The sequence below is a fragment of the Maribacter polysiphoniae genome (assembly GCF_003148665.1).
Lineage (GTDB): Bacteria > Bacteroidota > Bacteroidia > Flavobacteriales > Flavobacteriaceae > Maribacter_A > Maribacter_A polysiphoniae.
Map to the genome: position 1 here is coordinate 1 of NZ_QGGQ01000001.1, position 57,671 is coordinate 57,671.

Here is a 57,671-nt window from a genome sequence, read left to right on the forward strand (position 1 = left end):
CTCCTTCGCCATTTGATGGTCCAAAGCCAAGTTGGCGTACATCTGCTTGAGCTTGCGGTTCTCCTCTTCCAGTTCCTTTATGCGCCTAAGCTCCTTGCCGCTCATTCCGGCGTACTTCGAACGCCACTTGTAGAAAGCGGCCGAACTCACACCGTGTTCACGGGTTATATCCGCAACGGTCTTGCCATTATCGAACTCTTTTAAAATCTTCGCGATCTGCGTGGGTGAAAATCTACTCTTCCTCATAATACTGTTTAAAATTAAGATTATTATTCTACTTTTAAACAGTTCGGTTTTAAGGGAAGCTTACATACCCAACTAGCCGATAGAAAACATAAAATGCTCGGCATCTACAACAAAAAGCTAAAAGAACTAGCTAAACTGTGCGGGATTACCAAAAACGTTAGCAGCTATGTTGCTCGACATAGTTTTGCTAATTGTCTTAAGCAAAAAGGTGTTGCAACCGATGTCATAAGTGAATCATTAGGGCATCAAAATTTAGCCGTAACCCAAGCATATTTGAAAGAATTGGATACTCAGATTGTAGATAAGGCTCTTGAAGTGTTATTGTAGCCTTTTGATCATGTTCTGCTTTAAAAGCAGTCTACTGTAGAAATAGGCTTTTATTCAATTAAAGTAGCAATATGTTTATCAAGTAAAGTTGGACTCATTGTTACAATTTTAACATCTTTTACCCAAAAATCCTTATCATCGGTAACTATAAAATAGCCTTTCCTTTTGCATAGGTTGTAGTAGTAGTAGTCGTTAAAATCAAGACTTATAGGAGGATTAGATAAAACGTGCTTGAATTTAAAAGAAGAACCAAATTCATCATTAATCAAGTCAATCGATGAATGATAACTTTTCAAATCATCACATATCAGATTGTAAGCAACACCATAATCTGATGAAGATCTATAAACATTTTTATAGTAGAATCCGTCAGGACTAAACCCAGGTTGATTCTTTTGGATTTTGCTAATATGCTTTTGATAATAGACCTCTCTTATTATCCTGTTAATTACTTCCGACACAACTAGTGCAGGTAAAACAATACGAACCTTTGTATTGTTGATTATTTTTTCAAAAAACTCTAAATAAGCTTTGTCCTTAAAAGAAGGGCTATTCTTTGGAGCTAAAACTTTTAGCCAAATATTAGCATCTAAAAAATAACTCTCCTGGTCTTTTACTTGATGGGAGTTCGCCTTAAAGTAGGTATAAGACATATTTACATTGACAGAAGTGCTTTATCCACAAAGTTATCGTACTCATCGCCTAATAGAGCGTTTTCAATTACGTCATCTACTTTGTGAGCAAACATTTCTTTTCCCTGTGGATACTCAAATTTAAGTTCTTGAATAGTTTTACTATTCATAGTTGCATAACGACCTATACTTTCGTTTAAAAACAGAGTTGAAATAAGTCTAACACCAACAAATGAAATAGTAATCTCAGAAGGTTTTTTTGTTTTGATAACGTCAAAAAGAGCAACACCATCGGAAAGATTAGTTGCTAAATCGGATTTTACAATATCTAAAACGCTGATATTCATGGGTTAAAAAAATTAATGACCCTTATTTAGGAGTCAGCAAATATACCTTATTAACGCTTAAAAAACAAGTTTAATATAGACCCCGCATAAGGATTTGGAAAATTGAACTTTTTCAATACCGTATTTTCCATGTCCAAACTCCAAAAAGTATCTCCAGATATGATTTGAAAATTACCTTTAGTTCTGTTAAAATAAGAATTTAAGTCAAATAAACCTAATCCGCCAGGAGCTCCTTCCCTAGTAGTATTCCTTTTTTCTAGTGCCCATTTAATAGCATCATAGCTATTATTTACTTTTCCTTTTGTCTTAACTTCAATAGCTGGAAGAAAACCAACTCCTAAATCTACCATTGAAAAAGCTAAAAATCCCTGCTTTGGGTAATACTGCCCACATACATAAAAAGGTTCTATTGATTTAGAATGTTCCTGAATATTACAATACACTTCTATTAAAGATTGCATTATGGTGTCTTTTTCATCGTCCTCAAGACTCGGCATTCCTCTGTGGGCAAAAAGATCATTTTCGACATAATCAACAAAACCTCCTTTATCATTAAGGTCAAAACTCTTAAATGATACCGTGGATTCCTGCAAGTCATCTATAGGAGCTTCGGATCTGAGGAAACCATTTCTAAACAAAACATTGAAATGTTCTTCTAAAAACTTCAAATCTGTTGAAAAATTTAAGTTGTTCTCTTTTTTCAACTTGGCCAAAATACTACCAAACAAGGCGCTTAAATTAGCATCAAACCAATCCAAATGGTAAAAATCTATATAAATAGTGTCGTTGTAATAATGTGATGCTTCTTTATGAAAATCAAATAATTTTTTAATTCCTGAAAATTTTGTACTCACATTGTGCTTTATACTTAATACTATCTTGTCTTCCATAAATTTTCTTCAAGGGCAATCCCAATTTTATATTTGTTGATCTTAATTCTTCACTTAACTATCAACCCCATTAATAAAGGTCCTGATAAAATCCATGATTTTTGTCGTTACCCGATTGCTGATGGATTCACGCTGTAAGACACTTGGTTGTTTCTGCAAAGTATCTATAACCTCGTCTTCCGTGGCCATTCTACCTGTAAATAGATAGTCGTTTATAATATCTTCTACTTTATCTTTTTGAAGAGCTTCGGTGTTGCTTAAATTCTCCAATGCCTTTTTGGTTTCTTCGGCCCAATATGTTTTGAATTCATTTTCCACATCATTGGCATCGTCTATTTTAGGCAAGTTATTTTGAATGAACTTTTCAATCAATTCCCGCTTGCTTCTTAGTTCAGCTTCCCCAGCGATTAAATCGATAATTTGCTTCTTCTGTTTGGCTTGGTCTTTTGGTTTGGCATCTTTCAACTTTGCCAATAGCCTCATGATATAAGCGACATTTATTTCATCCCTATGAATTAGCTCTAATTCAAAATCAATCTCATTTAAGATGGAAACGGATTCTTTAAGATTGTTGGTCTTGATTTTATCGTACAGATCTAGATATTTGCTTGAATAATCGGCAAACTCTTGATCCTTCATATAGGTGTCTTCAAAAGTAAATTGGGTGAACGTTGACAATATGTTTTTGAGACGCATTATTTCCCGAAACGCTTTTGCAAAAGCAAGTTCATCCTCTTCTGTTTCTAAATCGTTCACGCCGTCAACCGTAGGTGCGATTGCCATTAACTCCTTATAGGCCTTATTGAACTTTTTTATTTGTTCTTCATAGGGGTCTATAGTTATGGTTTCTTTTGCATTTTTGTCCGAGAACAAGGCGATGGCATCGTCCGTATTTTGTTTAAGGTTCCGGAATGCTAAAATATTGCCCTGCGATTTCTTTTCGTTCAATATTCTATTGGTACGTGAATAGGCTTGAATCAAACCGTGATAGTTTAAATTTTTATCTACATAGAGGGTGTTCAAAGACTTGCTATCAAAACCTGTCAAAAACATATTTACCACCAAAAGAATATCTATCTGCTTGTTCTTGATACGTTTAGAAATATCCTTTTTGTAGTTTAAAAAAGTGTTACCATCCTTGGCTGAATGTTTTGTACCGAACTGTTGGTTATAATCTTCAATACATTCATCCAATTTATCCTTATGTGGAATATTACCGTAGTGTGCCGCCGGTTCAGCTGCCATGAGCATATCGGGAAAATCCTCTTCCGGAATTTCTCCATTGGCAAGTTTATCCTCTTGATTTGGCGCATAGGAAAAGATGGTGGCGATATTTAAACGATGTACTCCTGCTTTCTTTTTTGCCTTGAAAAGCTCATAATAGGTAATTAGAACATCTATACTGCTTACGCATAAAATAGCGGTAAACGTTCGATTATGAGTCTTACGATTATGGTTTGCAATTATATAATCCGTAATTGATTCTAAATATTCCTCACTTTCATAGACTTCAGTTTTGTCTATTTCTTCTACCTTGATATCATCAATACCCTCTTTGGATTTGAAGACGTTGTAATATTCAATAGAGAATTTTAAAACGTTCTCATCTCGTATAGCATCGGTAATGACGTAGCGGTGTAGACAGTCATCGAACAGGTTGGCCGTGGTCTGTTTTATGCTTTTCTTACTAATGGCGTTTTTAACGAATATTGGTGTTCCTGTAAAACCGAAGAGTTGATGGTTTGTGAAGAAATTTACGATGCGCTTATGGGTATCGCCAAATTGTGAACGGTGGCATTCATCAAAGATGAAAACGATTTTCTCATCTTTAAGGCTTTCGATCTGCTTTCTAAATTTCGTCTTGGAAATCGCACTATTGAGTTTTTGAATGGTAGTAACAATAAGGGGTCTGTTCGCGTCCAAAAATTGACTGACCAGCATTTTGGTGTTTTCCGTACCGTCAATGCTATCCTTATCGAAAGCCCTGAATTCTCGTACCGTCTGGTCGTCCAAATCTTGCCTGTCAACTACAAAAACCACCTTTTTGATTTTTGGGTTGTTGGTAATGATTTGGCTTGCTTTAAAGGATGTAAGGGTTTTACCTGAACCTGTAGTATGCCAGATGTAACCATTCTTTGTACTATTCTTTACCCTATCTATAATAGCCTCCACCGCATGAAACTGATATGGTCGCAACACCATCAGAATTTTATCGCTTTCATGCAGCACGATATACTTGGTTATCATTTTCGCAATATGGCAAGGCTCTAAAAATAATGTAGCGAACTTATCGAGTTGCGTGATTTTTGCATTGTTCATTTTACTCCAATAGCTAGTAAACTTGAAACTTTGTTTTTGACTATTGGCGTAGTACTTAGTATCCACCCCATTGCTAATGACAAAAATCTGTACATAGTTAAACAGGGCGTTATTAAAGGCGAACGATTCTTTTTGATAGCGTTGTATCTGGTTAAAAGCTTCTTTGAGCTCAATGCCCCGGCGTTTTAATTCTATTTGTACTAACGGCAGACCGTTAATAAGCAAGGTTACATCATAGCGGTTTTCCCTTTTACCGTTTATAGTGATTTGTTTGGAAACCTGAAATTGGTTTTGACACCAAAAGTCTTGATTCAGAAATTCTATGTACGCCTTATCGCCGTTGTCTTTTATAAGAACATATTTATCGCGTAGCGTTTTGGCCTTATCAAAAATGTTACCCTTGCTTAAATGAATAAGTATTCTATCGAATTCACTATCGGTAAATGCTGTTTTGTTATGTTTCTCTAACTGTACTTTGAGATTTTTTAATAGGTCACCCTCTGTTTTTATCACAACCGATTTGTGGCCTAACCCGATAAGCTGACTGACTAAATTATTTTCTAATACTTGTTCTGGTTGTGTGGTCATTTATTTATACTTTCTAAAAGCTTGTATTGTCTGATAGATACCGTAGCCGACGAATATTCTACCTAAGTAGTCGAAAAAATAAAATAAAAAGTTTTGTTGTTGCCCCAAATATTCAACTGAATGTGCCGGATTTAGGAACTTCAAATAATTCGTCCAGAATTTGTCAAAAACCTCTGTGGACCAATTACTTGGAATTAGAGTAATATAGATATTCTCCAAGTTAACGAAAGAAAAGAAATAGAATAGTAAGCCAACAACAAATGTAAATAAGACGCCATACTCAAATCGAGTGCCGTAATCGTTTGAATTCTTGTTTAACCAAAGAACTATCTTGTTGAATCTACTAGCCCATTTGTTCTCACTAATTGAAATATTGTGGTCTAAAATCTTATCATAGGTTTTAAGTTCGAGTTTTTTATAATCCAAGGAATTGATGTAGTCTGAATTACCCTCAAATATTTTGCGAAGAATTCTAAAGGTTTCACGTTTATTCTTAATAGGAATTTCACCTACAATAAAAACAATTTCTTCATACTGATCGGTTGTAAGTTTATTACTAAAAACCTCAAAATCATTTAACTGAATATCAAAAACACTCAAACTACCGGATAAGATTGATAAGGACAAATCCAATCCCTTCCTGAAATTAGTACCCCTGAAAATAATTAGTTTATTGACTAAGGTATACGTGAAAAGGACATTCTCGTGAAAGGTAACTCCTGAAAAAACACAGGTCTGCATGAAATCTGTTTTGTAGAAAATTGTCCTTTGGTAAAAATGACAGCTGTAGAAATCCGCAAGGTCATTAAATCGGGTGTTTTTAAATCTGACTTCCTTATAGAAATGGCAGTTTCTAAATCTAATTTTACCGGAAAAATGAGCGCCGCCACCCTCAATCCTTCCATAAAATTTACAATTTTCAAAGTTCAGGAAGGAGTCAGAGTCTTCTAGTTTAAGCTGCTCTTGGAAAGTGCAATTTGTAAAGGATATATTTACTTTCTTAGAGTTTTTCTCAGGGAATAAAGGATTTTCAAAAGGGTACTGAACCTCTATGGTTATTTCTCGGTCAGGAAGACCAGTAAATATTTCATCAGTACCGAAATAATTGCCTTGAAGAAAACTAATTATTTCTCTTGTGTCATTTATTTCCACCATATTACACAAACATTTGTTGCAGTAGCCCTTTTTTAAAAGCTATTGTTTTTTCAATTTGGCTATCTACTTGGTTGATTTTGTCATCTATTGCCGATAAGTAACTTGCTATCTTGTTTTGCTCCTTTATACAAGGATACGGTATCTCAAAATTCTCAAATTGCTTTCTCGACAAATAAGAAATCGTAGTTCCACTTGAAAGAACATTAAGCCGTCTACTTGATAACTTCATCATATGGTAAAGAAAATCTACATTGATTCTATTTAAATCTGGGAATAACCCAATAAATGTCTGGTTTGTGATTAATTCTTTTTTAACAATTGCACAAAATCCAAGATTGGCACTGCATGAAACTAACAGCGTATTAACGGGGTATACTTTAAGATTCATCTGTCTTACAACCTTTTCAGTAACGCCTTGATTGGTCTTAGACTTTGAAAGAAATTTACCATCAAAATCTTCAATTCTACACCATGGTATTTCTCCAGTTAAATCTTTAGGCTTATCTCTCATAGGAACTATGAAATCAAGAATAAATTCTTTCAACCTCTTTTCTTTCCACTCTGGGTAATGCTTCCCATCATCATCCTTAAATCGAACCTCTTGACAGAATAACCGCTGCATCACTCCTTTTTTATACTGCTCTAAAAGGACTTTCTTTTTATTAAGTTGGGTAATTTTCTTATCTACTGCGGTAAGAAACGAGGCTATTTTTTGTTGTTCTGGAAAGGAGGGAATATTTAATTTGATTTTAGCCAATCTGCTTTTAGCCAAACCTAAAACCTTTGTACCTTGAGCTATTTTCATAACTTGCTCGCGAACGCCCCAAGATTGTAACATAAAGCCTGCAAATCCGTAAGCCATATTATGCTTATTAGGACGTGCTAAAAAGGTATGTAGTCCCGCTAAAACTTTTTCATTATCCAGATTAACAATTTCTATAGTCTTCCCAACACCCTTGTAATCTTCGGACGCATCAGCAATGAGCAGATCACCCTCTTGACAGTAATTCTCAGACGGAATGTTGGAAATTATGATATCATCGTTTACAAATGGCACTATCTCTTTAGAAATATCAAAAAGTGTATCGAATTTAGTGTGGATATCTCCATAGTGGATATTTTTTACTTGGCCGCTCTCATAATTGAGTTTATCCCTTGATAAAGAATTTGTTGAATAGAATGAATAGATTTCATCATACTTCATCGGAATCCAACCATTTTCAAACTCTGAAAACCTTAATTGTGGTAGCTTCTCCTTTCCCATCATTAAAAAGGTGTTTCAATATTCAACTGTTTACAGAAATCGGCAATCGTTGCATCCGTTTTTAGCATCTGGGCATCCAAGGCCTGTATTTCTTTTGCCACAGCGGTAACGTCGATAGGCTCTTGCTCCTCAAAAGTATCTACATAACGTGGTATGTTCAGGTTGTAATCATTGTCCGCTATTTCCTTTAGGGTCGCTCTATAACTGTACTTTTCAATGACCTCGCGATTGGCATACGTATCTACGATGTCATCGATATGAGCCGGTAGCAATTTATTATCCTTGCCCTGTTTTCTAAATTTGTTGCTGGCATCTATGAATAAGACATCTTCATTTTCTTCACGACATTTTTTAACGACCAAAATACAGGTAGGAATGCCCGTACCGAAGAAGATATTGGCCGGCAGACCAATAACGGCATCAATGTAGTTTCTATCTTCGATTAAATATCGGCGAATATGGCCTTCGGCAGCACCCCTGAATAAAACTCCGTGAGGTAAAACTGTTGCCATAATACCGTTTTCATCCAAATGATAGATCATATGTTGTACAAAGGCAAAATCGGCTTTGCTCTTAGGTGCCAGCTTCCCGTATTGACTAAAACGGTCATCCGTACTATAAATACTTTTTGCGCTCCACTTGGCCGAAAATGGCGGATTTGCTACAATCGCCTCGGCACTTAGTTCCATATCCATATGTTGCGGTTCCTCCAACGTATCTTCTTGTTTGATGTCAAACTTTGAATAATGCACATCATGCAAAATCATGTTCATACGTGCTAGGTTGTAGGTAGTACGGTTCAATTCTTGACCATAAAAATTGCCTACATCGTCTACTTCCCTTGCCACCCGTAACAGCAATGAACCGCTACCACATGTCGGGTCGTAAACTGATTTTATGCGCTTTTTTCTGGTGGTTACAATACGCGCCAAAATGGTAGATACTTCTTGGGGGGTATAAAACTCCCCTGCCTTTTTGCCTGCTCTAGAAGCGAATTCACCGATTAGGTATTCGTAGGCATCCCCCAAAACATCACTTTCCGTATCCTCAAGATGAAAATCAATTTCATCTAAACTGGCCAGAATCTTTGCGATGACTTCGTTCTTTGCCTTGAGTGAATTACCTAGTTTGGAAGAAGTTAAGTCCAGATCTTCGAAAAGGCTTATAAAGTCGTCTTCCGACTCAGTCCCCATAGTACTCTGTTCAATGTTTATCAGAATACGCTCTAAATCTTCAATGATGAAATACTGAGTAGCTTCGTCATTATCATTCGTTTCTACATTGGTAAGGTTTCCTCCCTTTTTTGCAATGGATGTGAACAATTCTGATGGCTTCAAAAAATAGCCCAACTCCTTGATACATGATTTTTGAACGGCTTCTAGGTATTTTTTTCCTTCTTCTGTTCTCTCATTAATCTCTACAAAATCTAAAGGGTCATTTTCCAGAATTCGGTCTGCATAAATATGTAATTTTTCAGATAGGTATTTGAAAAAGATGAAGCCCAAGATGTAGTTTCTATAATCGTCTGCATCCATTTTACCTCTTAAGAGGTTGGCAATCGCCCACAGTTGTTTTTGAAGTTGTTTTTTCTGATCTTCTGACATTGGTGTTCCTTAAAGCTTTGAAATTAGTTGTTCTTTGATTAGTTCGTAAGCGTGTCTTTGGTCATACTCAATACCGGGTCGTAGCAATGCGTAAATATCCCCGCCAAAATCGGGGTCTTCCATTTTTTCATCCATATTTAATAAAAACACTTTTTGCGTCGGTGATTGTCCTTTTGAAAAATTCATGTATTCCCTATATGTTTTGACTAATTTCTGGGTATCAACATCTAACTGAGTCAAGGCTTGAAATAGGTCAAACAAATCCCTTCCTTTTCTTCGTTGGTATAATGCTCGAAGTTTTGTGGCCAGCAACTCCTCAATAGAAAATGAATTCATACGGCAACTCCCAGAAAACCATCCATTTTCCATGGTATGTTCCAATTCGGTATAGCCCATAACCGTAAAATGCTCTCTTGTGTTAATTTCAATCTTCAACCTCATATTGACTACCGGAGGAATCTCGGATTCGAAACGATAGGTAGCAGTATTCATATTAATGTTTTGCTTTATATTTCTTTTGGTTCCCAAAAAATCAAGTTGTTTTCCAATTGCTTGTAAGATAGGTTTTATAGGGCCCTCTTTGATTTGAACCAAATCAATATCTTCAGAATAACGTGCTTGCGGTTTCAAATAGATTTTATGCAACGCTGTACCACCTCGAAAGGCTACATGCTCTTTTAGAAAAGGATTTGAGAACAATGCAATAAGTGCACGTTCTATCACCAAGTCTTGCTCCACCTGGGCATCGGTTGGCCAAGGTGCATTTGCTTTCCATTCCGTAATATATCTCCTTGGTATCATGATAACTCTATTTCAGCATTTATAATAAGATTCCATTGTTCATTTTTAAATCCGCTTTTATTTTTATGGGATAATGACAATGGTGCGGTATTGGTTTTGTCTGAGTCTAAAACGGTCAATAAACCTGCTGCAAGTCTTGTTTCCCCTATCTGCTCTAGTAAATAGCCCAATCGCTGTATAGTCGGGAAAGACGAATCTTTGGCAGCGGCCATAAGTTTTGACGATTTTAAATTTTCACTAAGTTCTTCCAATACCAGAACTACTCTATTCAATCCCCCAATTTGTTTATGGTAATGGACAATATCTATGGCAGTCAGTTCAGGGGATGATACAAGCACATAACCAGCTTCTGTCTTTTTTTTGACCAACCAATCGTTGTTCCAAGAGCTTTTTGTGAAAAAGCTCAAATGCTGATTCTTAGTCTTTATATCTCTTAAAGCTGGTTTTTGAATTATTATTTGGGATTGCATAGGCTGTTGGTGTCCTGCCCCATGTAGTGCCGCTGCAGAATATAAACCTAGATAATAATCCCTTTTCAGAAATTTCATCATATCATCCAAAAAATAAGTTGTAGGCAAAATTCCCTGATGAAAATATTGAGGAGGAACAATCACATAAAACTCCTTACGTACCTGGGCAAGTTTGTTCTCTTTTTTTAACCGGTATAATTTTTGGGCAATCGCCTTTTCGTTTGGACCAAAACGCTCTCTAAGCTCATGAAGGCTAATAGCATACCTACCCTGAGTTTGGATTTCATATAAATAATCTGAAATGTCTTGACCTATCACAATAAATCTATTTGCGTAAAATTATGATAAATGTAGTTAATTGCAAACATATATTTATATAATTTTTAGGATATTAGTGTTTCTAGTTAAACTAAACCCCAAATCTTACCATAACTTAACTGCGCTTGGATCCTGTGCGGTTTTCGCAGCGTTCTAGCAGATAAGCGACAAGCAAAAACCGCATAGGGCGCACACTACTTTTAATTTGGAACGATATCTTTTACCTTAACGTTTGTCCAATATGCTTTTTAATGGTTATAAACCTAATCAGTAAACATTCTGGAATAATTCGAATTTGATGTCACTAGGACAATTGGGGGGATAAAATAGAGGAGCAATGAAGAATGACTACTATAATAAGCAAGCAAATTGTTTTAAAGAGATTTTAAATAAAAATATGGATGTTGAATAGTCAAATCAATCCTGATGAAATCAATTTTTTTTCAACCTTTTTTCCATAAATGTCACTTTATCCTTTTCCGCCTGTAGCAACCGCTCGTAAAGCTTCCTATTCTCTTCATAGGCATCCATTAATTTGTCAAGTGGATTGAAAGTACAACCATAATTAACAGCCGAAGAATTATCTACATGGTATGTGTTTCCTATGATATTCAAAATCGCCTCTTCCGAAAAGTTCTCGATTCCTTCCTTGGTTACACCAAGTGCCTTTGCGATTTCCTCCAATTTGGCATCGTCCACTTTCTGGCTGTTCTCGATATTGGATATCGCCTGTTGGCTGATGCCCAGTTCTTCGGCCAAGGTCTCCTGCTTCATCCCACGGAGTTCCCTGATCCTGCCGATCTTTCTACCTAAATGGTTGTTTTTGGTCTTTGTCTCCATATCCCAAATATAGCTTGTTTCTAAAAATTAACCTATTGTAAAATACAAACATCGGCAATAAATTACAAGTATGAATGGTGGGATACGGGGAACTTTGGACCTATTATCGTATTGAATGAAAAACTTTAATACATCGTACCATGGCAAACAACCTGAAAATACCTGAAAATTTTAAGAAAAGTGAGGAACTGTTAAACTTAATGGACGATATCCTGAACGTTATCGCCATCGACAGAGTCTTTCTCTCGAGCCTACAGGAAGAGGGCGACACAAAGTACCATATCATAACCTTGCTTGTGGATGTCAACAACGACCCCATTCCCAATAAGATAGTGGAATTGGTAACAATGACGGGAAAGCAGCACCCCGATTTCAGGATAAGGGTCTACACGGAACACCAATACGAGATCGGTCTTGATCGAGGCACACTCTATTTTATGCGGCATTGCTATTGCGGAACCATTATTTATGCGAGTCCTAATGGGGATAATGGGGTGAACCTATTCGACTATTCGGAAAAGGCCATGGACACATTGGTCAAAAAGGGCAAACGATACTTCGATATCGAAATGCGAAAGGTCGATGCCTTTGCCAGGACCGCCGATGGGCTAATTAAGGAGGGTGATTATGCCATTGCTACGTTCAATATGCACCAGGCTTATGAACTTTCGTTCCGGTCCATAGAACAGATGTGCATCGGCAGGAGCAAAATCACCCACAGCATTATTAGCCATATCAACTATTGCAAGCCTTTCTTTCCAACGCTCCGGCCATTTTCCGAAACCTTGGACATGGAGGACAACGAACTTCTGTTGCTCGTGGAACATGCTTATAATGTGGCGCGTTACGGCAACGAATTCGAGATCACCATGGGACAGGTACTAAGGATTCGAAGCGACCTAAAGGATTTTATCCAGGAAGCGCAGTCCATTTTCCATAGACACCTTTCCATCTGTACGGAAGGTGTTGAAGTGGATGAAAAGGCCTGCGAAATGGAAACCCCGGCTATTCTCACGAACGAAAGGGGCAAACATGAAACATCCATTTTGGATAGATTGAAGGACCTGAAACAACAGCATTACGATACCTTGAAACCCTACATACCGCAAAAGGGACTTTTCCAAGTGAACCTAGTCACGGAGGGCTATCTTGAAACCTCGTTCATGATTACGAACTTGTTAAAGGTCTGCATTATGGCATTGGAAACGGAACATCTACCCAATCGGACCGTCCCGAGTCCCGAACACAATGTGAAGGAAGTCCTCGGATATGTCCTCGATATGCTGCCCCACGAGGAAATGGAATTCTTGGACAAGGTCAGAGGTTTGATAGAGAGTATATCTCCTAAACAGTAACTCTTGTATGTAGATTATGAAAAAAAACGATTGGGAAACTGCCTGAATAAAACTTGAAATGAATATTCCAAAGGACGCACACTACTTTTGATCTGAAACATTATCTTTTTCCTTTATCCATTTTTGATACGATTTATAATGCTCTGGGTTTTGGCCAAAGTATCCTTCAAGATTTGAAATTATTCGTTGCTCCCCTTTTACAAATGCTCCTTCCTGAATATTACCTGTTTGAGACACCCTGAAAGCTAGATAACCAATAATTACCAAGGAGATAAACCAAATCGAATAATGAAGCCATAGCTGTACTTTTGGGACTGATCTGGCTTTTGAAATCTGTTCCCCGATAATCTGAACGAAGGCCTGAATCCTTTTGTTTCTGTCTTCCTCGGAATCCAGATGTTCTCGGAGCATCCTTTCAATTTTGGATGTATCCGGTTCTATTTTGATTTCATACACGTTTTGAGTGAGTCTCTCTAACTTGACCAAAGACTTATTAAATCCGTCCAGCTCGTCATTGAGCAGTTCCATTACCTCATCCAGTTTTTTATACCCCATAACCTTTACTTTTAATATCCGATACCCGGATCAATGGCTCTCTTGATTGTTTTTTTGATTATGTTTTTAGCAATACTAGAAGCGAGGTTGGTACTCATTTCCAAGGTTTTTCCCAATAGCTGGACTGATTTATCCGCTACTATGGATTTTCCAACACCTTTTTTCTGTAAAAGCTGTCCCATTATTTTCCCTCCGGACATGGAACGGTGTACCTCGCTTGCCTTGAAGTTATGGCCTTGGTACTCGAACCGGAACCCCTGCAATTTGTTCGCTTTGTTGATACTTGGGATGACCTCCACATTCCTTTTTTGCATTGCCTTGATATAACCGTCGAGCGTTTTTGGCCTTTCGTTCTCCATTACCCTCTGATGGATGTTCTTTATCTCAAGACGGGTATGTATGGAATCCAGTTGCTTTTCCAATTGTACTTCCTTGACCGTGGTCAACTCCATTTTCTTGGCCACGCTTTCGGCTGCGAATTGGCTCCGTTTACCAATAAAACTGTCATTATAGGCTTTTCCATCAAAACTGATACGGTTCACATACAGATGCACATGGGTATGTGCCTTGTCCCTATGGACGAATGCAATTGCCTGTCGTTCTTTCAATTGCATTTCCTTGATGAACCTCTGGGTGAGTTCCCCAAGTTGCCGCTTGGTCAGGTTCCTGCCATCTTCCCGGGTCGGGCTGAGTATAAAGCTCAGGGTATTCTTTTGGCAACGGGTGTTTTCTTCCTGGATAAGTCTGAACTCTTCGGTAATCTGTCTAGGATTCTCACCTACCACATGTTGGCTAAAGACCACTTCCGAATCCTTCTCCTGGTTCCAACCGTATTCCATACATGCTCCCGTATGCGCTATGGATTTTCCTTTTCCTATCATTTCTTTGTTCTTTTGAAATTATACAGGTGCGTTCGTATTTCCTCTGCCAATTTTTCAACCTCGCTTGCCAGTTTTGGATTGTGTTTCTTGAACATATTACGAATACTGACAAAGTTGTTTTTATACTTGACCAGCATTCTATAATGTGTCAACTGTTCTTCTGTCAAACGTTCGATGACCGAATTTCCAAAAGCGGAACTGCGACAATATTCGGAAAGGGAAATACCTGCACGTTCCGCCCTTTTTCTGAGTAGTTTCTTTTCATAAATGGAACATCGGAATTTGATATAGGTCCTTTTCATTTCTTTTTTTCTTTGCGACCGCCGGGAGCAAAGCAAGTTTGTTTTTGTGGCAACAAAAACACATCTTGCGTTTCCTGCCCAAGTGCATTTTTAGTATTATTTATGAGCCATTCGTTCATGTCATTAAATCCTGTATAAAGCTTTGATTTATCCTCACAATTCTTGGAGTGCTCCATCAATTTTTTGGCAGTTCGTTTCCCATTGGGATCATTGTCCAGATAGAGATCGATCTGTAAATAACAGTTCATTATCTCGCTTGTCTTTGAAATGAATGCTATGGAGTTCATGACCAAGAAATCATGTTCTGCTTCCAATCTAGGACTGACCTCAATAATGGATAACAGGTCGAACATCCCTTCGGTGATGATGAGCTTGGTATGGCCATTTCTGATATGGGTGATGTCTTTCGGTGAACTGGAATTCTTATAGTATTTGTTCCGTAGTTCCCATCCCCCGGATTCATTATGGAGTCCGATTGCGAAATAGCTTTTGCCCTTAAAACCATAATGGACTTCCTTACAATATCCCAAAGCGGTTTTCAGTTCAATGTTTCTTGATTTCAAATACTCTTTCAATGCAACATGGGTCAACTCCTTAATTTTTATGATAATTATTTTATGTGTGTTTTCTTCTTCCGTCATTAAAATTGGCTGCTGTTGAAAAGAAAAAGACGTCTGGTCTTGTCCGATTAGTTTCAATGCTTCCCTTACCGAAGATTTGGTTATCAGGCACACCAGGTCTATCACATTGCCTCCTATTCCTGCTCCGTGATCGTACCATCTGTTAAGTTTCTTGGACACTTTGAAAGAGGCTTGCGTTTCTGAGCGGAAAGGGCTCAGGAACCAAGCTTCTTTTTCGCTTGACTTGGTCGGAAAGTGCCCTAACTTTGCCATCGTGGCAACGATGCAAACGTTACGGGCTCTTTCACACGATAGCTTAATCATTCTTTTTTCTTTCATCAGCCTCTTTTTAGTGAATTTCGGTTACCTTCCTACCTAAATCCCTGTTTATTGGGGTTCAGGGCTAAGGTGGGCATGGATTTGACCTTACCCATCTTACCCAATAAGGTAAGTTTGGTAATACCTAGTTAACAAGTTGTTTATGCATCTTACCTCATGGTAGCTCGCGCTAATATGGCGATATGGACACTTAAGGTAAGTAGGTAGCTGGTATTTCTCCTTTTCTAAAGTTCCACCTCCCACGGTGTTTTCCCAAAAATGGGTTTTGCCAAATATCCGTACACTTGTCTTTTGGGATGCTTTATCCTTTGGAAGTTGAAACCGGTCAATGCCCGGCCCAAGTTTATCTGATTCAGTCGAAGGTTCAAACAGCTGAGCTTGACCAGTACATCCGAGGCCGTGACAAAATCTTCTATGTTGTCAGACTTTTCAAAATATTTCGAGACCAGTTCCTCCTCCGTCGTCAACTTGGTGTACTTCTTGTTCCGCTCTTCGTTCTCTTGAATATCCTTAATGGAGAGTTCAGGATTAAAGTTTGGATCGGTGTAGGCGAGATAATACGCCTGTGACCATACCCTGTTGATATCTATTTCCTTCGAATACCCAAAATCGATTTTCCCCTTAAGCTCAAAACATAGCCATCTCACTGAACCCGTTTCATCATTTAAAAATGAGGCCATGTTTGTAGAGCCTACAAAGGAACATATCCTCGGTAGCGTGGTGTTCTTTTTATCGTACGGCAAGCGTTCATTGATAAAAGTCTTGGAGAAAAATGATTTCAGCGCATTAACATCTTTCTTAGATAGTACCGCCAGTTCATCCAGATTATAAAGAAAGTTTCTGCAGAGCTGTATCCGAGCGTCCTTATCGTTACTGATATCCTCGGCCATATATTCCCCCAGTTCAGAAGGGCAAAGAAATCGGCACCAAGTGGATTTACCCGAGTTCTGACCTTGGTGGGACAAAACAAAAGCCTGTTTGTTGAAGTAGTTCTTTTCCAAAGCGCATTTAATGGTACGCACCAACCATTTCTTGAAATGATAATTAAACGCTTCATTCTCATAGGTCGGTACATAGGAAGCCAGTTTTAAGATATGGTCCGTCCCGTCCCATTTCGGTAGCTGTTCAAAATACTCCTTGATAGGATTGCATTTCGGAATCCATTCCGACCGGATCAGGGTTTCCAATTTTCCGTTGGGAATATCGATGCCCGCTTTGGCCAGTTCTATGATTAATGAGTTCAGGTTCAGATATTGCCATTCCTTGGAAGCTTTGAAGGCAATCTGAAAGTCATGCGATATTTCGTTATACGTGATATCATATTTGCCCTCCAAGTATTCTATGGTATAATCATATATTGTTTTCTTCTTAGGATCAACTACATCGTAGAGACCTGGAATATTATCCGTCATAGTTTCAATCTTTATTTTTTGTTTTTAGCCAGATGTTCATTGAACTGCCGCTCCAGAAATTCATCGGATAGATTGGGTTCGCCTATAAGCCAAGTATCGATTTCTTCTTTATTGAAAAAGAGCTGACGGATGTGTTTATTGTTCCCCGTAGGTATCAGTTTTAACTGGGAAAGTTTGTAAATCTTACTTTTGGAGAGACCTGTGTATTTTACAAGGTCATCAATATTGAATACTTTTTTGGTGTGGGACAGCAGTTCTTTGATATCCTGAAGTAAGTCCACAACGTTTTCTTGCTCATTCATAATCTTTTTGTTTATGGATTAATAATGAGTAAAAGGCCTTTTACTATTAATTGTACAGGACAAACATATGACGGCAGATACAGTAAAAACAATAGGGAAATTACGTTTGCTTATAGATTGCTTTATTATTTCTCTATAAAATTAAAACGAAGTGGGTCTTAAAGGATTCCAAGAGCTTTGGAGATGTCTTTTCGCACATCATCGTAGCTCCCATCTTGGGTAGCGGAACACCATTTGGAATAACTGGAAGGAAGTGTACTTGGATTGATTTCAGAATTTTGAAAAGTAAACCGTTCCGAAATAAGAATGTTCAGGGATTCTTTAGGTTTGGTATCCATACGGAAAATTCCTCCTCTAGTAATTAAGTCTAAAAGCGTGAATAAAAATCGTATGTTCCCAGATTGTTTGTTCTTTGGAGTTTCCTTTATCACAATTTTCTGCTCTGCCGGAAGTCCGTTAACCAGCCTAAGAAGGTTCTCGATATCCTCATTATCGAAACCGAAAAAATCGGTATCGATTTTTGCTGGGATTAATTGTAAAAAAGCAAATCCTTGAACATTACTTTTGAATAGCTCTTCTGATTTGAACCATGTGATGACCAGTAACAATACCAAGGCAAAGAGTAGCGTAACAAAAAGGTAGCCCGCTATAATTTGCACTATAGAGTAATTGGCACTTGAAAATAAATAATAAAAGGTCAACGGTCCTATACCAAAAAATAATATCAGGAAGACGGAAAGTCTGTTCGTTGTTAGAGAACTATGTTTTAACCATAGTAGTTTTAACTCCTTTCGACTTTGATACAGCCAATTGGCCAATATTTCACCCAACCGTTCCATCCATTCAAGATAAGGATAAATGAAATAATAGAAAAAATGTGCTTGATCTGATGTTGTCCCTATGTTGTCCCCGCTAAAAAAAGAAAACCTTTCGATTTCTCGAAAGGCTTATTCTCACTGGGCTCCCCCTCTTGGACTCGAACCAAGGACCCTCTGATTAACAGTCAGATGCTCTAACCAACTGAGCTAAGGAGGAATTTATGTCACTTTAATATCTTAAAGCGGGTGCAAATATAAATGCTTTTTTCAAATACGCCAAACAAAAATATTTATTCTCTATTTAAATAACCATTTATACACATCATTACCATTTGCAAATAGTAATAATGCTATTAAAATAAAGAAACCGATCATCTGTGCATATTCCAGAAATTTGTCACTCGGTTTTCTTCCGGTAACCATTTCATACAATAAAAAGGCAACATGACCCCCATCCAAGGCTGGTATGGGCAAGATGTTCATAAAGGCCAGAATAATGGATATAAAGGCCGTTGTGTTCCAAAAGACAGGCCAGTTCCAACTCTCCGGAAATAGTCCGCCTATGGCCGCAAAACCACCAACTTCCTTATAGGCCCCTGTATCGGGATTGAAGATTTTCTTCATACCCTTTATATAATTACCCAAGGTCGAAATACCCTTGTCAACACCGGCTGGTATCGATTCCAAAAAGTCATACTCCTTGGTTTTTATATCAAAATAGCCCATTTCGGCATATTGCTGCATTGTCAATCCGCCAATGTGAACGCCAATTGTAGCCTCATCGCTCACCTTTGCTGTCAAGTCCACAATATCCCCACTTTTCCTTTTTACGGTTAGCACGATTTCCTTTCCCTTATTGGCTTCCAATATGGGTTTTACCTGATCTACATAAGCAACTGTTGTTCCATTTACTTTTATGACCTCATCGAAAGGTTGAAAATCCACATCTTTATTCACTGAACCTTCTGCAACATCCTTAATGATAAAAGGCAACCTATAACTCAAAAACCGTACTTTATCCTTATCCTCCGATAGGGTGGCGATAAAATCAACAGGTATATCCTGTTCAAAACTTTTTCCATCCCTTACTACGGTCATGGTCTCACCATAAACGATTTCCGGCAAAATATTCCTAAAGGCTTCGATCTTATTACCATCTACGGCAATGATCTTATCCCCTGTTTGTACCCCGAGTTTATCACCAAGGGTTTTTTCCGTAACCAAGAAACCATCCTTTAAACTATCAGCGGGCACATATTCATCACCATAGGCAAAAGCGAGTCCCACGTAGATAATAACCGCCAAAATAAAGTTCACCGTTACCCCTCCCAACATAATGATCAAACGTTGCCAAGCCGGTTTGCTTCTAAACTCCCATTCCTTGGGCTCTTCCTTCATGGCTTCGGTATCCATGCTCTCATCGATCATACCGGCAATCTTCACATAACCACCAAGGGGCAACCAACCAATACCGTAAACAGTCTCCCCGATTTTTTTCTTGAACAATGAAAATTTTATATCGAAAAACAGATAGAATTTCTCTACCCTGGTCTTGAAGATCTTGGCAGGAATAAAATGCCCTAACTCATGGAGAACAATTAAAAGGGAAAGACTTAAAAAGAATTGTATGACCTGTATAACGATTGGACTCATTTATATTTTCTAAAATTGAACGCACAAAAGTACACTTTTACAAGGTCTTACAAAAAGAAACTATGGGGACGACTTCCTTTTTATGAAATTTTTAGCAGCCATGACACTCCCAATATTTGATAAGTGAACAGGACTGATGTACCTTTGGGAAAAAATCATGCGTTCCTTTTTCGGTAAGTACAAACTATTCGCCATTGTGTTTTCGAGCATATCGATCATCATCATGGTACTCTTTTACAAGGCCCTCCAACCTAAAACCGTATTACCCATTTACCAGCCGTCAATGGTCAACCCCGATTTGGTCGACAGTACACTGCAACACGTAAAAAAGTACCACACCATAGCTGATTTTTCGTTGACCAATCAAAACGGTAAAACCATTACCCAAAAAGATTATGAGGGTAAAATCTATATTGCCGATTTTTTCTTTACCACCTGTCCTACCATCTGCCCTATCATGACAAAAAATATGGCCGGCATACAGGAAATGATCAAAGATGACGATAATGTCCTTTTGCTCTCCCATTCTGTAACCCCGGTCATTGATTCCGTTGCCCAATTAAAAAAGTATGCCCTTGAAAAAGGGGTTAACGATGCCAAGTGGAATTTGGTGACTGGCGATAAAAAACAGATATATGAATTGGCCAGAAAATCCTATTTGGCCGTTAAAACGGATGGCGATGGCGGCCCGTTTGATATGATCCATACCGAAAATTTCATCTTGGTGGACAAAGAACGTAGGATCCGTGGTTTTTACGATGGGACCAAATCAGAGGACATCGGGAAATTAATGGATGATCTTAAAATACTCAAGGCATCGTATGATGAATGAAAAAGCCTTCACGAATTCCATATCATAAAGGCTTTTGAAATATCTTTCAGAAAATATCACTTACATCCTTGATCATAAGCTTTGGCAATTTTTACCTGATCCTCCTTGGACTCTGTAAACTCACCATTTTCTATACTTTGGGCCAAACTAGAGCAACCTGCAAAATATTCTGAATTTACCCTTTCCGCTTTTTTCTCACCTAAAATCTGGAAAAAATACTGACCTACTCCTGTCAAATCCTCATATACTTTGATTTTTGCACCTTTATATATCAATTTCATATATATTGTATTGTTTAAAGCTATACCCGTCAGAGCTCCATCCGAACTATCTAACAATGGTCTTTTAGGATTTACTGGCTCATATATTGCATCATTAACAACAACTTGCTGAACGTCCTTGCATTTTAAGGATTTCGTTTTTGTCTTGCCTTTTTCGTTCACGTATTTCACATACACCACTTTAGCCGTTTTATCACCACTTATATCCATAATATTTCCGTCGGATCCATCCTCCTTTTTGGCAAAATACATGGTTAACTTACCTTCCATTTTAGAACCGTCTTCTAAAACAACATGACCTGGGGCATTTTTAATGTCATTTTCTTTTACGGCATTTTCGTTTTCCATTCGTATTAGCATGGGATCAACTTCATATGCAGCAGCATATTTACGTTCTCCTGTTGCAAGATCAAAGTTACTGGCATACGCTTTCATTTTCTTTTCAAAAGCAGATTTGGCTGCTCGTGTTATCCATTTTTTCTCTTCTAATTCAACCATACGGTCCATATATTTTTGAGCCGCATCATAATTTTCGGTCATCAAGGATAAATTATAAAGGTTCATTAAAATCCCCCAACCCACTTTCTTGCCAGACTTGTTCGAAAGGTCATACTTTGCCAAATTACTTTCCCAATAATCAATAAAGGATTGTATTTGACCCTTACCTGCACGCATTTTTTCAATGGTATTCAACTCAGCTGCAACTTTTTCAAGTGAAAGAACATTTTCTTTAGTCTCATCTTCTAGGCCATCGGTTTTTTTATCCTTGATATAATAAAACTTTTCAAATTCTTGGTTCACCCTAATATCATATAAACCATATAAAGTAGGTGCCAGAGTTTTTGTCAGATATTCGTCTCCAAGGTTACTTCTTAAAAATTCTTGAACCAAATAAGGAGAACCCTTGGCTTGGTCATCACCATTAAAAATCAGATACTTTTCCTCTTCTTCAAAGGTAAAATCAATTGTAACCGGAATGCTTTTTCCTTCGTTATTGACCTTCGCAATTATTGGCAAGGCATAGTAATGCACGCTTTCTCCTTTTGCCATTGTAAGCAATCCCATTTTGGCACTACTTTTTGGCAATATATCAATACTGTATGTTTCATTGGCCTTACTTCTCGAGATGGTAAGATTAAGATCATCTATAGATATCCCGTTTAATGCGAATAATAAATCTGGCGCGGTACTATCATCCATATGTGGTTTAAAATCCTCAAAATTCAGGCTTTTTTGAAATTCTTCTTCGGTAAATGGAAGTACCGATTTCTCCGTATTCGCAAAAGCACCCATATAGGTATTGATATCTTTTGGTGCAGAAATTTCTGCGTAACTTGGCATTGACACCTTAATGCTTTTACTCTTGGTCGATTGAGCGTAAATAGCACCTGTTCCTACCAGTAGCAATACTGCTAATGTTTTTCTCATGTTAGTTGTTTATTAATTAATTGCTTTTTCTCTAGTATTATAATATTCTAAATATCGATGACTGAAGGTTTCTTTAAATTTGCCTTCTTCATCGAAAAGATTTGTTTTATTATCTGCCCTATGGTTAGATTTACGAAGCTCTTCCGTAATAATGCCTACAAACCTTGCTTTATCATTAAAGGTCAAAGCTGTTTCATAATTCGTCCTAACTTTATTAAAAGATTCGGTTATGGCGTATAGACTTGCTAAATTTGAATGTACATAAAACTTGAAAGTGTCATATTGTGCGTAGTCATTTAAATTCTTCATTGACGTAAATTCTTCTATCAACAAATTTACCTCCTTATTAAAAGCACCACGATCGTTTACGATTTCATCTAGCTTTTCCAGATTTTTTATCCTTTTATGTAATTCATGAACCTTCTCCCCGATTTCCAATTTCTTGGTTTTTGAAATACCGTAAAATTTGATGTATTCTTTTGTATAACTTAAATCGATACGGGCACGGGCAAACCTCCTAAAGGCATTGACTGATGAAGTGAGTATTTTCTCATTAAGATAAATTGCAAGTTCAGAGGCTTTATTAGTCGCAATTATGTGTACATCTTCATCTGAAAGACTAGAAGCAAACGTGCCCAACACTTCACTATATTCAAGAGTATCAGCAGTGACAATCGCATTTTGATGGGTAATTGACAACCTAAATTCATAGTCTCCTTTAACCTCATAAATATTGTCCTTCCCCGTATATTCATGGTAAAGTTCTACATCGTCCATTTCAATCTTCAGAAGAAATCCATTATCATAAGGAATTGTTGATTTATGGTACTTATAAAAAGTAAACAACTTCGGCACATAACCTACAGTACCTGGATCATAACCTCCCCAAAGTACCTTGATATCGTGAAGTACCAATTTGTCTCCTCGATAATCATATGTATAAATAGATTTATTGGCTACTTGAGCTGAAACACCATAGACCTCACAACTTACAGGTAATGGATTTGTAGGGTAATCATACTGGTGTAATTTCAAATAGAAGCTATTAGCTTTTTGGCCATTACTGGTATTCATACCAATTATGAAGAGAAAAAGGGGGATATATTTCATGAAGTATTTTAATCCAGTATTTATTCAAATATGGAATTTTTTGTTAAAATATTATAAATTTTGTTGCAAAAGCGGTTTAAACTGTTGCCTATTTAATTCTTTAGCTAAATAGATTATGTCAAAAAGGAATTATTAAAGTCAATTATTTAATAAATTGGCTGCCTCTTTTTTCAATTTAGCTTACTTTTGCCTTACTTATAATCATTCTAAATAAAATGAGCACGAGTATTGCACATCTCAAGCGCGGGCAGAAAGGAGTCATCAGGGAATTCCCCGATGATTTTTTGCCTATAAAATTGCTCGAATTGGGGTGCTTACCGGGTAATGAAGTTGAATTGGTGCAAGTGGCACCCTTTAAAGATCCCTTATATATCAATGTAAACGGCTCCCATATCGCTATAAGACGCTCTATGGCCTTGAAGATAGAATTGGATCTTATTGAAGACACCCCAGATGTATGAGCAAACAAATCAATGTTGCACTGATCGGCAATCCCAACACTGGTAAAACGTCCGTTTTTAACCAATTGACCGGACTTAATCAAAAAGTAGGCAATTATCCTGGAATCACCGTTGAGAAAAAGGAAGGGATCTGCAAGCTGCCACGAGGTGTAAAAGCACATATCATCGATCTTCCGGGCACCTATAGCCTTAATACCACATCCCTTGATGAGAGTGTCGCCGTTGAACTACTTTTGAACAAGAATGACAAGGATCACCCTGATGTGGCCATTGTTATTTCCGACGTTGAAAACCTAAAACGAAATCTATTACTGTTCACCCAGATAAAGGATCTGAAAATACCTACCATCCTGGTAATAAATATGGCCGATAGAATGGTGCGAAAGGGGATAACTTTGGATATTGAACTGATGGAAAAAAAGTTGGATACCAAAATAGCCCTGGTCAGTACCCGTAAAAAAACCGGCATAGAGCGATTGAAAGAACTGATTGCCGACTATAAAAATCTATCTATTGCCCCAAACGTCGACACCACTGTCATTGCGCCGGAATATTTTAAAAGTTTACAAGAGACCTTTCCCAATGAAAACCTACACAAACTTTGGTTGGTCATTACACAGGATGTAAACTTTATGCCCTTGGAAAAAAAATTGATCAAGGACACCTCATCATTCAATACAAAATCGAAATCCGAACTTAAACGTCTTCAACAAAAGGAGACCATTAAAAGATATCAATTTATAAACTCCATACTCAAAGAGACTTATAAGGTTGATGTCAATGCAGCCAAAGGATTAAAGGCAACCCTTGACAAAATCCTAACGCATAAGATATTCGGATACCTTATTTTCTTTGTGGTACTACTTACGATTTTCCAAGCCATTTATGATTGGAGCAGTATTCCCATGGATTTTATAGATGAAACCTTTGTCTCAGCCAGTGAATGGGTCAAAGACTCATTCCCCCCCGGGATGCTCACCAATTTGATTGCCGAAGGAATACTTTCAGGAATTGGTGGTATTGTCATATTCATTCCACAGATCGCATTCCTTTTCCTGTTCATTTCCCTTTTGGAAGAATCGGGCTATATGAGTAGGGTGGTTTTTCTCATGGATCGCGTTATGCGCCCATTCGGGTTAAGTGGTAAAAGTATTGTTCCCCTGATTTCCGGAACGGCTTGCGCCATCCCAGCCGTTATGGCAACCCGGACCATAGAGAATTGGAAAGAGCGTTTGATAACCATATTGGTCACGCCTTTTACAACGTGTTCCGCACGTTTGCCCGTATATCTTATCATAATCGCCTTGGTGATACCGGAAGGTCGATTTTTAGGATTGGGCTACCAGGCCATGACCTTAATGTTACTGTATTTAATAGGATTTGGTGCTGCCATACTTTCCGCCATGGTCTTAAACAAGGTCTTGAAAATTAAAAGTCGCACCTTTTTCGTAATGGAAATGCCCAATTACAAACTCCCTTTGATTAAGAATGTAGCCTATACGGTTTGGGAAAAAACCAAGAGTTTTGTCTTCGGTGCGGGAAAAATCATCTTGGCCATCTCAATCATATTATGGTTCTTAGGTTCAAATGGTTTCACGGAAAAGTATGAAAATGCCGATTCCATCATCGAACATCGAATTCAAACCGAAGGCTTGTCGGTTTTCAATCAAGAAAGTATAGCCAATAATCTTGAAGCCTATAAAATCGCACTGAACGATAGCATAGCCAAAAAGGTATATACCATTGGCCCGGAACAGGTTAAAGACTCCATACATAGATTGGATAAGGAATTGTTCGAAAAGGCAAAACATCAGGAAATAGCAAGTTTTAAACTCGAAAATTCCTATATAGGCAATATGGGTAAGGCTATAGAACCCATGGTAAGGCCATTGGGCTATGACTGGAAAATCGGTATCGCACTGATTACCTCCTTTGCGGCAAGGGAAGTCTTTGTAAGTACCTTGGCCACTATTTACAGTGTGGGAAGTGACGAGGAACACACCATAAAAAACAGGATGGCGGCTGAGATGAATGCCAACACCAATAAGCCCCTGTTCAATTTGGCTTCGGGCATATCCCTATTGTTATTTTACGCCTTTGCCATGCAGTGTATGAGCACCTTGGCCATTGTTAAACGCGAAACCAATTCATGGAAATGGCCCGCTGCCCAATTGGTTTTTATGAGTCTTTTTGCTTATATTGTTGCTTTAGTCGCCTATCAAATACTGAAATAATATGGATTTATTTCAACAAATAGTGGTTTATATCATCGTAGTACTCGCCATTGCGTATATCGTGAACAAGTTCCTTTTGCCCAAATCGCTGTTTTCTTCCAAAAAAAGTTCAAAAAAAGTTTGTGGTGAAGACAATTGCGGTTGTCATTGATTTTGGCCCACCATTTTTATCCCTACCAAAATAATTTGTAACATTCCTAAAGGCAATTCGTCGTCTTGATTGATACCCTAGCTCATAATAAAAAGCTAAATGTGTCATAAAGAAAATAAAAATAGGACTGACATTTTTTGAACTATATGTTAGTTTGTTGATAACTAATCACCAATCAATCATGGACAAAATTATATTGTGGTTAATCGCCGTATTGGTCACCGCTGTTTGTAGTACGGTACAAAGCCAAACACTAACCTCACGGATTCTGGATTCCGTTACCCAGGAACCCATACCCTATGTAACCGTACAATTGAATAAAAAAGGGGTAATAACCAATGAGGAAGGCCGCTTTAGTTTTCTCTTGGATGAAAATATCTCAGAAACCGATTCCCTCTTCATTTCATGCATCGGTTATGCATCGATTGGCAGACCCTTGAAGGAATTCCCTGATAATGTAATTTACCTGAGTCCAAAGGCCATAGAACTCAACCCGGTTATCGTAACCAATAAAAATTACTCTGCCAAGGAAATCATAGCCTTAGTGCAAGAAAACCTTGATAAGAATTACAATAAAGATCTTAGTAAAAAAAGATTGTTCTTTAGGGATTCTTACTTTCAGAATTTTTATAAAACCGACTATACCTTCCTAAAATCGACAATAAAGGAACTCAATAAAAAATTCTTGGACAGTGTTCTCAGCACCATCCCGAAAAAATCGAGTTATTATACCGAGATTCTCTGTGACCTATACGGTAAGTACGAAGGTGAGGACCAAAAAATAAATATCCTCAAAGCCTCTGAACTCTATGATAAAAGCAAAGAGCTCGATTATGATGAATTAGAGAAAAAATTCAACGAGATCGTAAAATCGAATATAAAAAGGGACTCTTACTTCAAAATCAAATCAGGATTGTTCGGTGCGAAGATCAAGGAAGAGGATATTGATGGAATCTTTGAATCCGATATCGATTCCACAGATCAAGCTGCCTTGAAAAAGGAATTGGATGAGAAGAAAAAAAGGGAAGAAGAGCGTAAGACCGATTTTGCCAAATACCGAAAAAATAGCATTGTAGGGATGCTACAGGACCTTTTTTATTTAGAGGATTCCCCCCTGAATTTCATCAACAAATCCAGAAAATACGATTTCACCATAAAAGACTTTACCTATATGGGCGATGATCCCGTTTATATATTGGAATTCGTACCTGACGGCAGTGCCGATTACAGCGGAAAACTCTTTATCAATGCCGATGATTTTGCCGTAATGCGATTGGATTATGAAAATGTAAAACCCCTGAAGAAATTCAATCTACTGGGCATCAGCATGAAACAATATTTAAGGAAGGGTAAAATAATCTTCAGCAAATCGGAGAATGGCAAATACGACCTGCGTTTTCTCGAACAGGAAGAGGGCACTAAAGTGGGAATTCGTAGACCTTTGAAGATCATAGAAAAGAATAAACATGTCAAAGGCAGGAACAAACAAAACGAACTTTCGGTTAAACTGGATATGGGTACGGCTGGCACAAATAAACGTGAACTCATTGTATTTGATTCCAACCCAATATCCACTGCGACCTATGAGGCATTTACAGAGAACAATGCCGTTTTGCCAACATACATGCCAAGTTACGACCCGGAATTTTGGAAGGGCCAAACCATTATAGAGCCTAACCAAGCTATTCGTGAATTCACTTCTACAGAAGAAACAGCAAAATAGTCCTTAGATTAGATTGGTAATGAAATTATAAAACAGAAGCCCCCAGCCTATCACCAAAAGCAGTCCGCCTAAAGGTGTTACAGGGCCAAGGAACGCCATGTTCTTTCCTTTGGACTTCCCTATCACCAACAGATAAATACTGAATGAAAACAATAGTATACCAAAAGTAAAACAGTAGATCATGTATCGCTGTACATCAGTATCGAGGTTAAGGTTAAAACTCAAGACCAATAACAAAATGGCGTGGTACATCTGATATTTTACACCGGTTTCAAAACTTTTAAGCTGGTCATCGTTCAATGACTTTTTTAAGGCATGGGCCCCAAAAGCACCAAGAATAACCGCAAATAAACCGAGAAGGGAACCAACAACCTGAGCGAAAAGAACCATTTGAAAAATTTTAGCCCTAAGATAATTAAACCCTTTGGAGTTAAAATAGCTTTTTGTCTTATTCGTGCCTAAATGAAATGGGAAAGTCCGTTTTTAAAACCAATTCGCACTTGAACCTGCCCTACTGGGCACTATCGATTCTTTGTTTCAGCAGATTGAACAATTGTACTGTTTCTAGACTATCAGCGTAATTGATATAGAGTTTTAAAGAATCATTGTACACCAACTTGATTTTCCGGTTCGATAGGTTATCGACATATACATTGACTTTCTTATCGGTCAACGAATCCTTGAACTCCCGAAAAATCCCCTTTTCCTTTTCCCAGGCCGAAAACCCGTTCAGCCGTTCCATCGGGGGAATCTTATCGATCCACAGCACACTATCCAATTGTGCATAGCTGATTTTCTTATAATAAAATCCGGAAAGGATCTTAAGTTTATCCTGTTCTACCTTTGTCCAATTTTTATAATGGGCAAGAAAGGCCATAAGGCTAACAATGACGGTTAAAACCATGACCACATTCCAGAAGGGAAATCCTTTTTTCACTATTTATTTTTTTAGGGTATTATATTTATCAAACCAAGCCAATGTATGTGCAATCTTCGTAATTAAATTGCTTGGCCTATTGGCTATACCATGGCTCGCATTGGGTATTTCAACAAAAACCGTTTCTTTTTTCCTTAATTTAAGGGCATGGTACAATTGTTTGGCCTCACTGGGTGGCGTTCTTAAATCATCCATCCCTACCATGACCATGGTCGGGGTTTCTATATTACCAACGAGTGAAAGTGGGGAAAATTTCCAGTACCCTTCAAAATTCTCCCAAGGTTGACCGGGGTAACGGGAGTTCGCATACCCAAAATAATTATCGGCAACCAAGGTTTTGCTGATCCAGTTCATCACCGGTTTGGCCACCACCGCAGCTTCAAATCGATTGTTTTTCCCTATGATCCAAGCCGTCATTATTCCACCGGCACTACCACCGGTTACAAACAATTGGTCTTCATTGGCAATTCCCTTGGCAATACAATAATCAACCCCATCCATCACATCCTGATAATCATCGCCGGGATAATTGTTGTATAGTAGGTTGCCAAATTCCTCTCCGTAACTGGTACTACCCCGTGCATTGGGATAGAAAACCACATACCCCGCGGCGGCATACAACTGCATTTCCACAGAAAAGCGATTTCCATAATTTAAAATGGGTCCGCCGTGGTTCTCGACTAAAAAGGGGTATGTCTGTGAAGCATCGTATCCTGGGGGATAGACGACCCAACCTTGAATATCGCGTTGGTCAACCGTTGATTTATACCAAATCTCCTCTACCTTACCTAAATTCCTATAATCCAATAACCCTTTATTCAAGTTGGTTATCCTAAGCGGTTCCTTATCCTTGGGCTTTATAACAGCCAAATCCGCGGGGTGTTCCGGTCTTGTCTTGGTAAAAACGATCGTACCATTTTTTGATCTACTGAAAGAACCGCTGGCATATGGTCTTCCGATGGTGGTACCTCCCAAATCATCGGCAAGCGTTGACACTTTCCCACTTAGGGCAATATATCCTATTTTGCTATTGCCTTTATCATCGAAGGTGAAATAGAGTCCCTCACTTTTACGATCCCAAACAATATTGGCAACATCTCTATCCAATTCCTGGGAAATTACGCGTTGATTTCTGCCGTCAACATCCATTAGATAGAGGCGCCGCACCTGATAGGCCTGCACCTTGTCATCATAGCCGATATAGGCAATGTGTTTCCCATTGGGCGATACCGTTGGACTGGTGTCGGGCCCTGTTCTATTCGTTAGGGTCGTTATGATTCCATTTTGAACCCCAACCGCATAAACCTCACTGTTTCTAAAATCATATTCCCAGTCCGCATTTCTATTGGCGGAAAAGTAAATCGTATCCGCGTTGGGACTCCAACTTAAGTTTCCCCTATGATGAAAATCACCTGAGGTAAGTTGCCGTGGTGCCCCTCCATCGGCAGGTATGGTAAAAATATGGCTGAATCCGGGTTTTATGTATCCCCGACCATCAGCTTCGTGATAAAGTCGATCTGTAATCCTCGGTGACTCCGCCCACTCGGCCCCTTTTGGTTTTTGGGGCATATGGGCGACAACAGGTGGCTTCGTTTCCAATTTCATGGAAAATGCCAATTGATCCCCTTTTGGAGACCATGTTAGGGAAGAAGGAGTGGATTCCAATTGTGAAATTTTAGCGGTCTTTCCCGTATTGACCCAATACATGTAAATTTCAGAACCCTCGTCCGTATTACTTACAAAAGCCAATCTATCCCCATTGGGTGACCATCTTGGACTAAATTCACCCGTTTCTTTGGCGGTGAGTTTTTGATGTTGTGAGCCATCGGTCCTGATCATCCACAAATTACCAACAGCCCTATCCTTCATGATATCCATACTCATCCTACGATAGACAATCAAATCGCAATTGGGGGAAATCTGAGGGTCCGATGCGTATTGTAAATCAAAAAGATCCAGGTAAGTAAACTCCTTTTTTTGGGCATTTCCATAAAAAAAGAAACACAAAATCAAAAGTAGGATAGGTAGGCTTTTATATCGCATGACTTAAAAAAATAATGATTAGCTAAACTTAAGCAATAACCCACATTATACAAAGGGAATATGGCTCCTCTTTGATACCTCGAAGTGATAAAGATCGTTTCATGGCGACCAAAATCAATGGCAGGGGAAAAATGGGTACAAGCTAAGGTGAATTACCTATTTTTGAATAGGAAAGACCAACATCGCAATTGAAACAAACAAACACACATTACGATTTCATTATAATTGGGGCAGGGGCAGCAGGTTTAATGCTTGCCAATGCATTGGGCCAAGATGCCTATTTTCAGGACAAAAGAATCTTGCTTCTTGATAAAGACCCGAAAAAAACCAATGACCGAACTTGGTGCTTTTGGGAAAGAGGATCTGGACAATTTGACCCCATCGTCGCGAAATCCTGGAATAATATCTTCTTTGGCGGACAAGTATTCTCCCAACAGTTCAATATTGAGCCCTATACCTATAAACTGGTTCGCGGATCCGATTTTTACCAAGACCACCTTCAGAAAATCAATGCCTATGCCCATGTCGATTTTATCGAAGAAGAGGTTGTCGGGATTGTGGAGAGTAAAGACGAGGTAAGGGTGTCCACAGCAAAGAATGAATATACCAGTCCCCAGATATTCACCAGTGTTTTCGATTTCAAGACACTTAAAGACCAACAGAAGTACCCCGTTTTACAGCAACATTTTGTCGGTTGGTTGGTAGCGACCAAAGAACCTACATTCAATGAGGATGAAGCTGTATTTATGGATTTCTCCGTGGAACAAAGGAACAACACCCGCTTTATGTATGTGTTACCGTATTCCGAAAACACGGCATTGCTCGAATATACCTTGTTCTCCGAAAATCTTTTGCCTATTGATGAATATGAAAAGGCGATCAAGGATTACTTAAACCTGAAATACCATTGTACGGAATTTGAAATACTGGAAAAAGAGCAAGGGAGTATTCCCATGACTTCCTATGATTTTCAGGTACATAACACGAAAAGAATCCAATATATCGGTTCGGCCGGAGGATGGACCAAACCCAGTACGGGATATACCTTCTACAATACTTCAAAAAAAATTCGCGATTTAATCCCATTGATCAAAAACAACCAGCCATTTACTTCGCTTCGAAGCCAAAGAAAATTCTGGTTTTACGACCTGCTTCTATTGGATATACTTTTTTCCCAAAATGACAAAGGCCAATATATCTTTGAAACCCTATTTAAGAACAGGCCTCCTCAATTGATCTTTAAATTTCTGGATGAGGAAACAAGTCTATGGGAAGATATCCAGATAATTTCCGGTTGTCCTAAAAAGGAATTTATAAAAGCCCTATTGGGAAGGTTATTTTAACCCATTTCCCACATCAAAAAAGCAACAGGATAAACCTTATACCTTTCGCATCATTAAGTTTTCCCCAAACTGTTTAAGCACAGCTTTCTTTTCTTCCGACATGTCGATGACATCCAGAACCTCAAAGGCCTTTTGGGTATAGTTTTGAATTTCCGATTTCGTATGCTTGGCAGCGCCCGTAGAAAGGAAGATACCCTTGACCGAGTTTACCTTGTCGGACACATCTTGCGGCTGAATGGAATACAGATCAAGTATTTCCTTCTGCTCCCCAGCATTTCCCAACTGTAATGCCGACAAATACAAAATGGTCTTTTTATTCTCTATAATATCACCCCCCACCTGTTTTCCGAAACTTTCGGGATCCCCGAAAGCGTCTAAATAATCGTCTTGCAGCTGAAATGCAATCCCTAGGTTCTTACCAAAATCATAAATAAGGTTTTGGTCCTTTAATGAGGCCCCTGCTATAATCCCTCCCATTTTCATCGCAGCGGCAACAAGTACCGCTGTTTTGTATTCGATCATATGCAGATACTCAGGAACCGTAACATCGTCCCTAGTCTCAAAATCCATATCATATTGTTGTCCTTCACAAACCTCAAGAGCCGTCTTACTAAATAACATGGCCAACGCCCTAAAGATTTCACTTGGGTAGTTCTCAAAAAACTGATAGGCGAGAATCAGCATAGCATCACCCGATAGGATTCCGGTATTCAAATCCCATTTTTCATGAACGGTCTTTTGCCCCCTACGCAAAGGAGCATCATCCATAATATCGTCATGTATCAATGAGAAATTATGAAAAACCTCTATGGCCAGGGCTGCATCCATGGCCTTCTTATAATCCGTTCCGAAAAGTTCGGTCGTCATAAGCGTAAGAACCGGTCGAAGGCGCTTACCACCAAGTCGTAAAATATAATTGATCGGCTCATAAAGTCGTGATGGCTCCTTGTCAATTGACTTTTGCCCTAAATAGGTTAGAAATTCTTTTCTATAAAGTTCTATGGAATACATTACAGCTAATTTTCGTCAAAAATACATCCATTTTAACAAAACCCTTTCAAAGAAATTCCATTTCAAAAACAAAAAGCCATAAATAAACCGTAAAAAAATGCAATAGTTTTGAAAAATTTCGTCTTTAAAGGGGAAGGGATGATTTAAATATTATTGAATGACTTCGACAACGGACAACCATTTTAAGCTAAAGGCATTCTTTAATGATGAATATCATGCATTGAAAGCATACGCCAAATCTAAAATCGATGATGCCGCGGATAGGGATGCTGATGATATTGTCCAGGATGTGGCCTTAAAGCTTTTTTCACAGGTCAACAGTTCTCCCATAAATAATATAGCCGGTTTTGTGTACCACTCGCTAAGGAATAGGATCATTGATATTTTAAGGAACAAAAAAGAACGGTTGTCCGTTGAAGATCAATTGGAGATACGGCTGGTCGAATTCTCTGAACTTTTCTACGGCAAATCGGACAATTCATATTCAGACCGTATGAAAAACGAACTCAAACAGGCCATTTTAAAATTGAAACCCTTATATCGAAAAATAATCTTCGATATAGATTTTGAAGGGTATAGCTATAAAGAAATTTCACAGGAAACAGGAATACCCGAAGGTACCTTAATGTCTAGACGACATCGTGCCATTGCCTTATTATACAAAGAATTGGAATCGAAAAAAGAATATAATAACTAAAACAAATTACTATGTCAGAATATATGGAGCGAAAAGTAAAAAGTAAAGTCGAAAAGTACTTCAGGGCACTATTGAAAATAGTGATTGGAGGTATTCTACTCATAGCTTTCATTATGCTATTTGGCTATATAACGATGCGTTTATGGAACTGGTTGATGCCCGAAATTTTTGGACTTGTCACCATTGACTATTGGCAAGCCATAGGCATCATTGTACTATCCAAAATCATTTTCGGTGGATTCGGCAGCCATAACAGTGCTAAGTCAAGGAAGAAAAAAATCAGAAAAAAATTCTCCTCAAAATGTACCAATGGGGGCAACAAGGATTTTTCGAAATGGAAATACTACGACCAATTCTGGGAAGAGGAAGGCAATCAGGCTTTTGAAGACTTCGTAAAACATAAAAAAGAAGGTGCTGGGCCCCAAAACGAGGCAGAAATGGGTTCCTAGCCCTAGATGATACGATGTAGTTCGTATTAAATTATCGTAAAACTTTGGAAACTTTTATTGTTTCTCAAGTTTCCGTGGTATATTTGCCCGCTTTATTGCTTAAGATACATGAGAGAGAAAATATTACATAAGGCTACAGACCTATTTCTAAACCTAGGGTTTAAGAGTGTTACCATGGATGACCTAGCGTATGAACTAGGTATTTCAAAAAAAACCATTTACGCCCATTTTGCGAATAAGACCAAATTGGTGGAAGAATGTACCAAACAATTGTTTTGTACCATCTCGCAAGACATCGATCACGTGTGTTCCCTACAAAGGAACCCCATTGAGGAAATGTACGAAATAAAAAAAATTGTGCTCTTGCATTTAAAGGATGAAAAAGCTTCACCCCAGTACCAATTACAGAAATACTATCCTAAAATCTTTGAGGACATCAAGGCCAAACAATTCGAAATGATGGAGGATTGTTTTGTTGAAAATATCAAAAAGGGAATCCATTTGGGAATCTATCGTGAAAACCTCAATATGGATTTTCTTTCCAGGATTTATTTCTCTGGGATAACCAGCCTAAAAAATCATGCCCTATTTCCTGTAACAATGTTCTCAATGACTAGTCTTATGGATGACTTTCTCGAATACCATATTAGGGGTATCGCAACACTGAAAGGACAACAAATATTGAATACAATAATCAACTCAAATCAAGAATAGATGAAAATCCGTTTTATACTGATCTTTATATTTATACTTTCAGTAAAGGGCTATGCCCAAGATCTGCCCAAAAGTTTTTCTTTGGAAGAGGCTATTGCCTTTGCTCTGGAAAATAATTATAGCGCAATCAATGCAAACAGGGATGTTTTGGATGCTAAAAAGCAGAAATGGGAGACCATCGCGGATGGTTTGCCACAAATCAGTGGAGCCATCAGTTATCAAAACCAGTTAAAGCAACCTGTTTCCCTGATTCCTGCCGAGTTTTTTGGAGGCGAAGCAGGCACCTTTCAAGCGATTACCTTCGGTCAGCCCCAACAGGCAACAGCAACTGCCACCCTGCGCCAACAAATATTCGATGGTTCATACATTGTAGGGGTTCAGGCAACCAAAACATTCCTGAATTACAGTGCCAACAATAAGGAAAAAACAGACCTTGAGGTCCGAAAGGCAGTGGTAGAAGCGTATGGCAATGTTTTATTGGCCCAGGAAAGTGTTACCATTTTAGAGAAAAACTTAGCGACTTTAGAGAAGAATCTCTTTGAAACCACCAAAATATTTGAAAATGGACTCGGTGAGGAAGAGAGTGTTGAACAACTGCAGATTACACTATCATCCGTTGACAACCAACTTAAAAACGCCATTCGATTAAAAGGTATAACCCTACAGATGTTGAACCTTTTAATAGGCATTCCCATTGAATCACCCACACAATTAACCGAAAATCTGGATGACCTTACCCTCAAACAAATAGATCTGGATTTATTGGAATCTCCTTTCGACCTTGAAAACAATGTCGATTATAAACTCGCCACCAATTTAAATGAGCAACGATCACTGGAATTAAAATTGGCCAAAAGCAGGGCCCTTCCTACCTTAAACGCTTTTGTAAACTATGGAAGCGCCTCCTACAGCGATTCCTTCGATTTTCTAAGTGGCGACCCTGAGTGGTATAATTCATCCATAATGGGTTTTGATTTGAACATTCCCATCTTTAGCTCCCTAAAACGGAGCGCCAGTACCCAAAGGGCCAAAATAGCCTTGGAAAAAGCAAAAACACAACTTACTGAAGCGGAAGAACAATTACGATTGCAATGGCAACAGGCCAAAAGTGATTATATCCTGGCCATAGAACAGTATGAGACAGCAAAAAATAACCTAGCCCTTGCAGAACGTATAGAGAACAAAAATGAAATAAAATATTTTGAAGGTTTGGCCAGTAGTTTTGAACTTCGCCAAGCACAAACCCAATTGTATTCTACACAACAAGAGTACTTGCAATCAATGGTGGCGGTAATCAATGCCAAGACTACCCTTGAGAACATTTTAAACAGCAAATCATAATCAAAAAACAGTCACAACTAAGCAACAAACCATGAAAAAAATATTTTTAACACTAATCACCCTCCTATTAGTAATGTCCTGTGGCAATAATCAAGGGAAATCCATTGATGAGTTGATCAGTGAAGGTGATTTAAAGGCTATTCGAGCTAAAAAAAGCGAAATATCCGAACAACAGAAGGCCCTTGAGGAGGAGGCTAAAAAACTCGACTCCGTAATTGCCAAGTTGGGTGGTGAAGAAAAACTGCCCTTGGTAACCACCATAACGGCCAAAAATCAAAGTTTTGTGCACTACCTAGAATTGCAAGGGGAAGTGAAAACCAAACAAAACGTACTGATCTACCCAGAAATGTCAGGTACATTGGAAAAAATCTATGTCAAAAAAGGGCAACGGGTATCCAAAGGACAGCTATTGGCCAAGATTGATGACGGTGGTTTGAGCAGTCAACTCGAGCAGCTGAAAACCCAGGCCGAACTCAACAAGACCACTTTTGAACGCCAAAAAAGGTTGTGGGACCAAAAAATAGGTTCCGAAATACAGTACTTACAGGCAAAAACAAACTTTGAGGCTTCTGAAAATACAGTAAAACAGCTTGAAAGCCAATTGGGTAAATCGACAATACGTGCACCGTTCAACGGTATATTGGATGATGTGATCAAGGATCAGGGTACCGTGGTTTCCCCAGGTCCCGGTTCTGAGGTTTTCCGTATCGTAAACCTAAGCAACATGTATATTGAGGTTGATGTTCCTGAAACCTATTTAGGTCAAATCGCCAAGGGCAAGGAAGCCGTTGTTTATTTTCCAGTGTTAGGTGATAGCGTAATGACCAAAATACGGGAAACCGGTAATTTCATCAATCCAAGCAATCGTTCTTTCAGTATTGAAATACCAGTTCCCAACAAAAATGGCCTAATTAAGCCTAACCTTACGGCAAGGGTAAAACTTAATGATTATACCAATGCCAATGCCATACTTATTCCGCAAAGTATTATATCAGAAAATGCTTCGGGAGAGCAATATGCCTATGTAAGTTCTGAGCCAAACGATAAAAATGAGGCGGTTGTAACCAGAAGTATCATAAAAACCGGCAAAACCCAGAATGGAATGATTGAGGTACTTAGTGGTATAGAAAGTGGCAATCAAATCATCAATGAAGGTGCAAGGACCGTTAAAAATGGTCAGAAAGTAAAAATCCTTAAATAAAGACGTTGAACCAATGAGCAAACAGCTAAAAAACGCCCAAAAGGAATTTGGACTTTCATCATGGGCCATCGACAACCCTTCGGTCATTTATGTCATGATCGGCATCTTCCTTTATATTGGGCTCAAATCCTATTTCGCAATGCCAAGGGAGGATTTTCCCGAAATTGTGGAAACCAAGATCTATATCAGTACCCCATATCCGGGCAATACAGCCGAGGATATTGAACGACTGATCACAGACCCCTTGGAAGATCGTTTAAAAGGCATAAGCAACGTTGTTGAGATTACCTCAACCTCCCAAGAGGATTATGCGATCATCACGGTTGAATTCGATGAGGATATTACCGTTGAGGAGGCCAAGCAAAAGGTAAAGGACGAGGTCGATGTTGAAAAGGCAACTGAAGATTGGCCAACCTTTAACAATGCGAAGGTTGACCCCAATGTTTTTGACCTGAACATTTCGGAATCCATTCCGATCATGAATGTGAATTTTACGGGGGATTATCCCGTCAGGAAACTAAAGGAATTTGCTGAACACCTACAGGATGAAATCGAAGACCTCCCCGAAATAAAGGAAGCCCAAATACGTGGAGCCCAGGACAAAGAGGTTGAAGTCGCGGTTGACATACATAAAATGATGGCTGCTAAAATCAGCTTTCAGGATGTGATCAGTGCTATTGGCAATGGAAACACAACCATGTCGGCAGGCAACTTGAAATCAGGTGGCCAACGACGTACAATCCGTATCATTGGGGAGATTGAAGACCCCAAGGAATTGGACGATTTCGTGGTTAAGTCGGAAAATGGTGCCGTTTATTTGAAGGATATTGCAACGGTTACCTTCAGTGAGGAAGACAAAACCACCTATGCCCGTGAATTTGGGCAAAATGTAGTGATGCTCAACGTTACTAAACGGGCTGGCCAAAATGCGATTTCAGCCGCAGACAAGATCAAGGCACTGGTAAAAGATCAGTTGGAAAACTACTATCCCGCCGATTTAAAGATATCAATAGCCAACGATTCCTCTACCCGTACTTTAAACCAGGTAGATGACCTTGTGAACAATATTATCTTTGGTATTCTACTAGTGGTTACCGTTTTGATGTTCTTCTTGGGGTTCCGAAATGCCCTGTTCGTTGGTTTTGCAATTCCCATGTCGATGTTCATGTCGTTTATGATCTTAAACTATTTGGATGTCTTCGTCGATGGCATGAGTTTTACCCTGAACACCATGATCCTCTTTGGAATGATCATGGGTCTGGGAATGTTGGTAGACAACGGTATCGTGGTCGTAGAGAACGTCTACCGTCTTATGGACCAAGAAGGTATGTCGCGTATAGAGGCTACAAAAAAAGGTATTGGCGAAATCGCCTATCCTATCATCATATCAACGGCAACAACAGTTGCGGCTTTTGTTCCTTTAGGCCTTTGGCCCGGAATTTTCGGCCAGTTTATGATTTACTTCCCCATTACCCTGTCGGTGGTATTGGGATCATCACTCTTTGTGGCCATTTTTATGAACTCCATGTTGGTTTCCCGTTTTATGGAAATCGGTGAAAAAGAATTAACCCTAAAACAACTTATAAGAATCAGTATCATTTTAGGCGTATTCGGAATTTTTATCTTAATCGTAGGAGGTCCTGTACGCGGTTTGGGTTCATTAATGATCCTTACAGCCATGTTGTTCTGGATCTACAAATATGTGATTAAAGGTGCCGCCCTCAGCTTTCAAAGGGTAATAATGACCCGTCTTGAGGATCTTTATGAAAAGCAGTTAAAGACCGCACTACGGGGCAATAATGTGTATTGGTACTTTGGACTGACCTTTTTACTCTTACTGATCACTTTCATGCTCTTCGGAATGTCTATTGGCAGTGGCAGGACCAAAATCGAATTCTTCCCGGACAACAAACCCAATGAGATTTATGCCTATATAGAATACCCACAAGGTACGGCTATTGAAAAAACCAATGAGTTGACCTTGGATATAGAAAAACGGGTTTATGAGGTAATCAATCAGGACAAATACAAAAAAGGGGATTTCAATTTCTTGGTTGAATCTGCCGTATCCCAAGTAGGGGAAGGCGCAGGTAACCCGTACACCGATGGTGGTTCATCAGCGGAAATGCCACATCGTGGAAAGATAACGCTATCAATGCGTGAATTTAAATATCGAGGAGGTCTCGATACCGAGGAACTAAGACAACATATACAGGATGCCCTTAGCGGTATATATCCTGGTGTCGCGATTTCGGTTGAGAAAGATGCCAATGGCCCACCAGCTGGTTATCCCATCAATATTGAATTGGAAGGAAAGGACTATGATCAACTCATCAATACCGCGGAGGACATGCGGAATTTCATCAATAGCAAGAACATTGCAGGGATTGAAGAGTTGAAAATCGATGTGAATAAAGGCAAACCCGCCATGGAAGTGGCTGTTGACCGTGAAAAAGCGGGTGAATTGGGTGTTTCGGTAGGTCAGGTAGGCTTACAATTGAGACGCTCCTTGTTTGGCGAAAAAGCAGGCGTCTATAAAAAAGATGGTGATGATTATGATATAAACGTGCGTTTCAATGAGGATCTACGGTACAATACCAGTGCGCTCTTTAACCAGAATATCATTTTTAGGGATCCCGCATCCGGACAGATCAAGGAAATTCCTGTTTCTTCCGTTGCATCGGAGCGAAATACCTCATCATTCAGCGCCATTAAACACAAAGACAACAAGCGGGTGGTAACCGTCTATTCCCAATTAAAACCCGGATTTTCCGATGCAGGGGCCATTGTAGCGGAAATACAGAAAGAGATGGAGGATTTTAGACAACTTCCATTAGACATCAAAATCGACTATACCGGTCAAATCGAAGAACAAAACAAACAAATGCAGTTTTTGGTGGGTGCTTTTTTCTCTGGTTTAGGATTGATTTTATTGATTTTGATCTTCCAATTCAGCGGGGTCTCAAAACCGATTATTATCATGATTGCCATCTTCCTGAGTTTCATTGGGGTTTTTGGTGGACTTATGATAACGGGCAAGCCCTTCGTAATCATGATGACCATGATGGGAATCATTTCACTGGCAGGTATCGTGGTGAACAATGGAGTTGTCCTTCTCGATTACACACAAATCCTAATAGATCGTAAAAAATTGACATTAGGGATAGGAGACGCAGACCTATTATCAAAAGAAGAGGTCACCGATACCATAGTAAAAGGAGGAAAAGCAAGGTTGCGACCCGTATTACTGACCGCGATTACCACGGTTCTAGGATTGATTCCCTTGGCCATTGGACTCAATATAGATTTCTTTTCCCTGTTCACTGAATTCGACCCCAAGATATACATTGGAGGGGATAATGTGGTATTCTGGGGGCCACTGGCATTGACCGTAATCTATGGTTTGATTGTTGCCACATTCCTAACCCTTATTATAGTGCCTGTGCTGTTCAGTATAGAATATAGAATGAAGATTCGGGTAAGGAATTGGCGAAATAAGCAAAAAGTACCATCGGTCTAAAATAGTTAAGCAAAATAAAATGGGCAGTCTTTCTTCTTGAAGAAGGACTGCTTTTTTTATACCATACAAAAAACGACTTCACCAAAACACCATACTCCCAACGCGAAACACCAATATACCGCATTAACCGGTGTTTTAAGACAAAACAATCAGCAAGGCCAAAAAAGTGTGGTCTTTATGTAATACCTTTGGTATTGCCCCCCTTATCCACAATTAACAATTTCAAAAAATCGAAGAACTAAAATAGCCTATAATCGCTTATACTTAGTAAATTTGCATTTTTAAAATAAATTCGATAGATGTACAGAAGTCATAACTGCGGGGAATTAAGGGAATCACACATTGACAAGGAGGTAACATTGGCCGGTTGGGTGCAAAAAACCAGGGACAAGGGTTTTGTTGTTTGGGTGGACCTTCGGGATCGTTACGGTATTACCCAGTTGATATTTGATGAGGAAAGAACTTCCCAAGAGCTTTTGGAGCAAGGAAGGAATTTGGGTCGTGAATTTGTGGTCCAAGTAAAAGGAACTGTCATCGAAAGGGCTTCAAAAAACACCAATATCCCTACAGGAAACATAGAGGTCCTGGTCAAAGAACTAACCATACTCAATACCTCCAAAACCCCTCCATTTACTATTGAGGACAAAACGGACGGTGGTGAGGACCTAAGAATGAAATATCGTTATTTGGATATTCGTAGAAATCCGGTCAAGGAGAACCTCATTTTTAGGAGTAAGGTATCTATGGAGGTGCGAAATTACCTATCGAAAGAAGGTTTTATTGAAGTAGAAACCCCTTACCTTATAAAATCGACTCCAGAAGGCGCCCGTGATTTCGTCGTGCCCAGTCGTATGAACCAAGGGCAGTTTTATGCCCTACCACAGTCACCCCAGACCTTTAAACAATTATTGATGGTCGGTGGCATGGATAAATATTTCCAGATCGTGAAATGTTTTAGGGATGAAGACCTTAGAGCCGACAGACAACCCGAGTTTACACAGATAGATTGTGAAATGGCCTTTGTGGAACAAGAAGACATCCTCGATGCCTTTGAAGGGTTGACACGACATTTATTAAAAGAAATAAAAGGAGTGGAAACCTCTAAATTTCCACGAATGACCTTCGACGAGGCCATGGCCAAGTATGGTAATGACAAACCGGACATCCGTTTTGGGATGGAATTTGGTGCGTTGAACACCGTTGCCCAACATAAAGATTTCAATGTATTCAATACTGCGGAATTGGTAGTGGGTATAGCGGTTCCTGGTGGTGCATCTTACACTCGAAAGGAAATCGATGCATTGGTAGACTGGGTGCGCCGACCGCAGGTGGGCGCCAAAGGCATGGTTTATGTAAAATGCAATGAAGACGGTTCGTTCAAATCATCGGTAGATAAATTTTATGATCAGGAAGACTTAGCCCAATGGGCTGAAGCTACTGGAGCAAAGGCCGGAGATCTGATTTGTGTACTCTCTGGGGATGCAAACCCAACCAGGGCCCAATTAAGTGCTTTGCGTATGGAACTTGCAGAACGTCTTGGACTTCGTAAGAATGATGTGTTCGCCCCACTTTGGGTCATTGATTTCCCACTGCTTGAACTCGATGAGGAAACAGGGCGATACCATGCCATGCACCACCCTTTCACATCCCCTAAACCGGGACAGATGGAACTGTTGGAAACCGACCCAGGAAGCGTTAAGGCGAACGCCTATGATTTGGTGTTGAACGGTAATGAAATTGGTGGTGGTTCTATCAGAATACACGATAAGGAAATCCAAAGTACCATGTTTAAACACTTGGGCTTTACCCCCGAAGAGGCAAAGGCCCAATTCGGATTCTTGATGGATGCCTTCCAATACGGTGCTCCCCCACATGGCGGAATAGCGTTCGGGTTAGATCGTTTAGTCGCTATTTTGGGAGGACAGGAAACCATTCGTGACTTTATCGCATTCCCTAAAAACAATAGTGGCAGGGATGTTATGATCGATGCCCCTGCTGTGATTGACCAATCACAATTGGACGAGCTCAATTTATTGATTAATGACAGTAAAAACTAAAATTCATAAGAAGCTCAATGAACTGGAATCAACGGCCATTTGTGGTAATGACATCAGTTCATCGGTTTTATATGTCTCAGCCCTAGCTATAGCATTTGCTGGTCAATACGCCTGGATTACCTTACTCATAGTATCCGTAGTCCTGTTTTTATTTAGAAAGATTTATGGGGAAGTTGTAGGTGCCCTTCCTCTTAACGGGGGTACGTACAACGCATTACTGAATACCACGAGTAAGTTTATGGCATCTTTTGCCGCTACCCTGACCATATTATCCTATATGGCCACAGCAGTGATTTCTGCCAATGAGGCCATGCATTACCTACATCACCTCTTACCCTCAATGCCCATAATCATTGCAACCGTATGTCTTTTAAGTGTGTTTGCGATTTTATCTATCATCGGCATTACGGAATCGGCCAAAGTCGCCATTGGGATTTTTATTTTCCACCTTGTTTCCTTAACGGTTTTAACGGCCTTTATCGTAGTGTTTTTGTTTCATAATGGCATTGGTACTTTTATAGATAATTGGAACTTCCCTACAAATGAGAACGGCATTTTAATAGCTATTTTTTTAGGTTTTTCCGCTTCGATGCTGGGCGTCTCGGGTTTTGAGAGTTCTGCGAATTTTATTGAAGAACAGCAAAAAGGTGTTTTTCCGAAAACATTGAAAAACATGTGGGCCATCGTCAGTGTCATAAACCCTTTGATGGCCGTATTCGCCTTGGCTTTATTTGCCATGCCCGTATTACAAAGTAGTGATTATCAAAATACACTTTTGGTGGAAATGGCTTCGCACGTCGGAGGTGACTGGATTGCCTCACTGATTTCCATTGATGCCTTCCTGGTATTAAGTGGTGCCGTATTAACGAGTTTCGTTGGGGTTACAGGATTATTGGAAAGAATGACATTGGACAGGATCATGCCACAGTTCTTTTTAAAGAAGAATAAAAAGGGAAGTTCGTATCGTATTATTATCATGTTCTTCATATTAGCGGTTTCCGTTCTTCTCATAACACGTGGTGAGGTAACCTTGTTGGCAGGGGTCTATACCATATCATTTTTATCCGTTATGGCCTTATTTGGTATTGGGAATGTTATGCTTAAAGTCAAAAGAGCAGCCCTACCAAGACCGGAAAAAGCCTCATGGCTCTCGGTTTTTGTTGCAATAATCGCTGTTTCCATTGCCCTGATCGGCAATATTATCATTGAGCCGGCAGAAGGGCAAGCCAGCAACTTAGCCGTCTTCTTGGATTACTTTATCCCATTTATCATCTTTATTATGGTTATGTTGAACAGAACCTTGGTGCTACGGTTACTGTTGAATTTTATACACTATATCTTTGACCCACTGCGCAAATTGGTTTTTAATGCGGATAAAAAGATTCTTTCTTTCATCAATGAGATAAACAACCAAGAGTTTGTCTTTTTCACCAGGGGAGACAGCATAGCTACATTGAATAGGGTTATGCTGTATATAAAGAAAAATGAGCATACCAAAAAAATCAAAATAGTACATGTACTGCGGGAAGGCGACGAAATGCCTAAAAATTTAGCTTTTGAAATTGATATACTAGATCGTGAGTATCCCGAGATAAATGTTGAATTTATTATAGAGAAAGGTGAATTCACCCCGGAATTAATTCAAAGCCTTTCCAAAAAATGGAATATTCCCGTAAATTTTATGTTTATTGGTTCCCCGAGTGATAAGTTCAATTACAAAGTTGAACAACTCGGGGGAGTACGATTAATCATATAGCCCAAATGCAACAAAAAAAGAAACTATTTACCAAACTCCTTATATGGCGGGCTAAACACATAAGCGAACGCCAATTCATATACATCCTTAGTATATTGGTCGGTTTTACTTCGGGAATAGGGGCTGTGATCCTTAAAAACCTAACCCACTTCTACCAACATTTGTTGGAAGGGAACCTGGTACGTGATTACCACCATGCTTTTTACTTCGTTTTTCCACTTATTGGCCTTGTTTTAGTATATCTCATCATAAAATATGTGATTCGCAACAAAGTAAGCCACGGTATACCCTCTACCCTGTATGCGATTTCAAAGCGAAAGGGCATTATGAAAAGATATCAAATGTTCGGGTCTATATTGACTGCCCCCTTAACCGTGGGTTTTGGTGGTTCCGTGGGTCTTGAAGGACCCTCCGTAGCCACAGGGGCCGCTATCAGTTCCAATATAGCACGTTTGTTCCATATGAATCAATCGTCTCGGAACTTATTGATAGGATGTGCGGCCGCCGGTGCATTGTCCTCTATTTTCAAGGCCCCTATTGCAGCGATTATTTTTGCCATTGAAGTCTTTAGCCTGGATTTGACCATAGCCTCTATGGTTCCCCTATTGTCGGCATCGATCTCTGCCATAATCACTTCTTATTTCTTTTTGGGGGATGATGTTTTATTACCCTTTAAGATCGAGGACAGTTTCGAGATATCGGATGTTCCCTTTTATATTATCCTGGGACTTGTCGCCGGCATTACTTCGATATATTTTACCGAAGTATATACGAGGGTACAGAATTTCTTCGATAAATTAGGCTCCCCGGGTAAGCGCTTGCTGATTGGGGGGATAAGTATCGGAGTCCTGGTGTACTTTATACCTCCGTTATACGGTGAGGGTTTTGACGTGATAAACAATCTGGTGAAAGGCCATCCTGGAAATTTCCTAAAGGACAATGTCTTCAATCTGGATCTCACGAATGTTTGGACCTTGATCATGCTTTTGGGCGGATTGGTAGTCTTTAAGATCTTTGCAACTTCCATTACCTTTGGAGCAGGTGGTGTCGGTGGTATTTTTGCCCCTACCCTTTTTATGGGAAGTATAATGGGTAATTGTATCGCCAAAATCATAAATAATATCGATTTATTCAACTTCAAGGTCTCCGAGAGTAATTTCACATTGGTAGGCATGGCCGGACTAATGGCCGGTGTCCTACATGCACCATTAACGGCTATTTTCCTAATTGCGGAAGTTACTGGAGGCTATGAACTTTTTATTCCCTTAATGATTGCATCAGCCATATCATACCCGATTGCAAAATATGTCCACCCCCATTCGGTTTACAACATGCAACTAGGACGCAAAGGGGAATTGATAACACACGATAAAGATCACGCGGTCCTTACCCTTATGGATATTGACAAGGTCATAGAGAATAATTTTGTGATCATACATCCTGAGATGACCTTGGGTGACATCGTACATAAAGCCGTTGTAAAATCGAGCCGTAATATCTTCCCTGTACTCAATAAGAAGGATGGGAAATTATTGGGGATTATCCTTCTGGATGATATTCGTCCGGTCATGTTCAACCAAACGCTATATGACAAGGTCATTGCCAATGATGTGATGCACTCGCCCCCGGCAATCATCAGATTGGAAAAGGATAAAATGACCGATATCATGGATAAATTTCAAGACAGTGGCGCCTGGAACCTACCTGTACTCAGGGATGGCAAATATGTTGGGTTCATAACGAAATCAAAGCTACTGACCGCCTATCGTAGAAAGTTGATTAATTTTACCAAATGAAATATGTTGTAATCCTTATTGTTCTCGCCTCACTGGGATCCATTCTCTATGGATTCAGTATTCATGAAGAACAAATTGCCTTTGGCAATAAATGTATTGGTTTCGGTACCGTTGGTATTTTCTTAGTGGCAATGCCCTTATTTCTCTACAAAGAAAGTCAAGGCAAAAAGATGAAAGATTATATGCTGACCGAGGAAAATATCAAAAAAATGCGCGGCGAAAAGGCCGAAAAGGCTGAAAATCAATGATTAATACCCATATTCACACAAATATTTCTTTGCGTCTGCCATAAATATTTTAAATTAGTGTACTAATTATTTTATTAATATCAATTGGCATGACAGGTACAGTAAAATTTTTCAATGAATCCAAAGGATACGGATTCATTACCAACGACGAGACGGGAAGCGACATTTTTGTTCACGCAACAGCATTGAATGGTGTTGAGTTAAACGAAGGTGACAAAGTGGAATACGTAGAGGAAGAAGGAAGAAAAGGATTGGTTGCAGGCCAAGTGCAGGTAATCGGTTAAAACATTCCTTTACTGATTGTATTGAAACCCCGACGTTTAATATGTTGGGGTTTTTTATTTTCAAAATCCCACTTAATTCAGGTTTCTTCGCGCTATAAAAAACCTTTTCAATAAATCCGAGGCCTCCTTTTCCAAAACACCCCCTATAATTTTGGTCTTTGGATGTAATTTGGTACCCATGGCCTTATAGCCCCGCTGGGGATCCCCAGCCGCATACACAATTTTTGATATTTGGCTCCAATACAAGGCTCCAGCGCACATTTGACAAGGCTCCAAGGTAATATACATGGTGCAATCCTGAAGGTATTTTCCGCCAAGGAAATTCGCTGCAGCGGTAATCGCCTGCATTTCGGCATGGGCCGTAACATCATTCAGTTGTTCTGTTAAATTATGGGCCCTGGCAATAATCCTATCGTGTATCACAACGATCGCCCCAATAGGCACCTCCCCTTTTTCATAGGCCATCTCTGCTTCTTGCAGGGCCTTCTTCATATAATAGCTATCATCAAAAAGTAATTCCATAATCTCAAAAATACGCTTTTGGAGGTACAGAATATAATTGTCACATATGATTTTCCCTTACATTTGCCATCTATCATGAAACTACTGGATAAAATACAATTCCCTAAAGACCTTCGTCAATTAAAAAAAGACGAACTGCCCCAGGTTGCCAATGAATTGCGAAAATTTATTATCGACATTGTTTCGGTCAAGGAAGGACATTTAGGGGCCAGTCTGGGCGTGGTAGAACTCACGATAGCCCTCCACTACATTTTCAACACCCCTAAAGATAAATTGGTATGGGATGTAGGCCATCAAGCCTATGGCCATAAAATACTTACGGGACGAAAGGATATTTTCACTACTAACCGACAATTGGGCGGTATCAGTGGCTTTCCAAATAGAAAGGAAAGCGAATATGATGATTTTGGGACAGGACATAGCTCCACAGCCATTTCCGCTGTTTTAGGCATGGCCATCGCCTCTAAACTCAAAGGTAATCCACACCGTAACCATATCGCAGTAGTCGGTGATGCTTCCATTGCCAGTGGAATGGCCTTCGAGGGATTAAACCATGCTGGGGTCACCGATGCCAATATTTTGGTGGTACTCAATGACAATGCCATAGGTATCGATCCCAGCGTAGGTGCACTTAAAAAATATTTGACCAATGTAAAAAAAGGAACGGCCAAGGATGAAAACATCTTTGAATGTCTGAATTTTGATTATTCCGGTCCTATTGATGGTCATGACCTTCCCCTGTTATTGCAAGAACTGGAGCGTCTAAAATCGGTATCAGGCCCTAAACTGTTGCATATCATCACTACCAAAGGCAAAGGATTGCAAAAAGCCGAAGAAAACCAGGTCGTTTACCATGCGCCCGGAAGGTTTGACAGGCTTACCGGGGAACTCCAGAAAAAACCGGATTCGGAACTCCCCCCGAAATACCAAGACGTTTTTGGCCATACCTTGGTAGAACTTGCCAGGAAAAATAAAAACATCGTAGGTATAACACCCGCCATGCCAACCGGAAGTTCCTTAAAATTCTTGATGGATGGGATTCCGGACAGGGCCTTTGACGTGGGTATAGCCGAACAACATGCTGTTACCCTGGCCGCAGGTATGGCCACCCAAGGACTCATTCCTTTCTGTAATGTATACTCCACTTTTTTACAAAGAGCCTACGACCAGATCATACATGATGTAGCCCTACAAAAATTACCTGTAATCTTTTGTTTGGATAGGGCCGGACTCGTTGGGCAAGACGGCGCCACCCATCATGGGGTATTTGATATTGCCTATTTGAGATGCATTCCCAATTTGATTATTTTTGCGCCCATGAATGAGTGCGAACTACGAAATATCATGTATTCGGCGCAATTGGGACTTGATCGGCCCATCGCGATCAGATATCCAAGAGGACGTGGTGTAACCATGGACTGGCGCACTTCTTTTCAGAAGATTGAAATCGGGGTTTCCGTAGAAGTAAAAAAAGGCACGAAAATTGCAGTGCTTTCCATCGGTCATATAGGTAATTTGGTAAAAAAAATCATTGCCGAATTACCGGATTCAGAAAAAATAGGTCATTACAATATGCGTTTTATCAAACCCATGGACACCAAACAGCTCCACCATATTTTCACCCATTATTCCCGTGTAATAACCATAGAGGACGGCTGTAAAATAGGTGGATTTGGTAGCTCGATTGCTGATTTTGCGAATGAAAATGACTATTCAACCAAAATCGATATTCTAGGTATCGACGATCGTTTTATCGAACATGGCACTATTGACCAACTTCAGGGAATAGTGGGTTTAGACGGTGCTTCAATCAAAAGACATATTAATGAAACCCTTAATGAACTGTAAGATTTTGCAAAAATTATTTTTCGCCCTTCTATTTATCACCTCATGTATTTCGGCTTATGGCCAGGATTCCATCCCTGAAAGCTACCCCTTGGACTCAACAACCATTGACACCGTAGTCATAAGAAGGACATTGGTCAAAATCAAAAATATTCCAAGGAGTGCCAATTTGACCAACCCCGTGATCTCCTTCAATAAAACAAAACCTTTAAAAAATAAGCCCCGTAAATTTAGGGTTCCTTCTTTTTGGACCAAAATCAATCGTTTCGGTATCAATTTCAGTGAAGTCGCCTTTGTGAATTGGAATGCTGGTGGGCAAAATTCGGTCTCAGGATTGGGCAATCTGCGTTTTGAACGAAATTATAAATTCCGCTATATCCAATGGGACAATTACCTTGAACTTCGATATGGATTAAATGCCCAAGAAGATAGAAAACTAAGAAAAACCGATGATGCCATTAAGATAAGTTCAACTTTTGGGTATCGCCGCGATACCATTACCAATTGGTATTATTCGGTAAAGGCCAATTTCAATTCCCAATTTTCCAACGGTTATAAATATCCGGACCGGGCCAATCCAATTTCCAGATTTATGTCTCCGGGCTATTTCTTTTTAGGTGCCGGTACTTCCTTTATCACTGTAAACCAAAAATTCAATCTTTATATTTCCCCCTTAACCCAAAAGGCAACTTTTGTATTGGACCAGGACTTGGCCGACAACGGTTCCTTCGGTGTAAAAAAAGCGGTTTTAGACGCTAACAACGAAGTCATTACCCCTGGGGAAAATTCCTTTATTGAACTAGGTTTTCTTATTACCAACAAATGGGAGACCGATATTGCCAAAAACGTTGGTCTTCGGCATGATTTGAGTTTATATACCGATTATCTCTCCAGTTTTGGAAATATTGATGTCGATTGGGAATTAAACCTGACCCTTAAGGTCAATAAATTCATGACCACCAATATTGGCACACATATGATATACGACGATGATATTCTTTTTGATCGTATCGTAGATGCCAGTGGTAATGAAACCCAGGCCGGAAGACCCAAAATACAGTTTAAACAATCGCTGGGCGTTGGGATTACCTATGAATTCTAAAGTTGTTTACCCATAATCTTATTATGCATGTGAACGGCGGCACTATCCGACAGGCTGGCTACATAACAACAGGTATTCAACAAGATTTCATAGATGGCCTTATCGGTTTGTTGATAGAACCCGGGCAACATATTTATCACTAGTTTATCATAGTTGGAGGCCTTCCCTGTATGTGTCCTGATCAAGGCTGTGGTATACACATCCAAAAGATCGGAAATAATCTTATACCCTGCAATTTCCTTTTCGAGCACTTCCTGCGATCTATAAATCTTATTTACGCTCAAGGCAATGATATCATCAATCTGGGCGGTATACTTGCTTTTATCCAACAGGGCCACGTCAAAAGTACCTGCCAGGATATCCTCTTCGTTTGCAACGAATACATCTATTGCATCGCTGATCAGTGTGCTTATGGCCAATGCCCGTAAATAACTGAGGCGATCCTCTTTATAGGCCAACTTATTATACTTTTTGGTATTGATGCGATCTTTGACCAGTTTTATTAAATACTCCAGGGCATAATCCTCAGAAATCAATCCTAGGTTGATTCCATCCTCAAAATCTATGATGGTATAACAGATATCATCGGCAGCCTCTACCAGAAATGTCAAAGGGTGCCTCGAAAAGGAAATGTCCTTGCCTTTTCGAGTCTGATTTAGCCCTAATTCCTCCGCTATATCCAAAAAGGCATCCTTTTCCGATTGAAAAAAACCGAATTTTTTGTCCGAAATATGTTTGGTTGGTTTTTTGGGCAACGATTCTTTGGGGTATTTCATAAATGCACCCAGGGTAGCATAGCTTAATCGGAGTCCACCCTCAACCCCTTCCCGGGATTCGGTCAAAAGTTTTAAACCATTGGCATTACCTTCAAAATCAATAATATCCTGATATTCTTTTTCGGACAGGGCTTCTTTGTATCGTGCCCCTTGGCCGGTTTTAAAATATTCGCCAATAGCCTTTTCACCACTGTGTCCAAAAGGAGGGTTTCCAATATCATGTGCCAATGCCGCTGCAGCAACAATGGCCCCGAAATCATTGAACTGATAACCATGAACATCCTTCAAATGCGGATGCTTTTCCAAAATCCTTTTTCCAGCTACCCTACCCAAACTTCTACCTACCACCGAAACTTCAAGACTATGGGTAAGTCGTGTATGTACAAAGTCGGTCTTCGAAAGGGGTATAACCTGGGTTTTGTCCTGTAAACTTCTAAATGCTGATGAGAAAATGATCCGGTCATAGTCGACCTCAAAGCCCAAACGGGTCTCATCCTGCTCTTTTCGTAATCTTTTCCCGACATCGCCATGGCGCCGTAAAGAGAGTAATTGTTCCCAATTCATTTTATATCGATAATTATCGGCAAGATACGTTTTTTTCAAAGCTCCCCTATAGTTGGTCGCACATCTATTCACTTAACATTTAGTTAATCTAGTAACCTTTATATAACCCTAACATATTTAACATTTAACATAGGACTAACCCAGCTTTTACATGCCCACAGTTTATTTGCAGCGGTATTTAATAATAGAGAAAATCAAACATGAGAAAAATTATTTTTAGTCTACTTTTATTGACTAGCGTCTTTTTAAGCGCTCAAGAAACAGGGAGTATTGCCGGTACACTTACCGACACCGAAATGAACAACGAACCCCTACCTTTTGCCAATGTAGTAATTAAAGGAACCACGAAAGGAACCACTTCCGATTTTGACGGACTTTACGAAATTGGAAATCTTGAACCGGGCACCTATACAGTGATCTTCAGTTTTCTTGGGTATGAAACCGTAGAGATCCCGAATGTAAAGGTTGAAGCAAAGAAAGTTTCCACCATAAATGTACCGATGGCAACTACGGGGGTAGCCTTGGAAGGGGTAACCGTAACAACAATTGCCCGAAAGGATTCTGAAACGGCGCTTTTGATCGATCAGAAAAAAGCCATTGAGATCAAGGAAAGTATTGGTGCTGTGGAACTCGGTAAAATCGGGGTTTCCGATGTAGCATCGGCAACCACTAAAATATCGGGCGTATCGAGTAGTGAAGCTACCGGCGATGTATTTGTTCGCGGTCTTGGGGACCGTTACCTATCCACAACACTAAACGGACTCACGGTGCCTTCGGATGATGTTGAAAAGAAAAACATTGACCTGTCCCTTTTTCCCACCCGAGTAATACGAAATGTAAGCATCAGTAAAACGTACGCCGCACAATCCTCAGCCGATCAATCCTCTGGCACCATAAACATAAGTTCCAGGGAACTTGTTGGCTCCTCGGAATTAGGGGCAAATCTTTCCACAGGAATCAATTCCAATGTGGCCAAAAGTGGTGTATATGACAATTTTAAGATTTCGCCCAATCAAAGTGATGTGACCTTTGGTTTTTACAACTCGAACAAAACCATACAACAACAAATTACCCAACAAGGTTGGAATACAAGAACACAGGAAAACCCCATGGATTATTCATTTTCCATGATTGCAGGGAAACGGATAAAAGACAAGCTATCTATCTTTTTTACAGGTTCCCACTCGAGGTCTTATGAATTTCAAAAAGGACTCTTTCGCCAGTACAGGTCCAACTTCGTTGATGACACCATAACCGATGCCACAACCTATAGCAATAAAATCGTCAACACGGCCTTATTGGACATGACGTTCTTAGCCAATGACAAGAACAAGATCAAATCGAGTACGTTCTTTGTGAATAAAATAAGTGAATCTGTATTTGAAGGCGGGCGAAATGGGGAAGCCACGATTTTTGAAGAGACCGCTCCCTCTGAAGGTCTTTTTCAGTTCGTAAGGGACCAGAACACCAAACAGACACGTTTGTTGGTTACACAGCTTATGGGGTCTCATGGGATTGGCGACAACAACACTTTGAAATGGGCAGGGGGATATAATATCCTAAATGCGGATGAACCGAACAGGATCAGAAACGAAGTGAACTGGGACCCCAACAATGTTGAACCTGACTTTGATGTTCAGCTTGGTAGAAATGGTGGTTTTCAACAAAGAAAATCGAGTCAATTTATTGAGGATATCGAATACAACGGCTACATTAAAGATGTTCTGGATATTATCAAGGATGAGGATAATGCAAAGACTTTCAAGGTCGAACTGGGCGTATCCTACAGAAACAAGAAACGTGACTTCAGTTCGGAATTCGTAGGTGTCGAAGAAACCTCCACCAACGCCGTCAATCCGTCTTCAATCGATAACATTGGAAGTATCTTTCAACAATCCAATTTTGATAGCGGCCTGCTCGAACTCAATTTATTGGGGTCAAACGCCAACGATGAACGCAAAGACATCTATACCGGGGAATTGGAATCAAAAGCGGCATTCGCAGATTTTAACGTTGGTCTGGAGAAATGGAATTTCAATGCCGGTCTTCGGTTTCAAAAAGATGGGATAAAAGTCAAGTACGATATAGGAAACTTATTCCCAAGGGAAGGGGAAAGCTTTCAAGAATACAACAATCTGTACCCAAGTCTTAACATTAAATACTCGCTCAACGAATTACACGCCTTAAGGCTTGCCGTAAGCAAAACCTTGACCCTTCCTGAATTCAAGGAGGTCTCCCCTTTTGAATATGTATCACCAACGAGTCAGGTAATCCGTGGTAACGTAGATCTTAGGGCCTCCAAGAACTTAAACTATGATATTAAGTGGGAATATTTCCCTTCACCCACCCAATTGATTTCCGCCTCTATTTTTTATAAAGACATTTCAGACCCTATCAACAAAGTAAGGGACAGAGGGTCTGCCGGAGTGTTCTCATACTTCAACTCCGCAGAAAAAGCAGAAGTATTCGGACTTGAGGCCGAAACCAAGGTAGACTTGATCAAACCAACCATCAATGAAGAAGATGGTACCCCTAGTGGACAAAACTTGAACATGGTGTTTAATGCAACACGTATGTGGCATTCACAGGATTTAAAAGAAATTTACAAGGACGATGGGACATTATTGAGAACCTTTAGGTACAAGGGTATTGAAAAAACAGACCTACAGGGTGCCTCTGACTGGATTTTCAATACAAGTCTCAATTATAATACAATAGGCAAAAACCCCTTCTCCGCTTCCTTAAATGCCAACTACGCCTCAGACAAGATTTATGCTTTGGGCGTACCTACGGACCAATCGAATCGAGATATCTTTTACGATGATGCCATTATAGAAAAAGGATTTGTGGTGCTCAATGCTGTTATCAGCAAAATAATTGCCAAAAAATGGAAAATAACCCTAGTGGGCAAAAACCTCCTCAACCCGGAAATAGAACAAACACAGCGTATTTTGAAAAATGTCGCTGAAATAGCCTCGGACCCCACTGCCAATCGAATTGAAGTTGATGAGACCGTAAGTTCCTACACGACCGGTGTCGGACTAAGCTTAGGTCTCAGTTATCGTTTTTAATGAATCACAAACAACAATAAATATCTAACAAATTCTAAATCCAATAGTATGAAAACGAAAATTTTAAGATTAACAATGGGTCTAATGGCCATTACCTCCTTGTTTCTTACAAGTTGTAGTAGCGACGACGGAGGCACCGATCCAGGAGAAGAAGCCACCTGTTCCGACGGCAAGATGAACGGGGATGAGACCGGCATCGATTGTGGTGGCTCATGCACCGCCTGTGAAGACACAAACCTTACGGGGTCATTAACTGAAGATAGGACTTTGGATGCCAGTAAAACATATACCCTTACCACAACCTTTAGTATTGAGTCAGGAGCTACACTTACGATCCCTGCAGGTACTAAAATTATTGCAGACGTAGAAAGTGGGGATGAGACAAGTACCTATATCGTAGTTCAAAAAGGAGCCAAAATCAATATTCAAGGTACTTCCTCAAATCCGGTCGAGATGACCTCTGAGAATGAATCTGCCGGTGACTGGGGTGGTTTGGTAATTGCGGGTAATGCAACCACGACCGAAGGTTCCGATGCCACTGCAGAGGTTGGCCAAATAAAATACGGGGGTAGTACAGACACCGATAATTCTGGTTCCATAAGCTATTTAATCATACGATATGCCGGTGCCCAGATCAATCCCGATTCACAGTACAACGGACTTACACTTTATGCCGTAGGTTCCGGGACAACTATAAATAATGTTGCCTTGATAGACGGTAAGGACGATGGTGTTGAATTCTTCGGCGGTACGGTTTCCGCTTCTAACTTCTACTTGGAAAACAACGAGGATGATGCCGTTGACTGGACAGAAGGTTGGAGTGGTACTTTGACCAATACCTATGTTGTACATACCGTTGATGGTTTCTCTACCGCCGTTGAAGCCGATGGTGAAAACGGAAATCCGACCTTAGCCAACTTTACAGCGGTTTCAACCGTAGGTGGTACAGCCTTACAGTTCAAAAAGACTTCCGGCGCCACTATCACTGGACTTTCTTTAGCTGGGTATGACACAACCGTAGATATGAAAGACGATGGACCTTTGGCCAACGTACAAATAGATGGGGCCGACGCTAACCCTGAATTAAGCTACATAGCAACCCCTACTGTTGACATTGAAAGATTTGCTTGGGTCAATTCTTCCACAACAGCGGAAACTTCAATTTTAACTGGCTCTTTAACTAGTGAACTTACCTTAGACGCTGAGATAAAATACTTCTTGGATAGTACTTTTAGTGTAGAGGCTGGCGGTAAATTGATTATTCCGGCAGGAACTGAAATCGTTGCCGATGTTGAGAATGGTGATGAGACCAGTACATACATCGTTGTACAAAAAGGTGGTCAAATCGACATCCAAGGTACTGAATCCAGTCCCGTCATAATGACTTCCGCCAATGAAAACCCTGGCGACTGGGGTGGTTTGGTAATCGCAGGAAAAGCGACAACTACCGAAGGTACAGACGCTACCGCCGAGATTGGACAGATTAAATACGGTGGATCTGATGATACCGACAATTCCGGTTCTATCAAATACTTGGTCATCAAATATGCAGGTGCACAGATCAATCCTGATTCACAATACAACGGACTTTCACTTTATGCCGTAGGTTCAGGGACAACTATTGACAATGTTGCCTTGATAGACGGTAAGGACGATGGTGTTGAATTCTTCGGTGGTACGGTTTCCGCTTCTAACTTCTACTTGGAAAACAACGAGGATGATGCTGTTGACTGGACAGAAGGTTGGAATGGTACTTTGACCAATACGTATGTTATACATACCGTTGATGGTTTCTCTACCGCCGTTGAAGCCGACGGTGAAAACGGAAATCCGACCTTAGCCAACTTTACAGCGGTTTCAACCGTAGGTGGTACAGCCTTACAGTTCAAAAAGACTTCCGGCGCCACTATCACAGGACTCTCTTTAGCTGGGTATGACACAACCGTAGACATGAAAGATAATGGTCCTTTGGCCAATGTTCAATTAGATGGGGCTGATGCAGATCCAGCTTTACCTTATATCGCAACTCCAACTGTGGATATTGCAGCCTTTGCCTGGGTAAATTCGGAAACTGAAATCGAAACAAGTGTTTTGTCGGGAAGCCTTTCTACAGATTTAACTTTGGATGCTGACATT

General features: G+C 39.6%; 50 protein-coding genes and 1 tRNA gene (1 of these 51 running past the window's edge). 23 read left to right on the forward strand and 28 right to left on the reverse strand.

What is annotated here, in order from left to right:
- The coding region (locus LX92_RS00005; RefSeq protein ID WP_146197779.1) for a transposase at positions 1 to 246 on the reverse strand (246 nt) is incomplete at its 3' end.
- Between the two features lie 93 nt (positions 247 to 339).
- Between LX92_RS00005 and LX92_RS00010 the strand changes: the two genes are divergently transcribed.
- The gene (locus LX92_RS00010; RefSeq protein WP_109648238.1) at positions 340 to 573 is read left to right on the forward strand and encodes a tyrosine-type recombinase/integrase; all 234 of its coding nucleotides are present in this window, start codon (positions 340 to 342) and stop codon (positions 571 to 573) included.
- A gap of 50 nt (positions 574 to 623) precedes the next feature.
- Here the strand turns inward: LX92_RS00010 and LX92_RS00015 are convergent, their stop codons facing one another.
- The 10 genes from LX92_RS00015 to LX92_RS00060 all read right to left on the reverse strand — a co-directional run bounded on the left by LX92_RS00015 (position 624) and on the right by LX92_RS00060 (position 11,801).
- The gene (locus tag LX92_RS00015) at positions 624 to 1,226 is read right to left on the reverse strand and encodes a PIN domain-containing protein (RefSeq protein ID WP_109648239.1); all 603 of its coding nucleotides are present in this window, start codon (positions 1,224 to 1,226) and stop codon (positions 624 to 626) included.
- Between the two features lie 2 nt (positions 1,227 to 1,228).
- On the reverse strand, positions 1,229 to 1,552 hold the full coding sequence (locus LX92_RS00020; protein ID WP_109648240.1) for an STAS-like domain-containing protein: 324 nt from the start codon (positions 1,550 to 1,552) through the stop codon (positions 1,229 to 1,231).
- Between the two features lie 50 nt (positions 1,553 to 1,602).
- Complete coding sequence (locus tag LX92_RS00025) at positions 1,603 to 2,442, reverse strand: hypothetical protein (protein WP_109648241.1); 840 nt, start codon at positions 2,440 to 2,442, stop codon at positions 1,603 to 1,605.
- A 54-nt stretch (positions 2,443 to 2,496) separates the two neighbouring features.
- Positions 2,497 to 5,349, reverse strand: coding sequence for a type I restriction endonuclease subunit R (locus LX92_RS00030; RefSeq protein WP_109648242.1), 2,853 nt, complete (start codon positions 5,347 to 5,349; stop codon positions 2,497 to 2,499).
- Positions 5,350 to 6,504 carry a pentapeptide repeat-containing protein gene (locus tag LX92_RS00035; RefSeq protein WP_109648243.1) on the reverse strand — a complete coding sequence of 385 codons (1,155 nt, stop codon included), beginning with the start codon at positions 6,502 to 6,504 and terminating at the stop codon, positions 5,350 to 5,352. It lies immediately after the preceding gene.
- Between the two features lies 1 nt (position 6,505).
- Positions 6,506 to 7,771: a restriction endonuclease subunit S gene (locus tag LX92_RS00040; protein WP_109648244.1), complete on the reverse strand. Its 1,266-nt coding sequence runs from the start codon at positions 7,769 to 7,771 to the stop codon at positions 6,506 to 6,508.
- Positions 7,771 to 9,372: a type I restriction-modification system subunit M gene (locus LX92_RS00045; protein WP_109648245.1), complete on the reverse strand. Its 1,602-nt coding sequence runs from the start codon at positions 9,370 to 9,372 to the stop codon at positions 7,771 to 7,773. Before LX92_RS00045 ends, LX92_RS00040 begins: the two co-directional genes overlap by 1 nt.
- Before the next feature lie 9 nt (positions 9,373 to 9,381).
- Positions 9,382 to 10,173 carry a nucleotidyl transferase AbiEii/AbiGii toxin family protein gene (locus LX92_RS00050; protein WP_109648246.1) on the reverse strand — a complete coding sequence of 264 codons (792 nt, stop codon included), beginning with the start codon at positions 10,171 to 10,173 and terminating at the stop codon, positions 9,382 to 9,384.
- Positions 10,170 to 10,961, reverse strand: a complete 792-nt coding sequence (locus LX92_RS00055; protein WP_109648247.1) for a type IV toxin-antitoxin system AbiEi family antitoxin domain-containing protein — start codon at positions 10,959 to 10,961, stop codon at positions 10,170 to 10,172. Before LX92_RS00055 ends, LX92_RS00050 begins: the two co-directional genes overlap by 4 nt.
- Positions 10,962 to 11,393: 432 nt before the next feature.
- Complete coding sequence (locus LX92_RS00060; RefSeq protein WP_109648248.1) at positions 11,394 to 11,801, reverse strand: helix-turn-helix domain-containing protein; 408 nt, start codon at positions 11,799 to 11,801, stop codon at positions 11,394 to 11,396.
- Positions 11,802 to 11,941: 140 nt separating this feature from the next.
- Between LX92_RS00060 and LX92_RS00065 the strand changes: the two genes are divergently transcribed.
- Positions 11,942 to 13,156 (forward strand): HEPN domain-containing protein, encoded by a 1,215-nt coding sequence (locus LX92_RS00065; protein ID WP_109648249.1) that lies wholly within the window; start codon positions 11,942 to 11,944, stop codon positions 13,154 to 13,156.
- Between the two features lie 81 nt (positions 13,157 to 13,237).
- Here LX92_RS00065 and LX92_RS00070 read toward each other — a convergent pair whose 3' ends face one another.
- The 9 genes from LX92_RS00070 to rseP form a co-directional block, all read right to left on the reverse strand.
- Positions 13,238 to 13,711, reverse strand: coding sequence for a DUF6730 family protein (locus LX92_RS00070; protein ID WP_109648250.1), 474 nt, complete (start codon positions 13,709 to 13,711; stop codon positions 13,238 to 13,240).
- An 11-nt stretch (positions 13,712 to 13,722) separates the two neighbouring features.
- Positions 13,723 to 14,592, reverse strand: a complete 870-nt coding sequence (locus tag LX92_RS00075) for a relaxase/mobilization nuclease domain-containing protein (protein WP_109648251.1) — start codon at positions 14,590 to 14,592, stop codon at positions 13,723 to 13,725.
- Entirely contained in the window at positions 14,589 to 14,894 is a 306-nt protein-coding gene (gene mbpA, locus LX92_RS00080; RefSeq protein WP_109648252.1) for a mobilization protein MbpA, read from the reverse strand. The genes LX92_RS00075 and mbpA overlap by 4 nt, the downstream gene beginning before the upstream one ends.
- Positions 14,891 to 15,853, reverse strand: a complete 963-nt coding sequence (locus LX92_RS00085; protein ID WP_109648253.1) for a toprim domain-containing protein — start codon at positions 15,851 to 15,853, stop codon at positions 14,891 to 14,893. Before LX92_RS00085 ends, mbpA begins: the two co-directional genes overlap by 4 nt.
- 224 nt (positions 15,854 to 16,077) lie before the next feature.
- Positions 16,078 to 17,265, reverse strand: a complete 1,188-nt coding sequence (locus tag LX92_RS00090) for a VapE domain-containing protein (protein ID WP_109648254.1) — start codon at positions 17,263 to 17,265, stop codon at positions 16,078 to 16,080.
- Between the two features lie 11 nt (positions 17,266 to 17,276).
- Entirely contained in the window at positions 17,277 to 17,567 is a 291-nt protein-coding gene (locus LX92_RS00095; protein WP_109648255.1) for a helix-turn-helix transcriptional regulator, read from the reverse strand.
- 158 nt (positions 17,568 to 17,725) lie between these two features.
- Entirely contained in the window at positions 17,726 to 18,406 is a 681-nt protein-coding gene (locus LX92_RS00100) for a hypothetical protein (protein WP_109648256.1), read from the reverse strand.
- 122 nt (positions 18,407 to 18,528) lie between these two features.
- Positions 18,529 to 18,602, reverse strand: a tRNA-Asn gene (locus LX92_RS00105).
- Between the two features lie 80 nt (positions 18,603 to 18,682).
- The gene (gene rseP, locus LX92_RS00110) at positions 18,683 to 20,038 is read right to left on the reverse strand and encodes an RIP metalloprotease RseP (RefSeq protein WP_109648257.1); all 1,356 of its coding nucleotides are present in this window, start codon (positions 20,036 to 20,038) and stop codon (positions 18,683 to 18,685) included.
- Positions 20,039 to 20,195: 157 nt separating this feature from the next.
- On the opposite strand from rseP, the gene LX92_RS00115 reads away from it, so the two are divergent.
- Complete coding sequence (locus LX92_RS00115; RefSeq protein ID WP_109649007.1) at positions 20,196 to 20,870, forward strand: SCO family protein; 675 nt, start codon at positions 20,196 to 20,198, stop codon at positions 20,868 to 20,870.
- A gap of 56 nt (positions 20,871 to 20,926) precedes the next feature.
- On the opposite strand, the gene LX92_RS00120 is transcribed toward LX92_RS00115, so the two are convergent.
- Together LX92_RS00120 and LX92_RS00125 are read right to left on the reverse strand one after the other, a co-directional pair.
- Entirely contained in the window at positions 20,927 to 22,579 is a 1,653-nt protein-coding gene (locus LX92_RS00120) for a hypothetical protein (protein WP_109648258.1), read from the reverse strand.
- A 12-nt stretch (positions 22,580 to 22,591) separates the two neighbouring features.
- The gene (locus LX92_RS00125; protein WP_109648259.1) at positions 22,592 to 23,689 is read right to left on the reverse strand and encodes a hypothetical protein; all 1,098 of its coding nucleotides are present in this window, start codon (positions 23,687 to 23,689) and stop codon (positions 22,592 to 22,594) included.
- Between the two features lie 215 nt (positions 23,690 to 23,904).
- Between LX92_RS00125 and LX92_RS00130 the strand changes: the two genes are divergently transcribed.
- From LX92_RS00130 to LX92_RS00140, 4 genes are all read left to right on the forward strand, one after another.
- A complete protein-coding gene (locus tag LX92_RS00130) occupies positions 23,905 to 24,150 on the forward strand; it encodes a FeoA family protein (protein WP_109648260.1) in 246 nt (81 codons plus the stop codon).
- Entirely contained in the window at positions 24,147 to 26,384 is a 2,238-nt protein-coding gene (gene feoB / locus LX92_RS00135; protein WP_109648261.1) for a ferrous iron transport protein B, read from the forward strand. The genes LX92_RS00130 and feoB overlap by 4 nt, the downstream gene beginning before the upstream one ends.
- Before the next feature lies 1 nt (position 26,385).
- Positions 26,386 to 26,535, forward strand: a complete 150-nt coding sequence (locus LX92_RS22340) for a hypothetical protein (protein WP_170117770.1) — start codon at positions 26,386 to 26,388, stop codon at positions 26,533 to 26,535.
- 181 nt (positions 26,536 to 26,716) lie between these two features.
- Positions 26,717 to 28,258 (forward strand): carboxypeptidase-like regulatory domain-containing protein, encoded by a 1,542-nt coding sequence (locus tag LX92_RS00140; protein ID WP_109648262.1) that lies wholly within the window; start codon positions 26,717 to 26,719, stop codon positions 28,256 to 28,258.
- Positions 28,259 to 28,261: 3 nt separating this feature from the next.
- Here the strand turns inward: LX92_RS00140 and LX92_RS00145 are convergent, their stop codons facing one another.
- The 3 genes from LX92_RS00145 to LX92_RS00155 form a co-directional block, all read right to left on the reverse strand.
- Positions 28,262 to 28,648 (reverse strand): DUF423 domain-containing protein, encoded by a 387-nt coding sequence (locus LX92_RS00145; RefSeq protein WP_109648263.1) that lies wholly within the window; start codon positions 28,646 to 28,648, stop codon positions 28,262 to 28,264.
- A gap of 121 nt (positions 28,649 to 28,769) precedes the next feature.
- Positions 28,770 to 29,195 carry a hypothetical protein gene (locus LX92_RS00150; RefSeq protein ID WP_244915912.1) on the reverse strand — a complete coding sequence of 142 codons (426 nt, stop codon included), beginning with the start codon at positions 29,193 to 29,195 and terminating at the stop codon, positions 28,770 to 28,772.
- Positions 29,196 to 29,198: 3 nt separating this feature from the next.
- Positions 29,199 to 31,238, reverse strand: coding sequence for a S9 family peptidase (locus tag LX92_RS00155; protein ID WP_109648264.1), 2,040 nt, complete (start codon positions 31,236 to 31,238; stop codon positions 29,199 to 29,201).
- 188 nt (positions 31,239 to 31,426) lie between these two features.
- Between LX92_RS00155 and LX92_RS00160 the strand changes: the two genes are divergently transcribed.
- Positions 31,427 to 32,581, forward strand: coding sequence for a lycopene cyclase family protein (locus LX92_RS00160; RefSeq protein ID WP_223308293.1), 1,155 nt, complete (start codon positions 31,427 to 31,429; stop codon positions 32,579 to 32,581).
- Positions 32,582 to 32,617: 36 nt separating this feature from the next.
- Here LX92_RS00160 and LX92_RS00165 read toward each other — a convergent pair whose 3' ends face one another.
- Positions 32,618 to 33,592 carry a polyprenyl synthetase family protein gene (locus tag LX92_RS00165; RefSeq protein WP_109648265.1) on the reverse strand — a complete coding sequence of 325 codons (975 nt, stop codon included), beginning with the start codon at positions 33,590 to 33,592 and terminating at the stop codon, positions 32,618 to 32,620.
- A gap of 157 nt (positions 33,593 to 33,749) precedes the next feature.
- Here LX92_RS00165 and LX92_RS00170 point away from each other — a divergent pair, with 157 nt between their 5' ends.
- The 11 genes from LX92_RS00170 to LX92_RS00220 all read left to right on the forward strand — a co-directional run bounded on the left by LX92_RS00170 (position 33,750) and on the right by LX92_RS00220 (position 47,655).
- On the forward strand, positions 33,750 to 34,289 hold the full coding sequence (locus tag LX92_RS00170; RefSeq protein WP_109648266.1) for an RNA polymerase sigma factor: 540 nt from the start codon (positions 33,750 to 33,752) through the stop codon (positions 34,287 to 34,289).
- Between the two features lie 11 nt (positions 34,290 to 34,300).
- Positions 34,301 to 34,738 (forward strand): hypothetical protein, encoded by a 438-nt coding sequence (locus LX92_RS00175; RefSeq protein ID WP_109648267.1) that lies wholly within the window; start codon positions 34,301 to 34,303, stop codon positions 34,736 to 34,738.
- Positions 34,739 to 34,846: 108 nt separating this feature from the next.
- Positions 34,847 to 35,452 carry a TetR/AcrR family transcriptional regulator gene (locus LX92_RS00180; RefSeq protein ID WP_109648268.1) on the forward strand — a complete coding sequence of 202 codons (606 nt, stop codon included), beginning with the start codon at positions 34,847 to 34,849 and terminating at the stop codon, positions 35,450 to 35,452.
- Positions 35,453 to 36,793 carry a TolC family protein gene (locus tag LX92_RS00185; RefSeq protein ID WP_109648269.1) on the forward strand — a complete coding sequence of 447 codons (1,341 nt, stop codon included), beginning with the start codon at positions 35,453 to 35,455 and terminating at the stop codon, positions 36,791 to 36,793.
- Positions 36,794 to 36,824: 31 nt separating this feature from the next.
- Positions 36,825 to 37,994, forward strand: coding sequence for an efflux RND transporter periplasmic adaptor subunit (locus tag LX92_RS00190; RefSeq protein WP_109648270.1), 1,170 nt, complete (start codon positions 36,825 to 36,827; stop codon positions 37,992 to 37,994).
- 13 nt (positions 37,995 to 38,007) lie between these two features.
- Positions 38,008 to 41,514, forward strand: coding sequence for an efflux RND transporter permease subunit (locus LX92_RS00195; RefSeq protein WP_109648271.1), 3,507 nt, complete (start codon positions 38,008 to 38,010; stop codon positions 41,512 to 41,514).
- Positions 41,515 to 41,813: 299 nt separating this feature from the next.
- Positions 41,814 to 43,571 carry an aspartate--tRNA ligase gene (gene aspS, locus LX92_RS00200; RefSeq protein ID WP_109648272.1) on the forward strand — a complete coding sequence of 586 codons (1,758 nt, stop codon included), beginning with the start codon at positions 41,814 to 41,816 and terminating at the stop codon, positions 43,569 to 43,571.
- Entirely contained in the window at positions 43,555 to 45,327 is a 1,773-nt protein-coding gene (locus LX92_RS00205) for an APC family permease (protein WP_109648273.1), read from the forward strand. The genes aspS and LX92_RS00205 overlap by 17 nt, the downstream gene beginning before the upstream one ends.
- Before the next feature lie 5 nt (positions 45,328 to 45,332).
- Positions 45,333 to 47,123: a chloride channel protein gene (locus LX92_RS00210; RefSeq protein WP_109648274.1), complete on the forward strand. Its 1,791-nt coding sequence runs from the start codon at positions 45,333 to 45,335 to the stop codon at positions 47,121 to 47,123.
- Complete coding sequence (locus LX92_RS00215) at positions 47,120 to 47,371, forward strand: hypothetical protein (protein WP_109648275.1); 252 nt, start codon at positions 47,120 to 47,122, stop codon at positions 47,369 to 47,371. The genes LX92_RS00210 and LX92_RS00215 overlap by 4 nt, the downstream gene beginning before the upstream one ends.
- A gap of 89 nt (positions 47,372 to 47,460) precedes the next feature.
- On the forward strand, positions 47,461 to 47,655 hold the full coding sequence (locus tag LX92_RS00220; protein WP_109648276.1) for a cold-shock protein: 195 nt from the start codon (positions 47,461 to 47,463) through the stop codon (positions 47,653 to 47,655).
- 72 nt (positions 47,656 to 47,727) lie between these two features.
- On the opposite strand, the gene LX92_RS00225 is transcribed toward LX92_RS00220, so the two are convergent.
- Positions 47,728 to 48,177, reverse strand: a complete 450-nt coding sequence (locus tag LX92_RS00225) for a nucleoside deaminase (RefSeq protein ID WP_109648277.1) — start codon at positions 48,175 to 48,177, stop codon at positions 47,728 to 47,730.
- A 75-nt stretch (positions 48,178 to 48,252) separates the two neighbouring features.
- On the opposite strand from LX92_RS00225, the gene LX92_RS00230 reads away from it, so the two are divergent.
- Both LX92_RS00230 and LX92_RS00235 read left to right on the forward strand, forming a co-directional pair.
- Positions 48,253 to 50,025 (forward strand): 1-deoxy-D-xylulose-5-phosphate synthase, encoded by a 1,773-nt coding sequence (locus LX92_RS00230; RefSeq protein WP_109648278.1) that lies wholly within the window; start codon positions 48,253 to 48,255, stop codon positions 50,023 to 50,025.
- Positions 50,015 to 51,124 carry a DUF3078 domain-containing protein gene (locus LX92_RS00235; protein WP_109649010.1) on the forward strand — a complete coding sequence of 370 codons (1,110 nt, stop codon included), beginning with the start codon at positions 50,015 to 50,017 and terminating at the stop codon, positions 51,122 to 51,124. Before LX92_RS00230 ends, LX92_RS00235 begins: the two co-directional genes overlap by 11 nt.
- Here LX92_RS00235 and dgt read toward each other — a convergent pair.
- A complete protein-coding gene (dgt, locus tag LX92_RS00240) occupies positions 51,121 to 52,464 on the reverse strand; it encodes a dGTP triphosphohydrolase (protein ID WP_109648279.1) in 1,344 nt (447 codons plus the stop codon). The two genes, LX92_RS00235 and dgt, sit on opposite strands and share 4 nt — an antisense overlap.
- A 200-nt stretch (positions 52,465 to 52,664) precedes the next feature.
- Here dgt and LX92_RS00245 point away from each other — a divergent pair, with 200 nt between their 5' ends.
- Both LX92_RS00245 and LX92_RS22955 read left to right on the forward strand, forming a co-directional pair.
- Positions 52,665 to 55,535 carry a TonB-dependent receptor gene (locus LX92_RS00245; protein ID WP_109648280.1) on the forward strand — a complete coding sequence of 957 codons (2,871 nt, stop codon included), beginning with the start codon at positions 52,665 to 52,667 and terminating at the stop codon, positions 55,533 to 55,535.
- 48 nt (positions 55,536 to 55,583) lie between these two features.
- Positions 55,584 to 57,671, forward strand: partial view of a beta strand repeat-containing protein gene (locus LX92_RS22955; RefSeq protein ID WP_190263524.1) — the 5' portion only. Its footprint extends 864 nt past the window's final position; 2,088 of the gene's 2,952 nt are visible here — the first part of the coding sequence; it begins with the start codon at positions 55,584 to 55,586; its stop codon lies beyond the right edge, outside the window.

Bases quoted from the DNA above. Each gene is read 5' to 3' on its own strand.
- LX92_RS00010 (WP_109648238.1), top strand. From the start codon at position 340: ATGCTCGGCATCTACAACAAAAAGCTAAAAGAACTAGCTAAACTGTGC.
- LX92_RS00015 (WP_109648239.1), bottom strand. From the start codon at position 1,226: ATGTCTTATACCTACTTTAAGGCGAACTCCCATCAAGTAAAAGACCAG.
- LX92_RS00020 (WP_109648240.1), bottom strand. From the start codon at position 1,552: ATGAATATCAGCGTTTTAGATATTGTAAAATCCGATTTAGCAACTAAT.
- LX92_RS00025 (WP_109648241.1), bottom strand. From the start codon at position 2,442: ATGGAAGACAAGATAGTATTAAGTATAAAGCACAATGTGAGTACAAAA.
- LX92_RS00030 (WP_109648242.1), bottom strand. From the start codon at position 5,349: ATGACCACACAACCAGAACAAGTATTAGAAAATAATTTAGTCAGTCAG.
- LX92_RS00035 (WP_109648243.1), bottom strand. From the start codon at position 6,504: ATGGTGGAAATAAATGACACAAGAGAAATAATTAGTTTTCTTCAAGGC.
- LX92_RS00040 (WP_109648244.1), bottom strand. From the start codon at position 7,771: ATGATGGGAAAGGAGAAGCTACCACAATTAAGGTTTTCAGAGTTTGAA.
- LX92_RS00045 (WP_109648245.1), bottom strand. From the start codon at position 9,372: ATGTCAGAAGATCAGAAAAAACAACTTCAAAAACAACTGTGGGCGATT.
- LX92_RS00050 (WP_109648246.1), bottom strand. From the start codon at position 10,173: ATGATACCAAGGAGATATATTACGGAATGGAAAGCAAATGCACCTTGG.
- LX92_RS00060 (WP_109648248.1), bottom strand. From the start codon at position 11,801: ATGGAGACAAAGACCAAAAACAACCATTTAGGTAGAAAGATCGGCAGG.
- LX92_RS00065 (WP_109648249.1), top strand. From the start codon at position 11,942: ATGGCAAACAACCTGAAAATACCTGAAAATTTTAAGAAAAGTGAGGAA.
- LX92_RS00070 (WP_109648250.1), bottom strand. From the start codon at position 13,711: ATGGGGTATAAAAAACTGGATGAGGTAATGGAACTGCTCAATGACGAG.
- LX92_RS00075 (WP_109648251.1), bottom strand. From the start codon at position 14,592: ATGATAGGAAAAGGAAAATCCATAGCGCATACGGGAGCATGTATGGAA.
- mbpA (WP_109648252.1), bottom strand. From the start codon at position 14,894: ATGAAAAGGACCTATATCAAATTCCGATGTTCCATTTATGAAAAGAAA.
- LX92_RS00085 (WP_109648253.1), bottom strand. From the start codon at position 15,853: ATGAAAGAAAAAAGAATGATTAAGCTATCGTGTGAAAGAGCCCGTAAC.
- LX92_RS00090 (WP_109648254.1), bottom strand. From the start codon at position 17,265: ATGACGGATAATATTCCAGGTCTCTACGATGTAGTTGATCCTAAGAAG.
- LX92_RS00095 (WP_109648255.1), bottom strand. From the start codon at position 17,567: ATGAATGAGCAAGAAAACGTTGTGGACTTACTTCAGGATATCAAAGAA.
- LX92_RS00100 (WP_109648256.1), bottom strand. From the start codon at position 18,406: ATGGAACGGTTGGGTGAAATATTGGCCAATTGGCTGTATCAAAGTCGA.
- rseP (WP_109648257.1), bottom strand. From the start codon at position 20,038: ATGAGTCCAATCGTTATACAGGTCATACAATTCTTTTTAAGTCTTTCC.
- LX92_RS00115 (WP_109649007.1), top strand. From the start codon at position 20,196: ATGCGTTCCTTTTTCGGTAAGTACAAACTATTCGCCATTGTGTTTTCG.
- LX92_RS00120 (WP_109648258.1), bottom strand. From the start codon at position 22,579: ATGAGAAAAACATTAGCAGTATTGCTACTGGTAGGAACAGGTGCTATT.
- LX92_RS00125 (WP_109648259.1), bottom strand. From the start codon at position 23,689: ATGAAATATATCCCCCTTTTTCTCTTCATAATTGGTATGAATACCAGT.
- LX92_RS00130 (WP_109648260.1), top strand. From the start codon at position 23,905: ATGAGCACGAGTATTGCACATCTCAAGCGCGGGCAGAAAGGAGTCATC.
- feoB (WP_109648261.1), top strand. From the start codon at position 24,147: ATGAGCAAACAAATCAATGTTGCACTGATCGGCAATCCCAACACTGGT.
- LX92_RS22340 (WP_170117770.1), top strand. From the start codon at position 26,386: ATGGATTTATTTCAACAAATAGTGGTTTATATCATCGTAGTACTCGCC.
- LX92_RS00140 (WP_109648262.1), top strand. From the start codon at position 26,717: ATGGACAAAATTATATTGTGGTTAATCGCCGTATTGGTCACCGCTGTT.
- LX92_RS00145 (WP_109648263.1), bottom strand. From the start codon at position 28,648: ATGGTTCTTTTCGCTCAGGTTGTTGGTTCCCTTCTCGGTTTATTTGCG.
- LX92_RS00155 (WP_109648264.1), bottom strand. From the start codon at position 31,238: ATGCGATATAAAAGCCTACCTATCCTACTTTTGATTTTGTGTTTCTTT.
- LX92_RS00165 (WP_109648265.1), bottom strand. From the start codon at position 33,592: ATGTATTCCATAGAACTTTATAGAAAAGAATTTCTAACCTATTTAGGG.
- LX92_RS00170 (WP_109648266.1), top strand. From the start codon at position 33,750: ATGACTTCGACAACGGACAACCATTTTAAGCTAAAGGCATTCTTTAAT.
- LX92_RS00175 (WP_109648267.1), top strand. From the start codon at position 34,301: ATGTCAGAATATATGGAGCGAAAAGTAAAAAGTAAAGTCGAAAAGTAC.
- LX92_RS00180 (WP_109648268.1), top strand. From the start codon at position 34,847: ATGAGAGAGAAAATATTACATAAGGCTACAGACCTATTTCTAAACCTA.
- LX92_RS00185 (WP_109648269.1), top strand. From the start codon at position 35,453: ATGAAAATCCGTTTTATACTGATCTTTATATTTATACTTTCAGTAAAG.
- LX92_RS00190 (WP_109648270.1), top strand. From the start codon at position 36,825: ATGAAAAAAATATTTTTAACACTAATCACCCTCCTATTAGTAATGTCC.
- LX92_RS00195 (WP_109648271.1), top strand. From the start codon at position 38,008: ATGAGCAAACAGCTAAAAAACGCCCAAAAGGAATTTGGACTTTCATCA.
- aspS (WP_109648272.1), top strand. From the start codon at position 41,814: ATGTACAGAAGTCATAACTGCGGGGAATTAAGGGAATCACACATTGAC.
- LX92_RS00205 (WP_109648273.1), top strand. From the start codon at position 43,555: ATGACAGTAAAAACTAAAATTCATAAGAAGCTCAATGAACTGGAATCA.
- LX92_RS00210 (WP_109648274.1), top strand. From the start codon at position 45,333: ATGCAACAAAAAAAGAAACTATTTACCAAACTCCTTATATGGCGGGCT.
- LX92_RS00215 (WP_109648275.1), top strand. From the start codon at position 47,120: ATGAAATATGTTGTAATCCTTATTGTTCTCGCCTCACTGGGATCCATT.
- LX92_RS00220 (WP_109648276.1), top strand. From the start codon at position 47,461: ATGACAGGTACAGTAAAATTTTTCAATGAATCCAAAGGATACGGATTC.
- LX92_RS00225 (WP_109648277.1), bottom strand. From the start codon at position 48,177: ATGGAATTACTTTTTGATGATAGCTATTATATGAAGAAGGCCCTGCAA.
- LX92_RS00230 (WP_109648278.1), top strand. From the start codon at position 48,253: ATGAAACTACTGGATAAAATACAATTCCCTAAAGACCTTCGTCAATTA.
- LX92_RS00235 (WP_109649010.1), top strand. From the start codon at position 50,015: ATGAACTGTAAGATTTTGCAAAAATTATTTTTCGCCCTTCTATTTATC.
- dgt (WP_109648279.1), bottom strand. From the start codon at position 52,464: ATGAATTGGGAACAATTACTCTCTTTACGGCGCCATGGCGATGTCGGG.
- LX92_RS00245 (WP_109648280.1), top strand. From the start codon at position 52,665: ATGAGAAAAATTATTTTTAGTCTACTTTTATTGACTAGCGTCTTTTTA.